General features: G+C 39.4%; 52 protein-coding genes and 1 tRNA gene (1 of these 53 running past the window's edge). 28 read left to right on the top strand and 25 right to left on the bottom strand.

The window, feature by feature from the left end:
• From ACI6PS_RS07880 to ACI6PS_RS07835, 10 genes are all read left to right on the top strand, one after another.
• Positions 1-129, top strand: partial view of a prepilin-type N-terminal cleavage/methylation domain-containing protein gene (locus ACI6PS_RS07880; RefSeq protein ID WP_421012008.1) — the final stretch only. 282 nt of this gene lie to the left of the window's left edge; 129 of the gene's 411 nt are visible here — the last part of the coding sequence; its start codon lies beyond the left edge, outside the window; its stop codon occupies positions 127-129.
• The gene (locus ACI6PS_RS07875; protein ID WP_421012007.1) at positions 129-611 is read left to right on the top strand and encodes a hypothetical protein; all 483 of its coding nucleotides are present in this window, start codon (positions 129-131) and stop codon (positions 609-611) included. Before ACI6PS_RS07880 ends, ACI6PS_RS07875 begins: the two co-directional genes overlap by 1 nt.
• Positions 612-2015: a GspE/PulE family protein gene (locus ACI6PS_RS07870; RefSeq protein ID WP_421012006.1), complete on the top strand. Its 1404-nt coding sequence runs from the start codon at positions 612-614 to the stop codon at positions 2013-2015.
• A gap of 36 nt (positions 2016-2051) precedes the next feature.
• Positions 2052-4205 (top strand): type II secretion system protein GspD, encoded by a 2154-nt coding sequence (locus tag ACI6PS_RS07865; RefSeq protein WP_421012005.1) that lies wholly within the window; start codon positions 2052-2054, stop codon positions 4203-4205.
• A complete protein-coding gene (locus ACI6PS_RS07860) occupies positions 4205-5413 on the top strand; it encodes a hypothetical protein (RefSeq protein ID WP_421012004.1) in 1209 nt (402 codons plus the stop codon). The genes ACI6PS_RS07865 and ACI6PS_RS07860 overlap by 1 nt, the downstream gene beginning before the upstream one ends.
• Positions 5400-5924 carry a hypothetical protein gene (locus tag ACI6PS_RS07855; protein WP_421012003.1) on the top strand — a complete coding sequence of 175 codons (525 nt, stop codon included), beginning with the start codon at positions 5400-5402 and terminating at the stop codon, positions 5922-5924. Before ACI6PS_RS07860 ends, ACI6PS_RS07855 begins: the two co-directional genes overlap by 14 nt.
• 111 nt (positions 5925-6035) lie before the next feature.
• On the top strand, positions 6036-6266 hold the full coding sequence (locus ACI6PS_RS07850) for a helix-turn-helix domain-containing protein (RefSeq protein ID WP_421012041.1): 231 nt from the start codon (positions 6036-6038) through the stop codon (positions 6264-6266).
• Positions 6267-6413: 147 nt separating this feature from the next.
• Entirely contained in the window at positions 6414-7325 is a 912-nt protein-coding gene (locus tag ACI6PS_RS07845) for a helix-turn-helix transcriptional regulator (protein WP_421012002.1), read from the top strand.
• A gap of 107 nt (positions 7326-7432) precedes the next feature.
• Entirely contained in the window at positions 7433-8944 is a 1512-nt protein-coding gene (locus ACI6PS_RS07840; protein WP_421012001.1) for a MauE/DoxX family redox-associated membrane protein, read from the top strand.
• 78 nt (positions 8945-9022) lie between these two features.
• The gene (locus ACI6PS_RS07835) at positions 9023-9286 is read left to right on the top strand and encodes a DUF6520 family protein (protein ID WP_421012000.1); all 264 of its coding nucleotides are present in this window, start codon (positions 9023-9025) and stop codon (positions 9284-9286) included.
• Positions 9287-9344: 58 nt separating this feature from the next.
• Here the strand turns inward: ACI6PS_RS07835 and ACI6PS_RS07830 are convergent, their stop codons facing one another.
• The 3 genes from ACI6PS_RS07830 to ACI6PS_RS07820 form a co-directional block, all read right to left on the bottom strand.
• Positions 9345-11888 carry a S9 family peptidase gene (locus ACI6PS_RS07830; RefSeq protein WP_421011999.1) on the bottom strand — a complete coding sequence of 848 codons (2544 nt, stop codon included), beginning with the start codon at positions 11886-11888 and terminating at the stop codon, positions 9345-9347.
• Between the two features lie 96 nt (positions 11889-11984).
• Positions 11985-13403, bottom strand: a complete 1419-nt coding sequence (locus ACI6PS_RS07825) for a RagB/SusD family nutrient uptake outer membrane protein (RefSeq protein ID WP_421011998.1) — start codon at positions 13401-13403, stop codon at positions 11985-11987.
• Between the two features lie 12 nt (positions 13404-13415).
• Entirely contained in the window at positions 13416-16463 is a 3048-nt protein-coding gene (locus tag ACI6PS_RS07820) for a SusC/RagA family TonB-linked outer membrane protein (protein WP_421011997.1), read from the bottom strand.
• A gap of 759 nt (positions 16464-17222) precedes the next feature.
• Here ACI6PS_RS07820 and ACI6PS_RS07815 point away from each other — a divergent pair.
• Together ACI6PS_RS07815 and ACI6PS_RS07810 are read left to right on the top strand one after the other, a co-directional pair.
• Positions 17223-17498, top strand: coding sequence for a helix-turn-helix domain-containing protein (locus ACI6PS_RS07815; RefSeq protein WP_421011996.1), 276 nt, complete (start codon positions 17223-17225; stop codon positions 17496-17498).
• 347 nt (positions 17499-17845) lie between these two features.
• Positions 17846-18466, top strand: a complete 621-nt coding sequence (locus ACI6PS_RS07810; protein WP_421011995.1) for a toll/interleukin-1 receptor domain-containing protein — start codon at positions 17846-17848, stop codon at positions 18464-18466.
• Positions 18467-18480: 14 nt separating this feature from the next.
• On the opposite strand, the gene ACI6PS_RS07805 is transcribed toward ACI6PS_RS07810, so the two are convergent.
• The 3 genes from ACI6PS_RS07805 to ACI6PS_RS07795 are packed head-to-tail and all read right to left on the bottom strand — an operon-like array spanning position 18481 to position 20903.
• Complete coding sequence (locus ACI6PS_RS07805) at positions 18481-19800, bottom strand: DGQHR domain-containing protein (RefSeq protein WP_421011994.1); 1320 nt, start codon at positions 19798-19800, stop codon at positions 18481-18483.
• An 8-nt stretch (positions 19801-19808) separates the two neighbouring features.
• A complete protein-coding gene (locus ACI6PS_RS07800; protein WP_421011993.1) occupies positions 19809-20606 on the bottom strand; it encodes a hypothetical protein in 798 nt (265 codons plus the stop codon).
• Between the two features lie 39 nt (positions 20607-20645).
• Positions 20646-20903: a hypothetical protein gene (locus tag ACI6PS_RS07795; RefSeq protein WP_421011992.1), complete on the bottom strand. Its 258-nt coding sequence runs from the start codon at positions 20901-20903 to the stop codon at positions 20646-20648.
• Between the two features lie 145 nt (positions 20904-21048).
• Here ACI6PS_RS07795 and ACI6PS_RS07790 point away from each other — a divergent pair, with 145 nt between their 5' ends.
• Both ACI6PS_RS07790 and ACI6PS_RS07785 read left to right on the top strand, forming a co-directional pair.
• Positions 21049-21888, top strand: coding sequence for a DNA adenine methylase (locus ACI6PS_RS07790; protein ID WP_421011991.1), 840 nt, complete (start codon positions 21049-21051; stop codon positions 21886-21888).
• A complete protein-coding gene (locus ACI6PS_RS07785; RefSeq protein WP_421011990.1) occupies positions 21881-23161 on the top strand; it encodes a type II restriction enzyme in 1281 nt (426 codons plus the stop codon). Before ACI6PS_RS07790 ends, ACI6PS_RS07785 begins: the two co-directional genes overlap by 8 nt.
• A gap of 32 nt (positions 23162-23193) precedes the next feature.
• On the opposite strand, the gene ACI6PS_RS07780 is transcribed toward ACI6PS_RS07785, so the two are convergent.
• The 3 genes from ACI6PS_RS07780 to ACI6PS_RS07770 form a co-directional block, all read right to left on the bottom strand.
• Positions 23194-23484 carry a hypothetical protein gene (locus tag ACI6PS_RS07780; protein ID WP_421011989.1) on the bottom strand — a complete coding sequence of 97 codons (291 nt, stop codon included), beginning with the start codon at positions 23482-23484 and terminating at the stop codon, positions 23194-23196.
• Between the two features lie 2 nt (positions 23485-23486).
• Positions 23487-24764, bottom strand: coding sequence for a DUF3644 domain-containing protein (locus ACI6PS_RS07775; protein ID WP_421011988.1), 1278 nt, complete (start codon positions 24762-24764; stop codon positions 23487-23489).
• A 522-nt stretch (positions 24765-25286) separates the two neighbouring features.
• Positions 25287-26963: a hypothetical protein gene (locus tag ACI6PS_RS07770; RefSeq protein ID WP_421011987.1), complete on the bottom strand. Its 1677-nt coding sequence runs from the start codon at positions 26961-26963 to the stop codon at positions 25287-25289.
• Positions 26964-27355: 392 nt separating this feature from the next.
• Here ACI6PS_RS07770 and ACI6PS_RS07765 point away from each other — a divergent pair, with 392 nt between their 5' ends.
• The 4 genes from ACI6PS_RS07765 to ACI6PS_RS07750 all read left to right on the top strand — a co-directional run bounded on the left by ACI6PS_RS07765 (position 27356) and on the right by ACI6PS_RS07750 (position 30555).
• Positions 27356-28072, top strand: a complete 717-nt coding sequence (locus ACI6PS_RS07765; RefSeq protein ID WP_421011986.1) for a hypothetical protein — start codon at positions 27356-27358, stop codon at positions 28070-28072.
• An 83-nt stretch (positions 28073-28155) separates the two neighbouring features.
• Positions 28156-29013 (top strand): RteC domain-containing protein, encoded by an 858-nt coding sequence (locus ACI6PS_RS07760; protein WP_421011985.1) that lies wholly within the window; start codon positions 28156-28158, stop codon positions 29011-29013.
• Between the two features lie 170 nt (positions 29014-29183).
• On the top strand, positions 29184-29951 hold the full coding sequence (locus ACI6PS_RS07755) for an enoyl-CoA hydratase/isomerase family protein (RefSeq protein ID WP_421011984.1): 768 nt from the start codon (positions 29184-29186) through the stop codon (positions 29949-29951).
• 151 nt (positions 29952-30102) lie between these two features.
• Complete coding sequence (locus tag ACI6PS_RS07750) at positions 30103-30555, top strand: 6-pyruvoyl trahydropterin synthase family protein (RefSeq protein ID WP_421011983.1); 453 nt, start codon at positions 30103-30105, stop codon at positions 30553-30555.
• Between the two features lie 9 nt (positions 30556-30564).
• Here ACI6PS_RS07750 and ACI6PS_RS07745 read toward each other — a convergent pair whose 3' ends face one another.
• The 8 genes from ACI6PS_RS07745 to ACI6PS_RS07710 all read right to left on the bottom strand — a co-directional run bounded on the left by ACI6PS_RS07745 (position 30565) and on the right by ACI6PS_RS07710 (position 41348).
• Complete coding sequence (locus tag ACI6PS_RS07745; RefSeq protein WP_421011982.1) at positions 30565-32844, bottom strand: helix-turn-helix domain-containing protein; 2280 nt, start codon at positions 32842-32844, stop codon at positions 30565-30567.
• Positions 32845-32976: 132 nt separating this feature from the next.
• Entirely contained in the window at positions 32977-33561 is a 585-nt protein-coding gene (locus tag ACI6PS_RS07740; protein ID WP_421011981.1) for an OmpH family outer membrane protein, read from the bottom strand.
• A gap of 172 nt (positions 33562-33733) precedes the next feature.
• Complete coding sequence (locus tag ACI6PS_RS07735; RefSeq protein ID WP_421011980.1) at positions 33734-34660, bottom strand: class I SAM-dependent methyltransferase; 927 nt, start codon at positions 34658-34660, stop codon at positions 33734-33736.
• The gene (locus tag ACI6PS_RS07730; RefSeq protein WP_421011979.1) at positions 34650-35162 is read right to left on the bottom strand and encodes a hypothetical protein; all 513 of its coding nucleotides are present in this window, start codon (positions 35160-35162) and stop codon (positions 34650-34652) included. Before ACI6PS_RS07730 ends, ACI6PS_RS07735 begins: the two co-directional genes overlap by 11 nt.
• Before the next feature lie 22 nt (positions 35163-35184).
• Positions 35185-37056 (bottom strand): tRNA uridine-5-carboxymethylaminomethyl(34) synthesis enzyme MnmG, encoded by a 1872-nt coding sequence (mnmG, locus tag ACI6PS_RS07725; protein ID WP_421011978.1) that lies wholly within the window; start codon positions 37054-37056, stop codon positions 35185-35187.
• A gap of 192 nt (positions 37057-37248) precedes the next feature.
• Positions 37249-37668 carry an rRNA maturation RNase YbeY gene (gene ybeY / locus ACI6PS_RS07720; RefSeq protein WP_421011977.1) on the bottom strand — a complete coding sequence of 140 codons (420 nt, stop codon included), beginning with the start codon at positions 37666-37668 and terminating at the stop codon, positions 37249-37251.
• On the bottom strand, positions 37661-41011 hold the full coding sequence (locus ACI6PS_RS07715) for a DUF4175 family protein (protein ID WP_421011976.1): 3351 nt from the start codon (positions 41009-41011) through the stop codon (positions 37661-37663). Before ACI6PS_RS07715 ends, ybeY begins: the two co-directional genes overlap by 8 nt.
• A 40-nt stretch (positions 41012-41051) precedes the next feature.
• Complete coding sequence (locus ACI6PS_RS07710) at positions 41052-41348, bottom strand: hypothetical protein (RefSeq protein ID WP_421011975.1); 297 nt, start codon at positions 41346-41348, stop codon at positions 41052-41054.
• 143 nt (positions 41349-41491) lie between these two features.
• Between ACI6PS_RS07710 and ACI6PS_RS07705 the strand changes: the two genes are divergently transcribed.
• The 4 genes from ACI6PS_RS07705 to ACI6PS_RS07690 all read left to right on the top strand — a co-directional run bounded on the left by ACI6PS_RS07705 (position 41492) and on the right by ACI6PS_RS07690 (position 45161).
• Positions 41492-41617 carry a hypothetical protein gene (locus ACI6PS_RS07705; RefSeq protein WP_421011974.1) on the top strand — a complete coding sequence of 42 codons (126 nt, stop codon included), beginning with the start codon at positions 41492-41494 and terminating at the stop codon, positions 41615-41617.
• A 182-nt stretch (positions 41618-41799) separates the two neighbouring features.
• Entirely contained in the window at positions 41800-43305 is a 1506-nt protein-coding gene (gltX, locus tag ACI6PS_RS07700) for a glutamate--tRNA ligase (RefSeq protein ID WP_421011973.1), read from the top strand.
• Positions 43306-43420: 115 nt separating this feature from the next.
• Positions 43421-44029, top strand: coding sequence for a hypothetical protein (locus tag ACI6PS_RS07695; RefSeq protein ID WP_421011972.1), 609 nt, complete (start codon positions 43421-43423; stop codon positions 44027-44029).
• Between the two features lie 112 nt (positions 44030-44141).
• Entirely contained in the window at positions 44142-45161 is a 1020-nt protein-coding gene (locus ACI6PS_RS07690) for an SPFH domain-containing protein (RefSeq protein WP_421011971.1), read from the top strand.
• A 90-nt stretch (positions 45162-45251) separates the two neighbouring features.
• Here the strand turns inward: ACI6PS_RS07690 and ACI6PS_RS07685 are convergent, their stop codons facing one another.
• The 4 genes from ACI6PS_RS07685 to ACI6PS_RS07670 all read right to left on the bottom strand — a co-directional run bounded on the left by ACI6PS_RS07685 (position 45252) and on the right by ACI6PS_RS07670 (position 48583).
• Entirely contained in the window at positions 45252-45494 is a 243-nt protein-coding gene (locus ACI6PS_RS07685; protein ID WP_421011970.1) for a DUF6327 family protein, read from the bottom strand.
• A gap of 11 nt (positions 45495-45505) precedes the next feature.
• Positions 45506-45856, bottom strand: coding sequence for a competence protein (locus ACI6PS_RS07680; protein WP_421011969.1), 351 nt, complete (start codon positions 45854-45856; stop codon positions 45506-45508).
• 4 nt (positions 45857-45860) lie between these two features.
• Positions 45861-46187, bottom strand: coding sequence for a YtxH domain-containing protein (locus tag ACI6PS_RS07675; RefSeq protein WP_421011968.1), 327 nt, complete (start codon positions 46185-46187; stop codon positions 45861-45863).
• A 302-nt stretch (positions 46188-46489) separates the two neighbouring features.
• Positions 46490-48583 (bottom strand): glutamine--tRNA ligase/YqeY domain fusion protein, encoded by a 2094-nt coding sequence (locus ACI6PS_RS07670; protein WP_421011967.1) that lies wholly within the window; start codon positions 48581-48583, stop codon positions 46490-46492.
• 112 nt (positions 48584-48695) lie between these two features.
• Here ACI6PS_RS07670 and folB point away from each other — a divergent pair, with 112 nt between their 5' ends.
• Entirely contained in the window at positions 48696-49055 is a 360-nt protein-coding gene (gene folB, locus ACI6PS_RS07665; protein WP_421011966.1) for a dihydroneopterin aldolase, read from the top strand.
• A 105-nt stretch (positions 49056-49160) separates the two neighbouring features.
• Positions 49161-49234: transfer RNA gene (locus ACI6PS_RS07660), tRNA-Cys, on the top strand.
• Positions 49235-49338: 104 nt separating this feature from the next.
• On the opposite strand, the gene ACI6PS_RS07655 is transcribed toward ACI6PS_RS07660, so the two are convergent.
• From ACI6PS_RS07655 to rnr, 3 genes are all read right to left on the bottom strand, one after another.
• On the bottom strand, positions 49339-50028 hold the full coding sequence (locus tag ACI6PS_RS07655) for a LysE family translocator (protein ID WP_421011965.1): 690 nt from the start codon (positions 50026-50028) through the stop codon (positions 49339-49341).
• Positions 50029-50092: 64 nt separating this feature from the next.
• Positions 50093-50764: a head GIN domain-containing protein gene (locus ACI6PS_RS07650; protein ID WP_421011964.1), complete on the bottom strand. Its 672-nt coding sequence runs from the start codon at positions 50762-50764 to the stop codon at positions 50093-50095.
• A gap of 11 nt (positions 50765-50775) precedes the next feature.
• Positions 50776-52956, bottom strand: a complete 2181-nt coding sequence (gene rnr, locus ACI6PS_RS07645) for a ribonuclease R (RefSeq protein ID WP_421011963.1) — start codon at positions 52954-52956, stop codon at positions 50776-50778.
• Between the two features lie 109 nt (positions 52957-53065).
• Between rnr and ACI6PS_RS07640 the strand changes: the two genes are divergently transcribed.
• Entirely contained in the window at positions 53066-53305 is a 240-nt protein-coding gene (locus ACI6PS_RS07640) for a DUF2007 domain-containing protein (RefSeq protein WP_421011962.1), read from the top strand.
• Positions 53306-53942: 637 nt separating this feature from the next.
• Positions 53943-54374 carry a ribose 5-phosphate isomerase B gene (gene rpiB / locus ACI6PS_RS07635; RefSeq protein ID WP_421011961.1) on the top strand — a complete coding sequence of 144 codons (432 nt, stop codon included), beginning with the start codon at positions 53943-53945 and terminating at the stop codon, positions 54372-54374.
• Positions 54375-54423: 49 nt separating this feature from the next.
• Here the strand turns inward: rpiB and ACI6PS_RS07630 are convergent, their stop codons facing one another.
• Entirely contained in the window at positions 54424-54693 is a 270-nt protein-coding gene (locus tag ACI6PS_RS07630; RefSeq protein ID WP_421011960.1) for a DUF1294 domain-containing protein, read from the bottom strand.
• 56 nt (positions 54694-54749) lie between these two features.
• Between ACI6PS_RS07630 and ACI6PS_RS07625 the strand changes: the two genes are divergently transcribed.
• Positions 54750-56873: a Tex family protein gene (locus ACI6PS_RS07625; RefSeq protein WP_421011959.1), complete on the top strand. Its 2124-nt coding sequence runs from the start codon at positions 54750-54752 to the stop codon at positions 56871-56873.
• Between the two features lie 380 nt (positions 56874-57253).
• A complete protein-coding gene (locus ACI6PS_RS07620; RefSeq protein ID WP_421011958.1) occupies positions 57254-57595 on the top strand; it encodes a helix-turn-helix domain-containing protein in 342 nt (113 codons plus the stop codon).
• Positions 57596-57671: the final 76 nt, after the last annotated feature.

Below are 57671 nucleotides of genomic sequence, written 5' to 3'. Positions count from 1 at the left end.
ATTATACAATCTTCCAATAACGAATTCAAGATTCGGGCAACAGCAGTGACGGATTTCAATGGTGATGGCGTTTTCAACGTATGGGAAATCGATCAGAATGGCAATCCCAAACAAATCACTGCTGATTAATGATCGTACTACAGCTTACCGTAATCGCGCTTTTCCTGATAGTGTTACGTCAAGATTATAAGGACCGCAGGGTCAGTTGGTTTTTGTTTCCCTTGATAGGATTGCTTTGCTTTAGCATACAACTATTAAAAATTGGAAGCATCAGTGCGATAGTAAATACAGTCTTTAATCTTATCTTCACGCTATTGATCGTATTGGTATGCTTCCTCTACGCAAGATGGAAGCTTAGAAGACCATTCCTAAAGGAAGTGCTTGGTTTTGGAGACATTCTCTTTTTTGGCTCTATAGCATTCGCCTTTTCAATTACGTCATTTCTAGTCCTCTTTATCTTTTCGCTATTCTTTTCACTGATGTTGCATATGGCGTTGCAAAACAAACAATCTGACAGGACGGTCCCATTGGCAGGATACATGTCACTTTTTTTTGGAACAGTGTACCTCATCGACCTGATCTTCAATTATCCGTTATTATACACCAGCTAAATGAACACCTTTAACATCCCAATCGAACTACAGCAACTTGTGAAGGCAGAACAAGCCTACCTATACAGGGCCATTCCCGTAAAGAAGGAGGGCTTGGATATCATATTGAAAACAGATAGTAATTCCTTGGAGGCCCTACAATCTGAGTTAAACATCCTTTTGGGATTCCCTCTAGTCCTAGAAAAAGAAAGCACTGAAAACATCAATCGGTTACTTTCGACCAACTACAGGAAATCCACTTCGCAAACGGTATCCAACATCAACTATTCTTCCGATTTCCTTGAAAAAATCCTCATAAATGCAAAGGAGATTGGAAGCAGTGACATTCACTTTGAGCCTTATGAAAACAATGCAAGAGTACGTTTTCGCCTCGATGGAAAACTAAAGGAGCAATTCCACATCAATACCGAAGAATATCCCATCATTGTAAACAAAATCAAAATCAGGGCACAGCTCGACATATCCGAAAAAAGGCTTCCTCAGGACGGACGTATTACAGTTGTTACAGAATACGGTGATTTCGACATCCGTGTCTCCGTTTTGCCGACACTGCACGGAGAAAAGATCGTACTGCGTATATTAAGCAAGGATACAAGCCACATAGAACTGGATGCACTTGGGTTCACCGAAAAGGAACTTAAAACGTATCTGGAAGGTATTAAGAAACCAAACGGAATCGTCCTAATTTCCGGACCGACAGGATCTGGAAAGACCACTACACTGTATGCAACACTAAAAAGATTAAATCTTTCCACAACAAACATCCTCACCGTGGAGGATCCAATCGAATATACTCTTGAAGGTATTAATCAAGTACAGTTGAAGGAAAACATCGGACTTGACTTTGCAGCAACATTGCGAACATTCCTGCGCCAAGACCCTGACATAATCATGGTGGGGGAAATCCGTGATGTCAATACAGCCAATATGGCCATAAGGGCAGCATTGACAGGACATCTAGTTTTATCTACCATTCATACAAACTCTGCATGGGCCACAATTTCCAGACTTATTGATATGGGCATTCCTTCTTTTTTAATAGCAAGCACGTTGAATGTAAGCATCGCACAACGGCTCGTGCGAAAACTATGCAAAACTTGCAAGAGAGAAAAACCCATAAGCAAAGAGTCATTCCCATCTGGATTTAGCATCCCAGCCGATTTGCTTCTGCATTTCGAAGCCGTCGGCTGCGAAGATTGCTACCATACCGGTTACGCAGGCAGGAAAGCAATCTATGAAATACTGCCCATCGACAAAGAACTTGCAACTCTGATAAAAAACAATCAGCTGAGCATAGAAAACTACATCGAAGAAAAGCAAATATTTACATTGAAAAAAAATGCAACGGCGCTCATCCAAAATGGAACTACTTCAATTGATGAAGTTTTTTCCCTACTAATGTAATAACGGCTATATTTACCAACCAATTCCGAAAACGCGATGAAAAAAACAATTACGATACTCCTGTTCTTGGCTTTCCAATGGTGCCAATCACAAGAAGCCAGAATACAGCAGATTAAAAACAATATAGAAGCGATAAGCGCAGACGCGCCAGGCCTATCCGAAAAGATAAACATAAACATCAGGGAAGCATCCCTCTCCAGCTTCCTGCTGGCTGTTTCAGAAGTGCACAAGGTCAACATCAGCGTCGAGCCAACCCTGTCACAAATCAATATAGTGAATAATTTTACCGATGTAACCGTAGCCGATCTATTGGTATTCCTCTGCAAGGAACATAGCCTGAGCATTGATTTCACTGGAAATATCCTTTCCATAAAGCCCTATAGGAAGCCTGAAGAAATGCCTATCGAAAAAACAATCGATGTGGCCTATTCCACAAATGAAGACCTCATCACGCTTAATTTAAAAAACGATAAGCTCTACGATGCCTTCAAAAAGATCATGGACGAAAGCGGCAAGAACCTAGTTTTTGCGCCGGGAATGGAAAACCAGTTGCTGACCGTGTACATTAAGAACATGCCCTTCGACGCCGCATTGAACAAATTGGCATATGCCAACAATCTTACGGTAACAAAATCCAGGGATAACTTCTACCTGTTTGATCAATTGGAGGGCGCCTATTTTGAAAACAGCGGTGAAAAAAATACCACTGCACGTCCCAACAAGCCACAACGTTCCAGAAAATCCAATTTCTTTTTCAACGTCCTCGATGCAGAGAAAAAGGTTCTGGAGGTAGATTTCGAAAATACGCCCATCTCAAGCATCATCTATGACATCGGAACAGAACTTGGGATTGACATCTTTATTGCCAGTCCCCTTGAAAGTACAGGAAATGCTACAGTAAGGGCAAAGCAGATAACTTTTGATGAACTGCTTGTGAAGTTATTCGAAACGAAGATAAGTACGGCCACAGTAAATAACAATCCGCAACAGGGGCAATTTAACAATCCTGAAGTGATGGCTCAGCCAAGCAGCGGAGATTCCTATACGTTTAGGAAAAACGGATCCATTTATTATTTTGGAACCAAAAGCCAGCTCGTAATACGAAACATAAAATCCATACCATTGATGCACCGCTCAATAGAGCTGCTCAGCGATCCCTCTAGGGAAGGAAGAAGTGCAGGAAGATTAAATAACGGTAACAACTTTACCAGCTATAACGGGGCAATTGGCAGTAGTTACAATGATAACAGAAATTCTTCAAGCATCACAACTCAAAATGCAGTTTCAGAAAACAATGCTTCCCAATCCATACTGACAATCATTCCTGATGAAATCAAGAAAGACCTGGACATAAAAGTAGACAAGGAACTCAACAGCTTTATCGTCAATGGGCCCGCTGCAAACATCGAACGATTCGAATCATTTATCAAATACATCGACAAGGCTGTCCCGGTTATTTTGATTGAAGTCATGTTGCTGGAAGTCAATAGAAATGCCATTGTGGAAACAGGAATAAGTGCTGGAATCGGCGACAAACCCGTAACTACAAAAGGTTCAGTCTATCCAAATTTAGACATGACCTATGGAGCCCAGACCATCAACAAGATCATCAACCGCTTTGACGGCTTTGGCTCTCTCAACATCGGCAATGTAGTGCCCGACTTTTACCTAAACATAAAAGCGATGGAGGCAAACGGCAATCTAAAAGTCAGATCGTCTCCTAGACTCTCTACTTTAAATGGACACAAGGCTTATTTATCCATTGGCGAAACCACCTACTATGTGGTGACAAATCAGAATTTCTACGGCTCGCAGATACCGCAAGCATCGGAAATAAAAAACTACCAGCCTATTGACGCAGAATTGTCGGTGACCATTATGCCATTGGTATCCGGAGACGGGCAAATTACAATGGACATAAAGGTGATACAGTCTAGCTTTAATGGACAGAAAGTAGACAAGGATGCACCCCCTGGAATCAACTCAAGGGAATTTACCTCAATCATCCGTGTAAAAGACCAGGACTTGATTGTGCTGGGCGGACTCGAAGAAAAGGTAAAAAATGATTCGGGCTCCGGTGTACCTCTGCTTTCAAGAATCCCAATCATCAAATGGTTCTTCAGCTCAAGAAAGAGGGAGGACTCAAGAAAAAAACTAACCGTCATCATCAAGCCAACCGTCATCTACTAATGATCGCTTCAAAACTGACAGCTCTTTTAATAGGAAAGCAATACATTGGTATTGAGCACTATTCATTGGAAAATGAAGAGCTTACAGCCTTATTGCGAATAGAAAAAACCAAGGAAGGACTATCCATAGTAAAGAAGGACAAAGTGCCTCAGGATATCCTTGCAGAAAAATGGGACAAAAGCCTTCCTTTCTTCTTGGTCATCAATACCAATCAGGTCATACAGAAAGAGGTGCTGGGTACAGAACCGAATGACGAAAAGATACTGCACCGAGCATTCCCCAATATCGCATGGACAGAATTCTACTATGAGATATTTCGGATGCAGTCCAAGTCGGTAATTGCCATAAGCAGAAAAAGTTATGTGGACCAATTGCTTATGACCTACAGCAAGCAAAGTGTTTCCATAGCAGGAATTAGCCTTGGTATAGCCTCCCTTTCGGAGATAGTGAAATTTTCTGAAGAAAGCACCATCCATACCAATACGCAAATCATCTCATTTAAGGAGGGAGAACAAACGATTCAAGGCCGAAAGGAATACACAGAGAAAACACATGAACTCAATGGACTGTCGGTAGGAAGCAGCCATGTAATGCCTTTTTCGGGAATTTTAAGCCTATTGCTGAAGGATGGTGACACTACTGGAAATGTAACAGTTTTCAATGAACAATTAAAGGATGACTACAACCAAAAGACCTTTTTCTCAAAAAGCCTTAAAATCTTTATTGGCGTTATATTGGGGGTGTTGCTCATCAACTTCTTTGCCTTCAACCATTATTATAAAAAGGCAGAAGAAGCATCCCAGAACCTGCTCTTGAACAAATCTTCAAACGAATCAATAAAAAAAGTAAAGGAACGCATCAGCTCCAAGGAGCAGAAACTCAAAAACACCATTGACTTTGCTTCATCAAAAAGTGCACTGATCGTAAATGAAATCACAAAGGGAGTGCCACATTCCATATTACTTTCTGAATTGGTCTTTAATCCTTTGCAAAAGAAAATAAAAGAACAGGAACCTATAAGTACCGACGAGCATACAATCCTTATTTCGGGCACCACTTTAGACAACTATGCTTTCACCAACTGGATGGATTCAATTGAAAATTTGAAATCCATCAACAAGGTAATCATTCTGCATTTTGGAAAGAATGATGCAAATGAAACCGTATTCTCTATTAAAATAAAATTAAACGAAGATGGGATTAAATAAAAAAAACAAACTCCTTCTGGTAGGTTTTATCTTCATGCTTTTTATAGGCTATCGTTTTGCTATTGCAAAGACCCTCTTTTATTACCGTGACCACGCCGCTAAAAGCCAAACCATAAACCAGGAAAGCATCACTCCCGAAATGGTGAACAAACTGCTTCAGAAAGAGAAACAGCTCGATGCAATGCTCCTGCAATACAGCATAAATCCTTCGGCTTCTTTTCAAAACGACCTACTCGAAAAATTGAGCGGTTATTGCGCTTCCCATAACCTTAAAATCACAGATTTTAAAGAGCCTCACAGTTTTACAGTAAACGAATTTCAAACAAACAGCTACCAGTTTACCCTAAAAGGCTCTTTTAATGGATCGCTCAGTGTAATCAATAAAATCGAAAACAGTCCTTCTTTGGGCATCATCAAACACCTCAACTTTTCCAAAAACAGGGATTATAAAACCAACTCCGACTATCTAACAGCGACGGTAATCCTCCAAAAGAATAGCGCCCTGCCATAATTAAATTTTGATCGGTCCTCTCAAAACCAATACCGCTTTTAAAATGTAGAAAGTAGCCCCTGTAGGAGTATACTCCTATGTACTTTTTTACGATAAGAGTGATTTTTGTATGTGGTTAAAAAGATTGACAAATCATCCTTCCTCATTGCTTTTGGCGCGCATCTCAAAAAGATACGGGAAGACAAGGGTATGTCCCAAGCGCAGTTGGCAATCGACTGCGATTTCGACGTATCCGTAATCAGCAGGATCGAACGCGGAAAAGTGAACACCTCCGTAAACAACCTCAAACTTATTGCAGAGGCACTGGACATCCAAATCCAGCAGCTCTTTGACTTCATGTAGGAGCCACACCGCTTCTTGTTGCAAACTACCGATTGCGCAAAACATGCTACCCATCTGACAAGTAATACCCCCTGCACACGCCGATATTTGCTACCATAAAAACGGAACAGCGGTAAACCTCCTGCAACGCGCACCAATACAAATCCTATGAAGGCAACCCCCGGACAGCACCAACAAAACGACAACGAAGAGACCCTGCTGCGCATCTTCGACGAATTATACGCACGCACAGCGGAACGGTCGTTTTATACGGCAGTACCAAATGCCCAAAAGCAGGATAACGAGACACTGCTAGCACTACTTCCGCTTTTGATAGATTCCGTAAATGCCAAAAGCAAGGAGGATAATACCGAAACCCTGGGGCAAAGTGTACTCACACAGGCACAACTATTGGTAGGTCCCGAAGGCACCATCAAGAGCTTCAGCATCAGCATTCCCAGCCTACTGCGATATCCAACAATCCTATTGGCAGAAAGGCCCTTCAGCGCCTTGCTCACCGAAACCTCCGCTAACAATTGGGAAGGAGTCTTGGCAGTAGCACAAGGACGGAGCAGCTTCCATACCGCAACTGCCCTTACCCTGCTGACGCTCCACCGCCACCCGGTACCTGCACTCTGCTCCGTCTACAAGTTGCTCAACAGCAACCAGCTGCAGGTCTCCCTTCTCTTTTCTTGGTCACACCTTCCTCCAGAAACAGCAACCACATTCCAGCACAACAGTGCGCGAAACGATGCCGTTCGCATGCAGCAGCTCCACGACCTGATCCTCCAGCACCTGGACCGCCCACTGCCCACAATCCAACAGCTCGCAAGGACACTCGGCACCAATACCTTTGCACTAAAGGAAGGCTTCAAACACTACTTCAATACCGGCATCCACCAGTTCTATACGCAGGAACGCCTGGCAAAGGCAAAACTGCTACTCCTGGAAACCGACCTCCCACTGGCAGTGATTGCCGAACAATGCGGCTACGGCAGCCCCTCCCACTTCTCAAAAGCATTCAAGAAAAAATACGGAATAGCGCCATTGCCTTTCAAAAAAACAAAGACAAGCTCCTAATAAATGGGGAGTATTACCGTTACGCCAAATCTTACTGCCGAAAGGAAGGGTCTGTAACGCGCTTAATGTCTGAACTTTACAATACAATAACAGACAAAAAGCACCAAATGAAACTGTCACCACAAATAAAATCAAACGCTGTTTATACGATTGCCCTACTCTATATGATTTTGTTTGTATATGCAGCAATCAGTAAACTCCTAGACTACGATAACTTCCAGGCGCAGCTCGGACAATCACCCTTACTTGGAGCTTTTGTAGGCATTATTTCATGGCTGGTTCCTGCTGTAGAGATTATTATTGCCATTGCACTGATCATTCCCAAGCTACGGGTCATAGCACTATATTCTGGTTATAGTCTGATGGTGATGTTCACCGCCTACATTTACATCATACTGAATTTCAGTAATTATATCCCTTGCTCATGCGGTGGCATTTTGGAAGAACTTAACTGGACCGACCATCTTATCTTTAATAGCACTTTTGTACTCTTGGCCGCCGTAGGGCTGCTCCTCTCTTCAGAACCACGACGCTTAAAGTTGACGGTTCTTCTACTTGTTGCAACCGCGATTTTAAGTACTGGATTTATAACCTTACTAAACTATATGTCAGAAGACCTCTCCAAGAACCACAACAGCTTTATAAGGAACTTTCATTTCCTGGCAGAGAAAAGGAACGAATTGGTATTCGACTACAACTCAAACTACATCGCCGGAATAGGAAAGGATAAGATTTATTTGGGAAATTATGGTGCACCTTTCCAAATCACAGTTCTCGATACCGCCTTGAATGTTTTAGCACAGCCAAAAATAAAATTGGTTCCTGAAAATCTGACCTTCCATTCCGCAGTCGTAAGGGTCAGACCTCCTTACTTCTTCTTTATAGACGGTACCACGCCTTGCGTCTTTCGAGGTACGCTAACCGATTGGAAAGCCACACTGAAATGGAAGGACAGCACATGGTTTTCACACCCAGAAATTATCGATTCGGTCAATATTGCCTTCAAGACCAGCAAAGCCAATCTCGATGCTACCATCGGCACCTTAAACCTTCAGAACGGCAAAGTCCATTTTGCTGACGCTATTTTGACAAGACAGATAGACGGCAGGTTTGATTCAGATGGAACCTTGCAGTTCGACAGCCTTACCAACCGATTGACCTACCTCTATCGCTACCGCAATCAATATACGCTGGCTGGCCGTAATTTGAATGTAATCACACGGGGAAAGACAATAGATACCATAAGCAAAGCCAAGATTGAAGTGGCCGACATCGAAGAAAGGCACGAACGCAAGATGTCAAAGCCACCACTGATAGTAAATAAGGGAAACGTTGTTCACAAAAACCTCCTCTTCGTCAATGCAGGATTGGTCGGACGTTATGAGGATTCTCAGATGTGGAAAGAAAGCAGCATCATTGATGTTTATGACACTGATAGCAAAAGCTATATTTCAAGCTTCTATATCTATGATGTCGGAGGAAAGAAGTTAAGAAGCTTTATGGTACGTGGAGATATGCTATATGCCATGATTGGCAACAGTATTGTGAGCTACCGCCTCAACAGCAAGATCACGGACTATTACCGAAAACCTTTCAAGGATAGTAATTCAATTAACTAAAGTATAGCCTGGCCAGGCATCAGGGGAAGACCGAAAACCTGTGAACAGAGTAGGTCATCATTAATATTACTTTTTATTATGAAAAATCTTTTTTCTAAAACAGTATTTCCTGTGGCCCTGTTACTATTGGCAGTAGGAATGGCGTTCAATTCGAACGCTATGAATAAAAAGAGAGCGCTATTGCTTGAAACTGGTTGGAAACACCAGACTTCTGCTGCCTCTTGCGACAATTCTCCTATTCAATGTTCACGAATAGAAGGTGATGATTGTGTGGAAGGAACTTATGTGATCTACAGAAAAACCCTAGCAGGTGCCTGTACCATTAAAATGTTCAAACCGTAAATTTGGCGAACGTTTTAAAATGCAAATGCAGTTCTACTATGGAACTGCATTTGTTATTTTACCCTTTTGTTGTATCGGATGTTGACCATGCGGGTGCTTCCACTCCCTTCAGATAATGGTCGAACCACTCCTCTATCTTATTGTTTAGATCATATTGATTACGCCTGCCATAAATAATATGACCCTCTTCTGGATAGACCAACAGTATGTTTTTCTTTTTCAACCTCCTGAGTGCCAAATGAAATTCCAAGCTTTGCTGTGGGTTTACCTGCGTGTCATCTGCTCCTGTCCAAAGCAACAATGGCGTCTGGATACTTTTAGCATGCACCACTGGCGAATTTCGGTCATAGACCTCCTTATTTTCAAACAGTGAAGTTCCCATACGCATAGCATCATACTCATAGCGCCACATTTCAGGACGATTATAGTTTCTACTGTAATCCAAGTACCTGCTTTGGAGGTCTGCTGCACCTGCACCCGAAACGGCTGCGGCAAAGACATCCGTCTGGGTTATGATAAAATTTACTTCATAACCACCATAAGAATGCCCGCTGAGTCCAATTCGTTTCCGATCGATGGATGCTCGTTCCTGCACAGCCTTGATCGCACTCAAAGTACAGTCCACCGCAGAAGCGCCAACATACCCCATTTCGTACTGCATATCGGGCAACAGCACAAAGTAGCCACGGCTTGTATAATTTGTAGCGTTGAAACCATTCTTGCTGTATACGGATGGATTGACATACCTATGGAGTTCACTTCCCCTTTTCTGATAGACCTCCACAATCATCGGATACTGCTTGTCGCGTTGATAGTCTGCAGGATAAAAAAGAACTCCTGTCAATTTCCTTCCCATTTTATTGGTATAGGAAATCAGTTCCGATTTGCCCCAATGGAACCACTGCTGCTGGGAGTTGCTTTGGAAAAGCTTTTGTGCCTTTCCATTCTTTTTCTTGATCCAAAGTGACGGTGCCGCATCGTACCGTTGCTCCACATACAGACAGTCGCCATTTGCGGTTGTCCGCAACTGCTCCGTCAGCTTCGCACCTTCAACAATCGGTTTCACACCTTTCTTTGCATGCCAACTGTAATAGCCGTTTAGGCCTTTGTCTTCGTTGTTTCCAACCAAATAGAGTGTCGTACTTAAATCATATACCGCTCCTGTGCCGCCATCATAGTGCAGTTGGTACTGCTCACCCTTATGCAGTGGCACCCACCTAAAACGAATCTGCTCCTCCCTCCCATTAGTAAGCCGTTCAGTTATAGCTCCGTCTGCCGTCACCTTCCAAATGTCGTAACGGTCCATATAAAGGAAATACTTTCCGTCGGCAGACCACATCGGCCTGCTGTAAGGTGACGCCGTATCCGGAATGTCGTTTTCTTCATCGTCCAGTGGATATTTTTTTCCAGGAGTAAGCTTGATGTGCTTCCCTAATGCTATGTCATACAGCCACCAATTCCTTTCCTTGAAATAGGTGATGTAACGTCCGTCGGGCGAAAAGACAACACTGTACTCTCCTGCAGTAAAATCCTTGAGCAGGAGCTCACGCTTACCCGAATCCAAATCCACCACATAATAATCCACATTGCTGTAGAATCTTTGTTGCGGTTCGTAGGCCTGCGGATTGTGGATTACGGCATGTGTGCCCGTACTGTTTAGTGTCAGGCGGGGCATTTCATTGTCGGTTATCATCTGGAACAGCCCCGTGTCGGTGTTCCAAACCCCTACCTTGTCCACCACATTCCAACCGTCGCATTCCACCTTCAGCGGATAGATCCATTTGTCGGCGGCATTCCATAACTGCACTGCCCCTGCATCAGGCACCGATCTGGAAGCGCTATTGTGCTTCAGTCCAAAAAAGACACGCTTTAAATCCGGGGTAAGGGTAATCAGTTCAGCATTGAGGCTAAGGTGCATGTCTTTGGGAACGGTGTTGGTAGCGGCAATGTCCAATGTCAAAAGCTTGGTTTCGTCCACCTTATACAGATGGACCTTCCCAGCAGCTTCTGCATTAGATTTGCCCACCTCTACAAATACAAAGGCGTTGCTGTCTTTATCCCATACGGGTTTCCCATAAGTGACCGAAGCGGATGCGTACACTGTTCTGGGGCTCAAGGCACCTCCAAAATCAATAGACCCGACGGTTAGGTCAATTCCTTTATGCGCAACGTAAGCCAGCCGTCCACCCGAGGGGCTTACCGTATAAGCTTCAATATTTTCCAGCTTCAGCTGTTCCCTTCCTTTTGCATCGTGCAGCACTATGTGCTCTACTGCACCCTCCTTCTGGCAAATCAGCAGGTACTGCCCATCGGCAGCCCATTGGTAATGGACTACGTTTTCCATGGTGCGGACCTTCCCCGTCTCCAATTCAAAAACCGTCAACTGCATCCGATCGTTACCACACGCAAACAGCCCACTGCTATTAAATGTTCCAAACCTTCCTTTCGGAAAGGCATGTAGTTTCTTGCCGTCCGTTCGTTTTACAAACAGGGTATCCAAACCACTTTCATACCGTACGGAATAGCTGCACCATCTGCCGTCTGCAGAAAATCCTTCCGAAGTAAGCACGTGCCAGCGTGCATAATCTTCCCGTTGCAGCATCCGTTTTAGTTTACCCTGCCCCATCACAGGGCAGGTAACTAAACAAATTAACAGGACTGCCCTACGGCAGTATTTAAAAAAAAGGAAAGATTCCATCTAGTAGCCCGGATTTTGCGTTCCGAGATTGGGATTGGTAAGCAGTTCCGTTTCAGGAAGCGGTAACAGCCTGTCGGTGGTTTGCCATCCCGATTTCGTACCCAGCGCCGCATCCAGCTGGCCACCGTTACGGAGATCAAAAAAGCGGTGCCCGTATTCGGTAAACAGCTCCACCCGGCGTTCCTGCAATACTGCATCAAGCAATGCGGCCTGTGTAACGGCCGTACTGTTGCCAAGGCCTGCACGGTTCCGGATAATATCAAGATCTTCCTTCGCTCCGGTCAGTTCGCCCTGCCTTGCCCTTGCCTCCGAACGGATCAGGTATTGTTCCGCAAGCCGCAGCACGATGGGAAATTCTACAGACGACCCCGTTGGAGTATTCGCCTTGTATTTGTTGGCATGGTACCATGTCGTGGTACCGTCGGTAATCGCATTCGTCCAATTTTCCTTGCGCAGGTCGCCCGGTTCAAACGCCTCCATCAGTCCGTCGCCCAGTGCCACAAAGAAAGGAGGTCCTTCGGTAAACACAAAGGTACCCGCTTCATCCGTATTGAGTCCGTCGCTTGCTGGCATCAACTGCCAGATGGTACTGTTGGCATCCCTAAGGAAAGTCCCTTCAATGCTGCCAAGCGAATACAGTGCCGCTTCATTGAGTACTGCAGAAGCCATATTAGAGGCCTCCGCCCATCTTCCTCCATAGAGATATGCCCTTGCTAAAAGTGCCTTGGCGGCAAATGCATTGGGACGTACACGCTCCCCTGTAATGTACTCAGCCGTAAGCAGTGAAGCCGCCATTTCCAAGTCGGTAAAGATGTGTTCGTACACTTCCGCCGGAAGCATCCTTGCCGCCGTGCTGTTCGCCCTGTAATCGGTTGTGGTGATATACGGCACGCCGCCGTACAGGTTCACGAGGTAGAGATGCACCAATCCCCTCACAAACAAGGCCTCTCCTTTCAATTGGCTCTTGTCGGCCTGTTGCAGCCCTGTTGATCGTTCCACGCCTTCTATCACCGCATTGCAGGCATAGATCTGTTTGTAACTTGCGTTCCACAATGCCGCAATGTCGCTGTCCGCCGCCTGCACACTGTTACCGAAGAAATCCGCCGTCGAGTTGCCGTCGGCACCATAGTAGTCAAGTTCGTCCGCATAGAGTCCCAATTTCAGCGAGAGCCCCGAGGCGGTTCCTGCCAGTATCCCGCTTGCACGCAATTTGGAATAGATTTCGGTCATCGCCGCCGTGGCGGTCTGCCGGTCTTCAAAGATGGCTTCCGAGGTCAGCTGTGTCGGCGGCAGTGCCACGTCTACAAAATCGTCACATCCCTGCAGCAGAAAGGAAAGCACCGTTAAAGACAATAGTAATCGGAAGAATCGCCCCCTGCTGTTTCCTTCTGTGGGGCATGTATAGGTATATCGTTTCATATCGTACTCATTTTAAAAGGTTAGCTGTGCTCCCATGCTCCACACCCTTAGCGGTGGCACAAAGTTGGTATTCTTGAATTCGGGGTCTGCCCCCTTATATTTCGTAATGGTCAACAGGTTCTGACCTTGAACGAACAGCCTGCACTGCACCTTCGGCAGCCATTCCTCAGGCAGGCTGAAGGACAGCGATACGTTCTTGAGCCTGACGTAGGAAGCATCGGATATCGCCGCGTCGCTGTTCTGGTAAAAACCATAAGCCCTTCCCGCATCGGTGCTCGATCCGCTGGTGAACATCTGATAGTCGGATATGTCCCCTGCCTCTTTCCAGTGGTTGGACAAGGCCGCAGGCTGGTTGGACATTTGCCCTGGACGCGTAAACATAAACGAGGTGTTGTAGGCTTCCTGCTTTACAAATTGGAACAGGATGTCAAGCGTCAGCCTTTTGTATTGGACTTGGTTCTGGATGCCTCCGAAATACGCTGGATTAAGGTCCTTTACTGTCTTCCGGTCTTGTGCCGCACTGATCACTCCGTCACCGTTTACATCCTCAAACTGATAGACACCCGTTTCAGGATCGATTCCAGTGTAATGGTACACCAGCTTGATGTTCAGGGGCTCACCTATCACAAATTGATTGCTGTAGGTCGAGGAAGCCAGATCGGGAAACGACAGCAGTTCATTTTTGGCAAAGGAGATATTGAAGTTGGTACTCCAACTGAAGTCCTTGCGCTGAAAGTTGACGCTCCTAAGCGTAAACTCAAGTCCGGTATTCTGCACCGTGGCACCAAGGTTGGCCTGCATCGAGGTGAATCCCGTACTGCCCGGCAGGGGTATCCCCACCAGCTGGTTAGAGGAGCGGTTGCGGTACCATGCGGCAGTGAAGAACAGTCGGTCTTTAAGGAATCCCGCCTCCAAGGCAACTTCCAATTTCTTGTTCGTCTCCCATCCGAAATCGGGATTGAAGAGCCTTGTAGGTTCCAGCCCTATGATGCCTTGGTAGTTGCCACCCGTCACCGCATAGGTATCCAAAAATTGATAATCACCAATCTGGTCGTTGCCGCTTGTTCCGTAACTGCCACGCAGCTTTCCAAAACTGAGCACACTCCCCTCGAATATGTTCTCGTTCCCAAAGAGCCATGCCGCACCGAGTGCACCAAAATAGGCAAACTGCTTGCCGGGTCCGAAACGGCTCGAACCGTCACGCCTTCCCGTAAGGTTCAGGATGTATTTCCCCTTGTATTGATAGTTCGCACGGCCGTAGAAGGCTTGGTACTTGTATTCGGTATCGATATTGTTGGACACAAACACCATGGCGGCGGCCGAAAGGCTGTTGATGAGGCTGTTGCTCGAAAAGCCCGCCGCCTCCATCACAAGTTGTGTATTCGTCTGTTGTTGGAAGGTCGCCCCTGCCAGCACGTCAAGGCTGTGGTCATTAAAGTCCTGCTTCCAGTTCAGCTGAGGTTCGGCAATCCACGAGCTCCTGTTGGTCGTCGTCACAAACAGTGCGGAAGATTCGCTACCCACTCCCTCACTCGGATTGTAGATGGTCGAAGGGATCGTCCTGCTCTCCCTGTGCTGCAGGTTGGTATAGCCAAGGCTGGTCCTGGCCGACAGGTTTTTGGTAAGGTCGTAGGAAAGCACCGTATTGGCAACCAGGTTGTGGGTCTTTGCAAGGTATTTGCCGTTCAGGTCCGCCAGCGGATTGCTCCACGTCCCGTCTTCCCAATTCAGGTTGCCTGCCGCATCATACAATGCGGGTGCATTGGGGGCGAGTATCCTCGAAATCCTTGTAAGGTCGTTGGCTGGTAGGTCGTTCTCCTGTACGGTATAGCCTCCCGTGGCGTTCATCTTAAAGCGGTTGTCCTCCGAGCTGTGGTTCAAGCTGAGCCTTGCATTGCCCCGATTGAACTTGAAGTCACCCGGAAACACCGTGGTTTCCTCCCGGAACGCACCACTGGCCAGTACCTGTGTCTGCTCGGTACCGCCCGATACCGAAAACTGGGCATCGGTGATTTCGGAGGTGCGTCCCGTCAGGACCTTCTGCCAGTCCGTATAGCGGTTCGGGTCCCAGGTGCCGTTGATGTCGTAGGCATTTGCAGGATAGTCGGCGATGTTGTCGTTTGCATAGGCTTCCTTGCGCATGGCGAGGTACTGCTCGGTACGCATCAGGTCCATAAACCGCGTCACCTTCCCAAATCCCTTGGAATGGGTCGCACTGTAGCGGGTCTTACCCTTCTTCCCTTTCTTGGTGCTGATAAGCACCACCCCGTTTGCACCTCGTGAACCGTAGATGGCGGTGGCATCGGCATCCTTCAGCACCTCGATGCTTTCAATTTCATTCGGACTCAGCGTACTCAAGGGGTTGGCCGACCTCGGCAGGATGATGGTAGTATCGGTATAGCCGATGGCTTCGGAAGCATACGGGACACCGTCCACGATATAGAGCGGGTCGTTCCCTCCTGCCCTAAGGCTGTTCTGTCCGCGTATCTGGATATCAAAGCCTCCGCCGGGCGTTCCCGTCTGCTGGGTCACAAATACCCCGGCCATCCTGCCCTGCATCACCGAGAGCACATTGCTCACGGGTTGCGTTTCTATATCCTTCGCCGTAATCTTGGCAATACTTCCCGTACGTTCCTTGTCCTTTACTTTGTAGTACCCAGCATTAACGGTCACTTCCTGCAGGGAGGTAGCATCTTCTTCCAGCAATACGTCAACGACAGCACTGCCAGCTGAGACTGCGACTGCAAAATCCTTAAATCCCACATAGGAAAACACCAGCACATCGCCTGCTTCGGCAGTAATGGAGTAATTCCCTTGGGCATCAGTAAGCGTAACCTCTTTTTTCCCTTTAATCCTCACAGTAACACCGGGCAATACTCCTGCTACATCCCGTACCGCTCCGGTAATTGTCAGGATTGGAGAAGCATTAGTATTCCACAAGCCAGTAAACCCTTTGGAACTTTGCCCCTTTGCCCCTTTGCCCCTCTCTTCAAAAGCTCCTACGGGCAACATACACAAACTCATTCCCACACACGATAGGAACAGTAAATTGTTTTTCATAATTTTGGTTCGTTAAATAAAACATCAGTTTTGTTTCTCTTGGCTTCCTACTCTAGTTTGGCGACGAGGTAGGAAGTCTTTTTTTGTCATCCCGAGCGCAGTCGAGGGACAGTTAGGGTAGTAATCTATCTCATAGGCATTTTTCAATTCTAGGTTACTAATATTCTTTTCTCTTGCCTCTTGGCTCTTGGCTCTTCCCTCTTCCCTCTTCCCTCTTCCCTCTTCTCATCAAAAACCCGCCTCCCTGCACGAACTAACTCAACCGAATAAACCCGGCAAGGGGCAGGCATGTGTGGTTAAAAAACGTTTATATCATAGGCAGGCGGTATTGGTTACAATTTGGACAATTGCGAAACCATAGATAAAAAAGGAAGTGGCCGCTTGAACAAAGCTGAAGTAGTTGCTTTTCTCAATTCTGAGTACTCAATTCTCAATACTCTGTATTAAAATCTGGAAAAGAAAAAAGCGTGGAACTCAGCTTACTGCGCCGATGGTACTGGTATACCTTGCAACAATAAGTGAGCCCACGCCATAGAGCGTGAGCATCATACTTATCATCTCGTTGCTAAAATTACCAGTTTTACGGCGCGAGATTCAAAGCGAATGCTTCAAATATTTTTATATATGAAGAATCGCAAAATTACATTTAATCTGTAATTTATATTACAAACATAATTAAAAAAAATAACACGGTATGATATAACATACCATTATTTTTTTCAATAAGTATGACTTTTAGCATTATCTAACGTAAATGCTGTGACTGAGAAAGAAAAATTAGGAGAAGAAGTGAGAAAACTGCGTGAAAAAATACCTAGTTCAGATTATAACAAGGATTACATTTCACAACAAGAATTAGCGGATAATAATATCGGCTTAACAAAACATTTTATCGGTACAATTGAAAGAGGTGAAGCTAATCCAACTCTGGAAAAATTGATTTACTTAGGAAAATCTCTTAATCTTAAAACCATCAATATCTTAAATATTGAAATCAATATTGATAAATTCATTAAAGAGAATAAAAATAAATAAAGTATCCAAAAATAAACTTTTAAGCACTAAGATGTGATTACATTCTTTTTTTCATAATTCAATTCCGGAATCACACACTACCCTTCTTGTTTCAACCAGTCAGAATGTTGAGGTTTGCAATCAAATCAAGTTAATAACATCTTGATCACTTAAACAGCATGAAATGATATGAAATAATAATTATTGTAATAGTTGGTGCATTACTATGAGGTGAATACTTTGAACATAAAAAGAATATGTATCATAATGATAGTTGGAAGAATGGTTCCTCAAGATAAATAGTTAGGAAATTAAAAAAAATCTGTGAGTAGTTAATTTTATTCGATACAATTTATTTTAAAACTTATATGAGTAAAAAAGAATATGATTACGATATAGCACTCTCCTTCGCTGGCGAAGACAGAGAATATGTAGAAAAAATCGCTTACAATCTAAAGGAATTTGGGCTAAATATATTTTATGACAAGTATTTTGAGGCTGATTTATTGGGAAAAGATTTATATGTCCACCTAGACAATGTTTATCAAAATAATTCTAGGTATTGCTTAATTTTTATCTCCAAATATTACAAAGAGAAACTTTGGACAAACCATGAAAGAGAATCTGCTCAGGCGAGAGCGTTCAGCAAAAACATTGAATACATTTTACCACTTAAATTAGATGATACAGAAATTCCTGGAATTAGAAAGACTACAGGCTATCTCGACGCTAGAACAAAAAATATAGAAGAAATTTGTAAAATTATCTTAATAAAATTAGGTTTGTTTGATGAATTAGATCAAATACTTCAAACTCTTAATTATTATTTAGCTCCAAGCTATGTAATCACGATCATTGGAAGTGATTTGCATTTTATATCAGATACTGAAAATTTCGAAGCATCATATCCAATACGACTGTTTTTAGAACTTGAAAGGATTGGTCTACTTGTAGATCTATTTATAATGACTGCTGTTGTTCCTCATTGATAACATTCATTCAACTATTCAGGACTAACTCTAAACCCTAAATCAAATGCAATTTGTTTGTACAATTTAGCTTGTAAACCTTGACCTGCTCCTTGAACAAAAGCACTTTTCTTATTAAAATATAGATCTCCATTTTTTTCGATTTTATTAAATGTAGATTTTAATAAAACTTGTAGCTCTTGTGAAGATTTACTATGGTCAGGATTGATTTCTAAATAAATGTCGTTAATCAGTCTAATCCATGCGCCCATTCCAGTTGTCTTTAGTAAAATATCATTATAATCTTTTCTTTTAGTAATTCCTTCAGCTGGCCAATACGTTTTAAAAGTTTCTTTTATTTGTGCAAAATACAATCTCAAAAAGGATCCCATTGCGAGATACTTTTTACCATCATTTTGATAATCTAAATAAAGTGCATTCCATACTTTACCTCTACCAAATAATTTCATCAAATTTTCCATAACTGCTGACTGGGAAACAATTCCGTTACCATCACCTAACATATCAATGAAACCTTTCAAAACTGAAGATGAATTATAATTCAGATGATTTACCAAATCATGAGCAAGCTTTAATTCATTTTTTTCAGTATCTGGTGATGATGCAAAAATGTCGTAATATAATGACCTATTTACAGGTTTTTGATTAAAGTTTACAGATGCAAAAATTGCGCCTTGTTCATAAATGTCAAAATTAATTAGTAATGTACATAGCACTTCGAAATTTTTAATTCTGTCTCTTAAAAATGGAAGGAAATCGGAATCTACAATTTTTGTTACTAGCTTATTCTTATAAGTTAGGCTATCATTAACTCGTGGATATAAATTTTTTAACGCACCTATCCTATGTTGACCATCAACAATTAGTACAGTTTTATTGCCTTTTGGCACATAAACGACATTATCTTTTTCAAAACAAAGTGTTATTTGATTATCAACTTTTTTTTCATATGAATAATACTGTTCCTCATATTCTTTTAGTGTTTCAGTAGGGAAAGTATTTATAGCAATTAAGGTCGCGGTTGGAAATAAACCAAGGGATTTGGCAGAGGATAAACCTAACTTATTTTTGTATTCTTTTAACGCTTCTCCAATAATAAATTGTTGAATTTTTGCAGTACGCTCATCATTAACTAATCTTTGATAAAATCTAGCATTCTCAGCTTTTATTTTCAATATATCTGCAGGCGATGTTAAGGTGTCAGTTTTTTCTTCTGAACGGGCAGTAAATCTAACGATATCCTCAAGTTCATAAAATTTGACTTTTGCAAATCCCAATCTACCACGAGTGATTTGTGAGATTTCTGTAAATTCTATTTCTGTATAATTAATCATTACTAATTTTATTTATCTGCAAATTTATCTTCAGGGTCAATGTCTTCACTATTATTATCTGGATCTTCATTTTCAGGGCTATTACTTATACTTAAATCTTCTGCTCCAGAATTACTTGTACTTTCATCATTTACTATTTCGTTATCCATTGCTACATCATCTTCTCCTTCTAAATCATTTACACGAATTTTTAAATTTGTTATTTCAGTTTCTAAATCGGATATGGTTGATAGTAATGTCTTAATATCATCATAATTTTTAGTAACTGTATCAATTTTGGTTGTCCATTCCTGATGTTCAATTTTTATTGCATCTTTAGCCTCAGCCATAGCTATGCCTTTAGCTGTTAATTTTGCCTCGTCAGTAGCAAATTTAATTGAGCTTTCGCGTGTATCGTGAATTGATTTAAAACCGAAGAAACCCACAATAGCGATTATTGAACCTAAAACGGTTAAATAAAATTTCATATCATCTTTGTTAAGTTCTTCAATTGCAACAATCTCTTGTTTTATTTCTTCAAACTTTTTAATGTTTTTATTTATACTATCTGTGGTAACTTGCAATTCTTTAAATAAATTTTCAGAAACTAGAACAGATTTACCCGGTGCAAGTTTAGGGACAGCAACAAATTGTATTTTTTTAATATCTACTCCTGGATGCGATTCTTTCGGCGAAGAGCAGGACTTGCAACTTGCAATAATAATGAAACACAGTATTACTGTAAAGATTATTACAAACCCTGAATAGTTAAGGAGTCTTGAAAGAAAGTCTTGTGATAACCAAGTGTTTTTTTTTTCGTCGGCCATTGAATAAATAATTAATTTGTACTATAAAATATAATTAGATTATTCAGGTCTAAGTCCTGCGTCATATCCTAAATTATATGCAATTGTAGGATCTTTATGCCTTACTTCACCAGCTTGACTTTTATCTAGCACATCCAAGTCAATATTTCTAGGCATTTTACTTTTTGCATGATTGTAACCTTGTTCATAAGCGCATCCCGCACATTTATGACGTTCAGTCTTATCATAAAACTTTTGACTTTCAGGCAAGTTCTGAAAAATAGTATCATAACGATGAGAAAGTTTACAATTAGCCATAAAAGGAAATTTAAAGTTAAATTCAAATGTAATATATTTATAATTATGTAGTTAGATTTTGTTGAAAAATCGTTGATATAATTATACTATTCGCTTTAGGAAGCAAGAAGTAATACCTTATCTTGCACTACTAATTATATTGAAAATGCCTAAAAATAAGCTTGTATCGCCTGTGCTAAAATGGGTCGGTGGAAAAAGACAAATTCTACCGGATATTGTTGAGCTTCTGCCTCAGCAATTAAACAGGCAGACTTACTATGAGCCTTTTTTAGGTGGAGGAGCAGTCCTTTTTCATTTGCAACCTAGAAATGCTATAGTTAACGATTTTAATAGTGAATTAGTTAACTTATATATAGTAATCAGAGACCATCTTGAAGAATTATTAGAAAATTTGCGACTGCATATAAATGAACCTGAATATTTTTACCATTTAAGAGGCCTTGATCGAACTGCGGAATTTCAAAATATGAACTTAGTTCAGAAAGCATCACGTGTTGTATTTCTAAACAAAACATGCTTTAATGGCCTTTACCGAGTAAATAATTCCGGAGAATTCAATACCCCATTTGGCAGGTATAAAAATCCAAATATTGTAAATGAACCCACATTAAGAGCTGTTAGCAGATATTTAAACAACAATAATATACAATTGTTAAATGGAGACTATGCTGATGCTGTGGCAAATGCGGACCATAGATCTTTTGTTTATTTTGATCCTCCATATCATCCAGTTTCTGCCAGTTCAAATTTTACTGGATATATAGAAGGTGGATGGAATGAAGGCGAACAAATTCGCCTAAGAGAGTTATGTGATGAACTTACAGAAAGAAATGTAAAGTTTTTATTGTCTAACTCATCAACAGATTTTATTAGAAATCAATATGCCAATTACGATATAAAGACTGTTTTAGCTTCACGATCGATTAATTCTATTGGAGGCAAAAGAGGTGATGTTGAGGAAGTGTTAATTCGAAATTATGAGTAAAAATAATTTAGCTTGGAATGAAATTTTTGGCAGGTACGATATTCTTGCTAAAATATCGGATATTGGACATGCTTTAATTACATCTTCTCAAATAAACGAATTTAGGGAAGCTAGATTGATGACAAAATTTGATCACACATCACAACTTCCCGAAATTTTTACAGCTAATAACCTATCCATTCTTCCCACTTCTAGAGGAGAATATATTATCGGATCTTTTGATACTTTTCTTGATTTTGAGCATGATACTGTGGAAATTTCACATATTGAATTTCCCACTTATTTAGAAAGCCTGGATTATCAAAATATCAGCAGTGAAGCAACAGCTATAAATTGTGCTTTTGTTTCTAAAATTCTCCATGATTTTACGAACGAAGAAATTTTAACCCCTACTGTCAGTGGAAGAATGAGCTCTTCCATATTTAATTTCGACATAAATTCAGCAAAAGGAAATTTTCGTATAAACGTCAACAATTCCCAAGTGGAAATAGATGGAGGTTATGAAGGGGATAAATCTTTAAACTTAATTGAAGCGAAGAATTATATTTCTGAAGATTTCCTAGTGCGACAACTTTATTATCCTTACAGGCTGTGGACTGATAAAATTTATAAACCAGTTAGACCAATATTCCTAACATACACTAATGGAATTTTTCATTTACGAGAATATGCTTTTAGAGATATAAATCACTATAATTCGGCGGTACTAATCAATCAAAAAAAGTATGCTGTAATAGAAGGATCGTTTAACATTGAAGCATTACAAGAAATTTTAGACAAAACAAAAATTATTAAAGAGCCAGAAATACCTTTTCCGCAAGCAGATAATTTTGAAAGAATAATAAATTTATGCGAACTTCTTAATGTTAAAGATTTTTTAACTAAGGAGGAAATAACGCAAAACTATGATTTTGATGACCGTCAAACCGATTATTACTCAAATGCTGCAAGGTATTTGGGCCTTTTAGAAATAGGCAGAGATATTATAAGTGGACAAATAGGGTGCTATCTAACCAATAAGGGGAAAAAGATTTTTAATACAAACCTTATAGATCGTCAAAAAGAATTTGTGGAACTAATTGTTTCTCATGCTGTATTTAATCAAACCCTACTTTCATATCTTAAAAATGGTAGCTTACCAAACAAGGATGAAATTGTTGAAATTATGAAGCATTCCAAACTTCACAATATCAATTCCGCTTCAACATATCTTAGGAGAGCTTCCACGATTACAGGGTGGACTAATTGGATAATGAATCAGATTGAAGAATAAGCTTTAAAAATTTAATTATAAAATAACTACAATCACTTTATATTTTTAGGTATTAGCTTTAATTCTTCTTCGTTTTTACAAATTGCATTTTTAGTTACAGTAACGCCTTGCCTTATTTGTGCTGCTTTTAGAACTGGAATTTGCCGTCCTGATATATTTCTTGAATTTCCATTCTTATCTCCAGCTAATATATCCCACCAATTTCTTCTAGTTTGAACATTTCGGTTTTTCCAATCTAATAATATCTCATCAATTAATATAGCTATTTCTTCATAATCATTCTTTAGAAGCCAATCTCTTACGGTATTGTTTAATATTCTCATAATTATGGTTTAAACGTGATTATTTTTTGATACTCTTCTTCAATTGATAATTTTTCAACGAGAAAGTCAATCCATTTTTGTGTATAAACATAATCTCTATGTGGCTCATCATATTGACAAAATTCAACTTTACATTTATCTGGCTGAATTCTTACTTTGTAATATTTGTACGCCATCGTATGGTTATGCATTGAAAATGGCTTATTTATTTCAGCTTTTACTGCATTAACTATTGCCGATGGTTTAAATTTTCCCTGATTTGCAACTTGAACATTCTTTTCCTTTATAATGGTAATATGACGTTGCAGCGAATCCATGTCTTCTTTTTTGTTCACATCATAAGGTATGAATTCCATAGAAATATCTGATGTATTTTTGTGATTACCAGTCTTAGGCATTAAAAAAACTCTGAAGCTATATTGTGGATCATTATAAATATCATCACTTATGCCATTTCTGTACACGTCAATGTAATCCTTAACTGAATCATAGTGCTTTCCCTGAAACTTTTTAACAACTTCAGTGGTTGAATTGCTTCGCAGATTAGAAGTCTGTAACGGAAATACTAATAATTCCTTTAATGAATAATAATTAGTAAATTGATCCGTAAGCAATTCGTCAAAATTCAATAAAAGTGCTTGGCATTCACCACTTATATGATTATCAATTTTTGGAATAAAACGATGCTCAATTTTATTTCTTAGACCTATCATGAAGCCTATGTTGAGAGTTATCGGATTATTCTGTCCTTTATAAAATTCAGATATGCACTTATTCAACTCCCAACATTTGGGTTCATTATCAATTTGTTTATTTTCTCCATCTTTATCTTGGTAATAATAATTTATACCATCTCTTTCAAAAATAGCATGTAATAATGAGGTCCAAGCAATTACCATCATTACAATAAATCCTTCAGACTTAAAAGATGCCAATGGTCTGTTGTAAATATCTAATGCTAACAACGCACTTTCCCTCGATTTGATAACTAAGCCTTCAACATTCTCGTCTAATTGTGGCTTGTAAGGGTCTTGACTATTAGCATTCTTTTGAGACATCAATCTCAGATATTGTTCCTGTGTATATTTCGAGACACCTGAAACAAAATAATCATTATTTTTTTTGAATAAAATATTATCCCATTTTTTTGAAATGTAAGTCTTAACAGTTGAATTCGACCACCCTGTCGCCTGCTCAATTTCTTTTAATTCTACTTTTTTTTTTGATTTTTCCTTTTCAATAAAAAGGGTATATGATTTTACAAATTTTTCGGTTGACATGATTAAATAATAAATATTTTAACACAAATATAGAACATTTTATATTTTAAAGTTAGACAATTACATTTTAAACATAAAAATTATATTAATAGGTTCTTCAAAATAAACAGGATGATGGCTTTCAATAATCAATTTTCGAAAAAACTAACAGAAAAAATTGCAATCTTCCAATTGAAAGTTTTGGACAATTCCTATTCAGAAGCAGCGACATAAATAGCAACAACTTTTAAGTCTTTTAGTCATATCCTTTTGGCATCAGTGCGCCCTTAATGGTCAATCCAGTTCTCCTTCTCGATCGTGATACCCCCGCTACCGCGCGAATCCCTTCCCGTAGACAAGAAAATAATACTACTATTTAATAAAAAAATGAATTTAACACCAAAACACAGAACGGTGCAGTTTGTGTATTAGATTCACTACTGAAAAGCCTCACTCCTGTCTGATTTTTTTGCATGGATAAAAGTAATCTTGTTCCCAAACACAGCTGCTCACGGTTTATAAAAACTGTTGAAGTAGGAACTTTTAATTGACTTCAGTTTTTGCACGGGACTTGAGCTCCTCGATATAAAAGTGAAGCGGCAGGCCCGTCTTCTTTAGGAAGGCTTTAGAGAAATGCTTGGCCGTGAGGAAACCCGCCTCCTTGGCCAAAGCACTATAGGTATAATTACGGGAAAGAGGTTCGCGCTCAAGCAGCCCCGCTGCATAATCAATACGCAGGTCGGTGATATACTCCAGGTATTTCTTCGAGCGGTAATGGTAGAGGATCTTGGACACATAGTTCGGATTGGAATGCAAGAGTACCGACAGCCTCGCAAGCGTAAGGTCCTTGTCGAGGTACTTCCTGCCCTCCTCAAACTTATGGAGCCGTTTAAGTACACCCTCTACAAGGACGGAATTTATTCCGAGCTCCTGGCTGGTAGCTGTGGCCTTGCGCAACGGCGGCTGGTTCCGCTGCTCGATGAGCTGGTTGAAATTTTGCAGATACAACGCACGCGTCTTCCGGTACTTGTTCCAGAAATGCACAACCAGCATCAGGAAAACGGCCGACACCGTAACCAGCAAAATCACAAGCACATTACGGTCAAGCAAGGCTACCCGTGCCTGTGCATTGTCCTTGAGCAGCAGCCTGATATTATATTGGTTATAGATCTTGCCGGCCAGATACTTGTAGTTTTGGTAAAGCATCGCATCAACCCCATTTAGCTTTTCCATATAATGCGTCTTTCGGGCCACATCACCCTTTTGCCGAAAGTAGTCGATCAGTAAGGTATAAGCCTCACGCAGGTCCGGACGCAGATAACGGTGTTCATCATACACTTGGTCTACCTTGTAAAGGTAGGGCAATGCTTTCTCAATGCCATCCTGGGCCAGATGCGATTTGGCAATATAGAAATAGGCAACCGATTCATTCGCAAAGTCGTGCCGCCTGATCAGGTCGGGAAGCGCCTGCTGCAGTGAATGGATGGAGGTAGAATAAGCGCCGAGAAAATAATGGTTCACGCCCTGCGAATGCAGGAAGCAATAATGCAGTTCCATGTTCCGCAGGCGGAATTCTTCGTCCATGGCAAATTGGTTGGTCTTGACGCTCAAGTTGAAATCGCCCATGCCACTGTAACAGAGCCCGAGGAAGTGAAGCGATTGAAAATAGGCATGCTCGTCCTTGTCTTCAAAATAGGCGATACAGCGCTTGATCGAAACTGCCGCATCGCGATAGTCCCCCATATAGTAGCGCAACAGTGCGATATTGTACTGCACCTTGTGGATCAGGTAGGGATCACCGCTGTTCTCAATTTGGTGATTGGCCAGGAGATAGTAGTCAAGGGCTTGTACATACCGTTTCAGGCTGTACAGGACCATCCCTTTGGTAAGATAGGCGCCGCCAAGTAGCTTGGCATTGCCCGACTTTGAGGCAGAAAGGATCATGCTGTCGGCATAGGTCAATTGCAGTTTCTTTTCAGAAACATGGAGCCTGCTCTTATAGGCGTTGACCATCTCGCCATAATTCCTTTCTTCTTTGGCCTTGGCCAGGTGGGCAGTGGTATAGGTTTCCAGCAATGCCTTGTCTTCTATTTCAAGGCTATACTTGCTGTTGAAATAGCGGTAATCCTTATGGGACAGCGAATCCGCAGATTCCAAAGTGCCTTGACTCAAAGCGGTAAGATAGCTAAAGGTGATTAAAATAAGAAAGCAGCTCTTCATAACAGTTGAGGATGGTTTGGCGAAAATAAGTTAACAAAAAGGGTTGCTACAAGAATTTAAGAGAGGCAAACACAATGGTAATGTATTAAAAATAGAGGCATTGTGTATAGGCAAATAACCCTACACGGCAAAGCGCACTAGGCTACGCCCTTAAACGTTTGAACCGCAAACAAATAAACACTGAAAAAGGCACTGCCCATTCATTAATGGCACTTCTACGATTCGTGGACTGGCGCCTAAGATGGTTGTGGAACGGAAAGGGTCCGTGTAGATTTGTCCCGAATTCAAAGCCGTGATTGGCCCTTTGCCAATACACACTGTTCAGATCTCCCGGGTGAAATGAACTGACGAAAAAAAGTAATCAGTAACATTTTAAACAACGTAAAAACACCATGAATAAAATAATTTTATGGACCATCCTGCCGTTCCTCACGGCATGCTCAACCGATAGCTTCAAATCAGGACCGCTTGAAGATAATGTCAGAAACTATTCGAAGGCAGGAATTGTCCATCCTTACAATCCAGCCAATGGATGGGACCGGGCCGGACAATTGCACAACGAACTTTCAGAAAGTTACGTGCTGCAAGGATACACACCGCTTACGGTGCAGGGAACATTGGTCACTGTGGACAGTATTGCACAACACAACACCCTGTTTCAACAGCTAAAAGGCAACGGTTACATCATGCCAGCTTCTTCCCTTCTGGAGCAGATACTGTTGCAATCCAAATCAAATGGTACGGATGCCCTGTCCAATACCAGCCTTTCCAGCAGTGCCAAAGCAATATTGGCCGGATTTATAGACGAGGTGCGGAGTCTGGAAGCTTCAAAGGCGGAATATGCGGACACCTACAACTACATTGTAGCGGTAGAGGAAAGCATCCAGAAGAACGGGGCCTGCAACAAAAGGGACAGGGAACTGCTGCTCATTACAACAGCCATCACCAGGCACGCGGCCTATTTTGCAAGGAAGCAGAAAAAGAAGCCAAGGGACAAGGACTGGGATTTGGTCGTGGCCAACATCGTTGCGGCAACCGGAGGGGCGGAACAAAGTGCTGCAAGGGCGGCGATAATGGCGGCCACCGCAGGAATAGTGGCAAACTATTGATCGACGCGAACACACTGAATCAAGAACCTAAGCCGCCGCCCACAATTGCGGCGGCTTTTTAACCTACTAAACCCACCAAGAGTATGAAACCGTATTCACAGTCCCTGCTGATGGAGTTGGAACAGGAGCTGGAGCAGATCCATAGGGCACATATAGAGCCCATCAGCTATTCCGAAAAAGCCATAAAAATGCTGGAGGCAAAGATTGATAAGCTCAAGGCCTATCTTGCAGGCTATACTTTTACAACCAAGCAGGAGGAGATTGAGTTCTTCAAGACCATCAAACCCCAGTTCGCCAGCAGGCTCATCTACTACCACGAAATTTTCAATATCGAACACAACAGGCCTTGCGGCAGTGGGAAAATCATCAGGAAATACTACAGGGCAGAACTTGAAAAGTTGAAAACATTTTTCGACCAGAACCTCGAGTTCTACAAATATTACAGGATGGACAATAACTATCTGGACAATAGGTATTTCTTGAGGGGCGAACACGACATCAGGCTCACCCTGGACGTATTCTATTACCAGACAGACCAGCAGTTTTCAACCTCCCACGATTGCAAGGTGGCAAAGATTCTGGCCAACGATTTGATCAAGATATACCTCGAGTACGAACTGGCCAAGCTTGAGGGCGTGGCACCACCTGCACAGATTAATGCAAATACATCTAAAAAGCCCAAATGGACCGCACCAAAGGTTTCCCTGATCGAATTGATTTATGCCCTGCATACGGAAGGTGTATTCAACAACGGAACCAGTGAACTGAAAGAGATTGCGTCCTACATGGAAACGGTATTCGAGGTGCGGTTGGGAAACTACTACCGAACCTACATCGAGATTCGTGCCCGCAAAAGCGAAAGGACACGGTTTTTGGATGCATTACGCCAAGGACTCACCCAAAGGATGGACGATGCCGATTATGGACCGGCTAGAGGATAACGGTTCACTTCCCTCTCCTATTCATGGATACTTCATGGATGGTTCATGGATGGTTCATGAAATGTTTGATAAAACAACAAACAGCATCCTTTTTCAAAAAACACCTATAAAATGAATGCGTTGCATTCAGCTGTGCTGCATTTTTCAGTATTTTTACTAAAAATTTCAAAATGACAGCAGACATCCAAAACGGTTCCATCCATACCACCATCACTAATAAAATTGCAACGGTTGAGTTCAATCATCCGTCCGGAAACTCCTTTCCAAGCACATTATTGCAACACTTAACGGAAGAATTCAACAGCCTTGGCAGTAATCAAGAAATCGCCATCATTGTCCTCAAGAGCAAAGGCGAAAAGGTGTTTTGTGCAGGCGCTTCCTTTGATGAATTGTTGGCAGTTTCCAATCTGGAGCAAGGATCCTTATTTTTTTCAGGCTTTGCAAATGTCATCAATGCAATGAGAAAATGTCCCAAACTAATCGTGGGTCGCGTTCAAGGAAAGGCAGTTGGTGGAGGCGTTGGTTTGGCGGCTGCTTGCGATTATGTTTTGGCAACCGATAACAGCAGCATCAAATTATCCGAATTCACCATCGGCATAGGACCATTTGTTATTGCTCCGGCGGTCGAAAGAAAAGTAGGGACAAGTGGTTTGGCAGAATTGACTCTCGCTGGCGACGAATGGCAAACAGCCGATTGGGCCAAGCAAAAAGGACTCTATGCAAAAGTCTTCACCACGCTTGAAGAACTTGATAATCAACTCGATATATTTACCGAAAAACTTTCCAATTATAATCCAGAAGCTTTGTCAGAAATGAAAAAAGTACTTTGGGAAGGAACCGAAAACTGGGAAACGCTTTTATACGAAAGGGCCGCCATTTCAGGAAAACTTGTCCTTTCCGACTTTACAAAACAAGCCCTGCAACAATTTAAGAAGTAGTTTTTTCAGGAGCTGTTTCCCGCTGTCCGCTCTATCTTTTCCTTTTTAAAGAAAAAAGGAAAAGGATGCCGCTACCATCAGGGCTAGGGCATCCGTTTTCAAAATAACATTAGTAATAAAATTGTAAATTTGTCCCCAAACAAATCCCATCATGAGCAAGATCAGAATCACCAAGCAATTTACATTCGAAACAGGACACGCCCTTTATGGCTATGACGGAAAGTGCAAAAACGTGCACGGCCATAGCTATAAACTCTCCGTTACCGTTATCGGAACGCCAATTACAGACAGGGAAAATGTAAAATTCGGAATGGTGATTGATTTCTCTGATCTCAAGAAAATTGTAAAGGAAGAAATCGTAGACCAGTTTGACCATGCCACTGTATTCAACGAAACTACACCCCATGTTGAGCTGGCAAGCGAATTAAAAAACAGAGGACATCACGTGATCCTTGTCGACTATCAGCCAACGAGCGAGAACATGGTTATTGATTTTGCCAAAAGGATCAAAAATCGCTTACCGTCAAGCATCAGCCTTTTTTCCCTAAAACTTCAAGAAACAGAATCCTCTTTTGCAGAATGGTATGCAAGCGATAATGACTAAATAACCAAATTACTCATTCATCAAACTCGCCTTGAACATCTTCAGCTCGTCCCAAGAGAATTTATCGCCATATTTATCTTTTAAAGGAATCAGGGAAGCTTCGGTATAGCCTGCAAATGCTTCTGATAGTTCTTGTATTTTATCATCCGGCAAAACCTCTGTAAGTTGCACTTTTCCCGCTTCTATAAGTTTAGCGATATGTCCTGCAATGGTTTGTGATGTAAGCTTTCGGAGTTCGGCAATTTCTTGGATGGAATGTTTTTGGAGCCAAAGTTCATAGGTTTCTTCTGTTGTGGATTTCTTAGGCTCTTTTGATTTTTCTTTCTTTTTAGAAGTATATCTTCGCGCATCGGCATCGTCTTCAATCAGCGTGATATTGGCTTTTTTGAAGTCTTCGCGAAGGCGTTCCATCTTATTTATTTTATAATTCTTGATTTCTGAAGAAATCAGATTTTCTTTAGAAATAGATTCGCCAGAGACCACTGTTTCTATTAGTTTTTTAGCTTTCAATAATCGCAAAACCGACTTGATTTGCATTTCTTCCAAAACCAACAATTCTTCATAGAAACCTTTTACTTTCTTGGTGCGTTTTACTTCTTCGAGCTTCCACAGAATTTCATAAACCAGCTCGTCCATTGGCTTCAGGAAATAATTGAACGCAGCGTTTACTCTTTCGGAAATAAAATTGAAATTCAGATTTTTATCTGAAAAAAGCTTGTTCAGCTGGCTGATGAACTTTCTCGAAGGATCTTCCAAATCATACATTACCGAAGCCTGCTTTTTTGCCCAGATCGTATGTTTTGATTTCTCTGACTTCTCCGCATCTTCGTTATAGCTGTATTGATGATTACGCCATTCTTGGATTAAATCGCTCCATTCAAAGGTATTAACGAGATAGTTGTGGATGAATTTCTTGGTTTCGAGTTGCAAGGATTTTGCAAGCAATTCTTCATCAGCTTTGTGTTGGGCATAATTCATAACATCTCTGTCGCTCGAAATGCCGTTCATTTGCAACGGAGAAAGCAAAATAAGCCCGTTTAACGAACGCAAACGCGATAATGCCACGTATGCTTGTCCGGGCATGAAAACTTGCGAAACATCCAAAGCAGCTTTGTCAAACGTCAATCCTTGGCTTTTATGAACAGTAATAGCCCAAGCTAGTTTTATGGGATAATGCACAAATGTTCCCAACAGCTCCTCCTCTATCTCCTTGGTCATTGGATTTACGGTGTAGCGGATGTTTTTCCATTCGTATTTTTCTACGTCGATGGTTTTATTTTCTTCAGGAAAATGAACACGGACTTCATTGCTCGAAACTGATTTTATAAAGCCCATTTTTCCATTGAAATAGTTCTTTTCAAACGAAGCGTCGTTCTTGACAAACATCACTTGTGCACCAACTTTTAGATGCAAATATTCGTCAATCGGAAAAATCTTATCGGGAAAATCATCAACGATTTCTGCCTTTAGCGAAACAAGTTTTCCTTCTAATTCATCCAAAGAATTTGCATTTATGCTGTCTGCTTTTGCGTTGTGGGTTGTTAGGGTAATGTATCCTTTATTGGATTTCAAATCAAAATCCGGCTTTACATATTGGTTTAAAACTCCAATATCTTCCTGAGAGATTTCGTTGTTTCGGAGATTATTTAAAACCGCAATAAATTGATCATCCGTCTGACGGAAAATCTTCGAAAGCTCAATATACAAAGGTGGATTTTGCTGGACTACATGTGAATGGAAAAAGAATTTACCAGTATAGTAATTGCGTAACGTCTGCCATTCTTCTTCGCGGACTACCGGTGGCAATTGCAATAAATCGCCAATAAAAAGGACTTGAACTCCTCCGAATGGAACACGCTTTTTTCGGACGCTTTGCATCATAAAATCAATGGCGTCGAGCAAATCGGCACGAAGCATACTGACTTCATCGATGACCAACAATTCCATATTTTGGATGACCGCTTTTTTTTGACCACTCATCCTGAAATGCCTTCGGAGCGTATCTCTGGTTTCAAATTTTACACGGTCGGTAATATGGGCATCAACGTTATTAGCCGGAATAAATCCGCCGAAAGGCAACTGAAACATTGAGTGAATCGTTACGCCGCCAGCATTTAGTGCCGCAATTCCGGTTGGTGCCACCACTACCACATTCTTGTGTGTCGATTGAATGATTTCCTTTAAAAGCGTAGTTTTTCCGGTTCCTGCTTTTCCTGTGAGGAAAATAGAACGTTGCGTTTGATTGATAAATTTTAGGGTGTAAGCTGCTGCTTGTGAAATGGTTTCCATTTGGCGCATATTTTATTGGGATAAAAATATAGCTTTTTGTTTTAACGCAAAATTATTTGCATCAATATTTGAAATTCAGCCAATAAAAAATGCCTCCCGAAAACGAAAGGCATTTTTTTATTTTGAGATCTATTATTTTTTCTCTTCTTTCTTTGCTTCTGTAGCTTCTTCTTTCTTTGCTGAAGAAGCATATTTTTCATTTAGCAACTTAATAACCTCATTTGTAATATCATAGTTGTCTTTTGCGTACAAAACACTTGCAGTTTCACCAGTTCCATAAAGATAATCATACCCCTTTTCTTTACCGTAATCTTTAATGAATTTCTTTACGTTTTTTACAAGTGTATCCATTTCTGTTGCATGGCTTCCTTGTAATTGTTGCGCCATAGTTTGAGCAGCATATTGCAATTGTTGCTGTCTTTGTTGCAATTCTGCTCCTTTTTGTTGAGCCCAAGCCTGACCGTTTGCTTGTGCGTTTTTTTCAAAATAAGCAGCATCAGCTTTAAAATTTGCTTCCTGTACTTCTAATTTTTTTGCAGCTTCATCTGACTTTGCTTTATATTTTTCTGTTACATCTTTTGCTTCGGTATATTCTTCCATAAGCTTAGCAGTGTCGATATAGGCTGTCTTGAATGCCGCAGCTTCTTTAGTTTGTGTTTCTTTATTACAAGAGATGATTGAAATTGCTAATGCGATAATTAATAATGATTTTTTCATTCTAAAGTTATATGTTAATTTTTTATTGGTTCAAAAATAGTGAAAATTTATTGATGTGCCATTATGCCAAATATCGAAGATTTAAATCCAAATTTAGAGCTATAAGTATTTACTATTGTTTTGTGAATACAAATAATTAAAAGTGATAAAAAACGAATTCAAATAAAGCGTTTTAAGCAATGTTTTGATTTTTGACAACAATTTCTTCCGCCTGCGACTCAATCGTTGAAACAGTGCCTTTATTTGCGTTTTTATTGTTTTTTATGATGTAAATCAACGATGAATATTGAAATCTCTTCTTGGCTTTGTAGTTTGACTTTAGTCCGATGTAAAACGCCTTGAAAAAATTCATATAGCCTGTTTTATATTTTTCTGAAAGCAAGCTCACATAAAATGCATCGAATTTCATCGGAAGTATTTTTTCAACTTTCATTTTTTCTTTTAAGAAAAGTTGCTTGATTGCTTTTTTGGAGAAATGCCAAAGATGTCTTGGAACATCGAATCCGGCCCAAAATCTTCTGTAATATTTTGCATCAAACGATCTGAAGTTTGGAACAGCTATGATGATTGTTCCATCAGGTTTTAGCAATCGCTTCAATTCCTTTATTTGTTTTTCAACATTTGGAACATGTTCTAACACGTGCCACATTGTGATAACATCGAATGATTCTGCTTGTAAAGAATCTGTTGATTGTGCAAATTCAACACCTTTTTTTACAGCAATCGTTTTTGCTCTGTCACTTGGTTCAATACCTGTAATCTGCCATCCATTGTTTTTAGCCATAGCAAGAAAATCACCGGTACCAGCACCAATGTCCAACAGTTTTCCCTTATTTGGGTGTAATTCATTAAGCAAATTCAATTTTCTTTTTAAAGAAAATCTTTTTACAAACTGATATAAAATTTCTACAAGCGATCCTTTTCCATCCGTGTGAGAAATATAAGCATCACTTTCATAATATTTATGCAGATCCTTTTCGTTTGGTTTTGGAAAAGTAATGAGCATATCCATCTTTTCATCACGGTAAAGACCAAACGTTTCGCCTGAAACAGTATAGTCTTTTACGGTAAGGTATATCTTCTTGGTATTATCTATCATTGCTTAAAAATTCGTCTTTTAATTGTTTTAAATATTTTACAGCTATATTTTCATAAAGTGATCCTTCTGCCAAACAATCTTCATTTCTTGAGCTTATCATTGAAAGCGCAATAAAATCTGCAGTGCTTCCAACATTTACTACATCTGGATTTTGATTGGATAATGCAAAATCATACGTATTGATGTATTTCTCTAATTCATCATTATCATATAAGATGATTTTATACTTATCTCCTTCGATGGTAACCCAGAATTCTTTTTGCTGATAGCTCTCTAACTTGAACTTATCGGTTACAAAGTGCTGAAAAGGCATTATCTTTTTATTGTTCTCAAATACAAATGCGTTCAGACCTTTATTTCCCAATATTTCTTTTGCATTCGGAACTATTGTATAATCTTCAATTACATACTGCTTATTAATCCCGCAGCTTAAAATTATAAAAAATAGTACAAACAAAGGAATCTTTCCTTTATTCATAAGCGCTAGTAAAGTTCGTTCCACGTGAAACATTTTTGAAAATTATTTATCTCCCCATATAAATTAACAAAACAGAGATGTCGCTTGGCGACACTCCGCTTATTCTGGATGCTTGAGAAATAGTTATAGGCCGGATCATGCTTAGCTTTTGTTTTGCTTCAATTGACATCGATTTTATCTTATTGTAATCAAAATTCTCAGGAATCTTTACATCTTCCAATCTTGTCAATTTATCCGCGTTATTTCGCTCCTTTTCAATGTAACCTGAATATTTCACTTGAATCTCTGCTTGTTCAAGAATTTCTTGATCTAAGTTATTCTGTTCAGCATATTCTTTTACTTTTTCCAATTGCATCATATCCTCCAAATCAATTTGAGGACGTGAGAAGACTTTAAACATTTTATCAGACTGTGTGACTAATGCGGATTCTTTTGTTTCAAGAATTGGGTTAATTTCTACCATTGAAACGCTCGTTTCTTTGAAGAAATTAACCATCTTTTCCGATTCATTGAATTTATGCTCCATTCTCCTCAAACGCTTTTCAGAAGCTAAACCAATTTCATAGGACATTGGCGTTAATCTGAAATCGGCATTATCCTGACGCAATAGTGTTCTGTACTCAGCACGGGAAGTAAACATTCTATACGGCTCTTCTGTGCCTTTTGTAATCAAATCATCGATTAAAACGCCTATATAAGCCTCATCTCTTTTCAAAATCAAAGGCGCTTTTTCGTGTGCCTTTAAATGGGCATTAATCCCAGCCATTAATCCTTGAGAAGCCGCTTCTTCATATCCAGTTGTTCCGTTTATTTGTCCTGCGAAATACAAACCTTCAACCAATTTAGTTTCTAATGTATGTTTTAATTGTGTCGGTGGGAAATAATCGTATTCAATTGCATAACCTGGACGAAAGAATTTTACCTTTTCAAAACCTGCAACCGAACGTAATGCTTTAAACTGAATATCCTCAGGAAGCGATGTCGAGAATCCATTTACATATACTTCAACCGTATCCCATCCTTCAGGCTCAACAAACAATTGATGTCTTTCTTTATCTGCAAAACGGTTGATCTTATCTTCGATCGAAGGACAATATCGTGGGCCAAGGCTTTTAATTCTTCCATTGAACATAGGCGAACGATCAAAGCCTTCACGAAGAATATCGTGCACATCCAAAGAAGTATAGGTCATGTAACATGATCTCTGGAATTCCAAAGGTTTAGTTTCATCAGAATAAGAGAATTTATCAGGCTTGGCATCTCCTTTTTCTTCGTTCATTTTAGAATAATCCAAAGAACGTCCGTCAACTCGTGGCGGTGTTCCTGTTTTCATTCTTCCTGATTCAAACCCTGCATTTACCAAATCTTCCGTTATTCCGTATGCGGCACTTTCTCCAGCTCTACCTCCACCGAATTGCTTTTCACCAATATGGATCAATCCGTTTAAGAAAGTTCCGTTGGTTAAGACAACCGCTTTAGAACGAATTTCGACTCCCAAAGAAGTCTTGATTCCTTTTATCTTTCCGTTCTCAATGATTAAACCCTTTACCATTTCCTGATAGAAATCAAGATTTGGTGTACGCTCCAGCATTAAACGCCATTCTTCTGCAAAACGCATTCTGTCGCTTTGTACTCTTGGCGACCACATAGCAGGCCCTTTAGACTTGTTAAGCATCTTGAATTGTATGGCTGTCTTATCTGAAATAATTCCGGAATATCCTCCAAGCGCATCAATCTCACGAACAATTTGCCCTTTTGCGATTCCTCCCATTGCTGGATTGCAGGACATCTGTGCAATGTTCTGCAAGCTCATTGTAACCAATAAAGTCTTTGAACCCATATTTGCCGCCGAAGCTGCCGCTTCTGAACCTGCGTGACCCGCACCTACTACAATTACATCGTATTCTTCTTGAAACATTTTAATTTTTTCTTTTAGATTCTTCGAGCGAGAATCTATTGTGTTCCACGTGGAACAGTTTATGATTTACTCTTTAGCCCTGATTGGAGTTGATATCCTTTTTGTTCCGTTTCTTTAACGGGACAAAAAGATATTGCGGAAAGCAGGAATATCGATTCTGAAAAAGCCCTAGCGTTTCGCTCCATAAAAGAACTATTGTTCCACGTGGAACAACTTCATTTTCTCCTCTTCCTTTTGGCGCATTAATGCTTCGTCGCTTTCTGATTTGTCCTTGAATCCGCAATAGTGCAATACACCATGAACAAGCACACGACGCAATTCCTCTTCAAAAGAAACATTGAAATCCTTGGCGTTGTCTTCTACCCTTTCAACAGATACAAATATATCGCCGTTCAATTCGTTTCCAACAGAATAATCAAAGCTTATGATGTCCGTTAAGGTATCGTGTTGCAAGTACTCAACATTGATCTTATGCAAATATTCATCGTCGCAAAAGATGTAATTGATTTCTCCTTCTTTCTTATTTTCGGAAAGAATAACATTTGACAACCAATTGCTGTATGCATCTTCGTTGTCTAATTCAAAATCCGATTCGTAATTAAAACTAATCATTCTTCTTAAAGTATTCTTGAACCTTCTGGTTAAAATTGGAGCGCAAAGGTAAGCTTTGTCTATTTAAAATTTCGATACTGTTTAAATAATCTTTTAACGCTGGAGAAACTCCGTTCGTTGTGTTATTGAACTCCTTTTTATTGGTTTGCGCTTGACGTTTTTGTTCTTCTCCTTGTTGCTGGATTGCTTTGTCTAGCTTTAAAAGCTCATAGTTTAGATTGAGAATCTTTTGTAGCGTTTCGTTCTTGAAACCTTGATTCAGCAATTGCTTTTCAATTTGTTTCATATCATCCAAAACTTTCTGACCATTACCGCCCAAGCCTTTTTCATTTAATTCTTTTTGCAGAGCTTCTCGGAGTTGCTTTTGCTCTTTGTAAATTTCCATTATCTCACGAGCATTTCCTTCGCCATCTTCTCCGCTTTCTCCTTCTTGACCTCCTTTACCTTTTCCACCAGGTTGACCAGAATTACCATCTTTTCCACCGGGTTTTTGCCCTTGCTTGCCATCGTTACCATCCCCTTCTTTTTCTCCTGGCTTCTTACCTTCCTTTATTCCGTCTTTCATCTTTTCGCCAAGTTCACCTTGTTTTTTGATGATGTCCGGTAGTTGCATTCCTTCGCCTTGACCTTTTCCTGATTTACCTTGACCAGAACCGGACATCGACATCTGCATTCCATTGAGCATGTCGCTCAGAAAATCTGCAAGCTTATTGGCAGAAGAAACGGTGTACTGCTGATGCGAGGTTCCTTTACCGATTTGTGCTTCGACCAAATTCTCCAATGCTTTTTCGATGTTGTAATGCACATTGCCTACTTCCTTGGTAATACCCTCTCCCATCTTTGGCTGACGTAAAGAAAGAGCAAAAAGACTATCATCAACATGCTGGAATTGCAAACGCAAATCTTGTTGTGTCTTTAGATTTTTATTGAACGATGGCGAACCTCTTTTCAAAGCTTTAAATTGTTTCATCAAGTCCTCTTGTGAGAATGAAAAAGCAAGAAGGTTGTCTAGGATTTGGCGAAGCATCTTGATGTCTTCTTCCAATTGTTCCATCTGACCACCTGCCATACTTTGTGCCATTTTTGATGACATCTCTTTCATTTTCTTTGAGGCGCTTTTCTGCTTTGGCTTCGCCTTATCCTTATTTTCTTTATTGAGTTCTTCAGAAGCTTTTTTCAAATCCTCTTCCACACTCTTTTCTTTTTCTTCATCCTTTGGAATATCCATAGGGGCTTTTAATTCTTTATTATCCATGTCAAGCTGTTCTAACTCTTCTTGGATTTTATCGAATTCTTTGTTTATTTCCTCTTGCTTATCAGCAGTATTTTCCTTGTTCTTGTCAGCTAGCTTGTCTTGCTTTTCTGCAAGCTTGTCTAATTTATCGGCCAATTGTTCGGCTTTCTTTTCTACATAATAACGCTTTGTCAATTCAACCAATTGCTCTAGACTTTTGGTTTGGTTTTTGGATTTTTGTTTGAGCTGATCCATTTTTTCATTCAGTTCTTCCTGATTGATTTTTTCGTTCAACTCCTTTAACTTATCCAAAAGTTCCTTGTTCTTTTCTAAGTCTTTTTGCGTTTCGTCAATGCGTTTTTTAAGGTCTTCCTTGAACTCATCTTTCTTGTCGGTTTTTACCTTGTCGAGGTTCTCCTCTATCTTCTTCGCAAACTCTTTCATCTTTTCGTCAAGCATTTGCTGACGTTTTAGAAATTCATTTACTTTCTGCTGGTCCTTGAATTCAAGATTGTCTTTCTGCTTGTTGCTTTTTTGTAGCTTATCAAGTTCTGATAATTGCTTGTCCTGATTCTTTAATGACTTTTCCATACTGTTGATGTTGTCATTTTGCTGTTGCATCAGCTCGTCTTGCTTCTCGACATCCGTTTGGATTCTGTTTGAAAATACTGACGATTTTGTACTCTTGAAATTATGCAAGGCATCGTTATCAAAAACTTCAAAATAGTATTCATACGAAACGCCTTCCGTAACCGGAAGGTTTCCAGGGAACGAAAATACAAATTGATCGAAGACATCTTTCTTAACCGAAAGTGGCGACTTTAATCCTGCCTCTGGTTTGTTCTTTGGATAATACACAATTTGCAATCTTGACAAGCCATAATCGTCTGAAACCTGACCAATGACAACGGTTTTATCGATTCTTAGACTATCTGGAGCGTTGTTTACGGTAATTGCTGGGAACTGATCCTTTACAATCGATATTTGATAATTGAGTTTTTCGTAATGTTTTACCTTTCCATTAGAAGTAAGAATCTGATAATCTGTGTTTTGGTTTATGCTTCTAGACAATTGAAAAGTGTTATCATTTGCAGAAAAACGGCTGATTGTCTTCGAATCTGTCCATTCAACGGCTTTTGTGGCCAATGCACTTACTTTCCAAGTCACTTTGGTGCCTTCTGGAACGATGGCGTTGCCGGTTCCCTTGATGATTTCGGATTTCTTGTTGAGATAGGATGGAAAATTCAACACCATTTCGAAATTGGCGATTGTTGGAACGGCCACCACTTTCAATTCGTAATCGGAAGAAGTGACTTCGTTTGCTTTCACGTGGAACGCTGTGTTCTGGATTGGTTTTGTAAAACGGTATTCGAAAACGCCGGGCTTTGTAGATTCCATAAAATAACTTTCGTCGTTGATGAAAATCATGGCGTTTTCTGGCACTACTTTTCCTTCGGATTTAATCTGCAAAACAAAATCACTGCCTTGTTCGGTTTGCAGATTTTTGTTTAGGATGACAAATTCAAACGGAGCTGGTGGTGAATATTGTTTTTGATAGTTGACTACCCTATTGAAACTTTCGGTAATCAGATTGCTGTTTCCGGAAATATAAAAGAATGCAAAAAACAGAATTGGAATCAAGGCCAGCGGAATGAACTTTCTGTTTTTGTTGAAGTTTACGGCGTTTGTAAACGGTATTGGTTTTAGAGTACTTGCCTTTTGTTCGATGGAAGCTAAGAGCAGTTCTGATTGGTTGTTGTCATTAGAAAGTTGCAGGAAGTTGGTGAGCTTGTCACTTACTTCTGTGAAATGGTTTCCGATGATGATGGAGGCTTCTGTGTAATTGATTCCTTTTTTTAATTTGAATAATTGAAATAAAGGAAACAGGATGAAACGCATCAGCAAAAAGGCTTCAACAGCGATGAACGTCCAGAAGAGAATGGTTCTTCCGGTTGGTTTTAGCCAAAGGAAATATTCTACAATTAGAGTAAAGAAGAGATATAGCAAGCCTAATCCTATGAAGAAAATTAATCCTTTGAGGAGTTCGTTGGTGTAGAACTTTTTGATGAAAGCTTCTAATTTGTCGTATATCAATGCTTTATTTTCCAAATTGTAATGGCTTTTTGTTGTAACCGCTAAAAGTAATAATTTATATGAATAAGAAAATGTTAAAGTTAGGCAAGAGAAAATAGGAAAAAGGCAAAAGCTTTTGGCGATGCGCTGAACTTTTTTGTAATGTGCTGAGGTCTGATGATAATGTGCCGAGCTTTTTGGCAATGCGCCGAGGTCTGATGATAATGTGCCGAACTTTTTGGCAATGCGCCGAGGTCTGATGAGAATGCGCCGAACTTTTTGGCAATGCGCCGAGGTCTGATGAGAATGCTCCGAACTTTTTGGCAATGCGCCGAGGTTTGATGCCAATGATGATAGTTCTGAGCGGTTGCATTTATAAAAAAATTATAATTGTTCAATATGTGGCGCTACTTGTGGAGATCCTTCCTTCGTCAGGATGACAAGTTTGGGGATTTTGTTTGTGGGGCTTGATTGTGGTCCCTCTCCCGAAGCTTCGGGAGGCGCTCGGGATGACAGATGGAATACTTTGTGGAATGTACTGGTGATGACGCAATGGTTTCTGGTGATGGATTGTGGCGGTGTGGAGGCGGTTCCCGAGGAGCGGATAGATTGCCTTATAGCCCCGATGGTGCCATTGTTTGAGCTCTTGGGCCAGCCTTAAAAGCTGGCCCAAAGCGAGTGGCTCCAGCGGGAATATGGATAGAACAAATGCCTGAAGTTGTGCTCCTGAAATTTATAATGAATTGGATTTTTGATGTTTTGGAATTATCTAATTTTAGAATTACATATTTGAAACCGTATCTTTGCATCAAAATTTAAGAGAAATGTCAAAGCAAGTGCGTGTGCGTTTTGCACCAAGTCCGACGGGACCTTTACATATTGGCGGTGTTAGAACTGCGTTGTTCAATTATTTGTTTGCCAAGAAACACGGTGGTGTTTTCTATTTGAGGGTTGAGGATACGGATCAGAACCGTTTTGTTCCGGGTGCTGAACAGTATATCATGGAAGCGCTGGAATGGCTGGGAATTGCTCCTAGCGAAACGGTTGGAAAGAACGAGCAGTTTGGACCGTACCGTCAATCGGAACGAAAACATTTGTATAAGGAATATGCAGACCAGCTCGTAAATTCGGGTTGGGCGTATTATGCTTTTGACTCCTCGGAAGATTTGGACCAATTGCGTAAAAATGCTGAAGAGGAAGGGAAAACGTTTATTTACAACCATTCGGTTCGGGAAAAACTGGACAACTCGTTGACGAATTCTGCAGAGAAAACGGCGGAACGAATTGCGAACGGTGAAGACTTTGTGATTCGTTTTAAAACGCCTGTGGGTGAGATTTTAGAATTAAAAGACATCATTAGAGGTGATATAAAATTTGATACGAATTTGCTTGACGACAAGGTTTTGTTTAAGAGTGATGGAATGCCGACGTATCATTTGGCGAATATTGTGGACGATCATTTGATGGAAACGTCGCATGTGATTCGTGGTGAGGAATGGTTGCCGTCTATGCCGTTGCACGTTTTGTTGTACAGAGCCTTTAATTGGGAAGCTCCGGAATTTGCGCATTTGCCGTTGATTTTGAAACCGGTTGGAAATGGAAAACTTTCGAAGCGTGATGGTGATAAATTAGGGTTTCCTGTATTTCCTTTGGAATGGAAAACGGAAGAAGGGATCTCCTCAGGTTATAGAGAGAAAGGATTTTTTCCGGAGGCTGTGGTAAACTTTTTGGCTTTATTGGGCTGGAATGATGGAACAGACAAGGAATTATTTTCGTTGGAAGAGTTGGCACAGGTTTTTGACTTGAACAGGGTTCATAAGGCTGGAGCGAAGTTTGATCCGGAGAAAAACAAATGGTTCAACCACCAATATCTGATCAAGCAGAATGATGATGATTTGGCGAAAGCCTTTGCTCCTATCGTATATGAAAAAGATGTTGATGTAGATTATACTACTTTGGTGAAGATTGTAGCTTCAATAAAAGAACGTGCGAATTTTGTTTCGGATTTCTGGGAATTGAGTGATTTCTTTTTTGTAGCTCCAACATCTTATGATGAAAAAGCTACAAAGAATTGGAAGGAAGAAACGCCAGGATTGATGCAAAACTTGATTGGTGTTTTGAACAGTATTGAAGATTTTACTTCCTTAAACATAGAAACGATTGTGAAGGATTGGATGACGCAAAACGAGATTGGGATGGGGAAAGTGATGCAACCGTTTCGTTTGAGTCTTGTTGGCGCTTTAAAAGGTCCGCATTTATTTGATATCGTGGAGTTGATTGGCAAGGAGGAAACGATTCGGCGAATTGAAAAGGCGATTTTGAGCTTATAGAAGTTCTTGATTATAAAATTATAACCCTTTCTGAGTTTGTAACTTTGGAAGGGTTTTTTATTTAATTAGGATTGATAATTTTCTTTATCTTTACTCAACCCTTAAATCATATCTTATGAAAAAATTGATTTTCTCTTTTTTGTTGTGTCCGTTCCTACTATTTTCTCAAGAACAACAAAACACCGAAGACATTGTTAAAGATGAAAAGTATAACAAAGGCTTTTTTAATCTTACAAAAGTCTCCTACACGAAAGTTACTAGCTTAGAGCAGGAACTGTCTGGTCCAGGAATTGGCAGTGGAACCGTGGATCTTGAAACAGATGGCACTAATGCTTTTGCACTGCAAACCATTAATGGCTATTTCTTGAATCCGTACCTTTCTTTGGGTTTGGGAATTAGTCTGGAAGGATTTATTTCACCGACGATCAATACTTTTCCTGTTTTTGCGGATGTGAGGGTTTATTTTGTTGATGATTATTCTTCGCCATTTGTGTTTGGAAATTATGGTGCGTTAATGCGACTGGGTGAAGAATTTAAAAGAGGAAATATGTTTGCTGTTGGTGCCGGCTATAAATTTACCGTTGGGAAAGAACGAAGAACGGCGCTGGTAACGGATATAAGCTATTCTGGAAGGAAGATGAGCATGACGGATGATTCGTTGAAGGATTCAGATAATGTGCTTACTACTGGTGGAATTTCTATTGGTATTGGTGTAGTGTTTTAAAATTGAATATCACATAATAAAAAGAAAGCTCCTGATTGGGAGCTTTTTATTTTGTAACTTTCCTACAATTCTTCCGTACAATTATAAGTAATCATTTTTAACACCAAAAAACATGGATGTATTTTTAATCATTTTCCTCGTCTTAGGATTGTTCCTATTTCTTTCTTCTTTTTTTACTGTAAAACAGCAAACGGCTGTTATCATTGAGCGTTTTGGAAAATTCCTCAGCGTTAGAAATTCTGGTTTGCAACTTAAAATCCCTGTTATCGATAGAATTGCAGGACGTGTGAATTTGAAAATCCAGCAATTGGATGTTATCATCGAAACCAAAACAAAAGACAACGTATTCGTAAAGCTTAAAGTTTCAGTTCAGTTTAAAGTGATCCAGGACAAAGTATATGAAGCCTTCTATAAATTGGAATATCCACACGATCAGATTACCGCTTATGTATTTGACGTTGTGAGAGCCGAAGTTCCTAAATTGAAATTGGATGATGTTTTTGAAAGAAAAGACGATATCGCGATTGCTGTAAAGCGTGAATTGAACGAAGCAATGACGACTTATGGATATGACATCATCAATACATTGGTGACGGATATTGATCCTGATATTCAAGTTAAAAACGCAATGAACCGTATCAATGCTGCCGATAGAGAAAAAACAGCTGCAGAATTTGAAGCAGAAAGTTCAAGAATCAGAATTGTTGCCAAAGCAAAAGCGGAAGCCGAAAGCAAGCGTCTACAAGGACAAGGTATTGCAGATCAAAGACGTGAAATTGCCCGTGGATTGGTAGAAAGTGTTGAAGTTTTGAACGAAGTAGGAATCAATTCTCAGGAAGCTTCTGCCTTGATTGTGGTAACCCAGCACTATGATACTTTGCAGGCTATTGGAGCTGATACAAATTCCAACTTGATCTTGCTTCCTAATTCGCCTCAGGCCGGTAGTGATATGCTCAACAATATGGTGGCATCTTTCTCTGCTTCGAACCAGATTGGTGAAGCGATGAAAAAAGGTGGAAAAATTGGTCTTCAGAAAAAGAAAAACACTGGTGACTTCAAACCATCTGATGATTATCAAAATCTAAAGGATAAAACAGATTCTAATCCTGATGATTATGATTCTACAATCTAAAAGGATGTTGTAAAATCCGTGAGATTAAAATTGACCGCAAATTCGCAAATTAGAATTGAATAAATTTGCGAATTTGCGGTCTTTTTGTTTCTATAATTTAAATAACTTTCTGAGTAAGAAAGAAGCTCCAATACTCTTTATGGGTCCTGCAAGTCCTCCTATGACGTTTAAAGCCATTTTTGGTACACTTCCCATCATGTTGGCGGGATTCAAGCTGTCCTTGGTGTTATCAAAGCTTTGTGTGAGTTTTTGATAGTGGATTTCTCTTTCTAGATTTAGAATTTCAAGATCACGATCAATTTCTGCATAAGAAGAATATTTTTTTCTTTCCATAATTTTGAAAATTAATCTTTAAAAAAGAATTCTGAAAATTTCTCCAAGATCGGTCCTTCTACAATTTTGTCTTGGATTTTATAGATGAGGATGCTTAAAATCAAATACACCCCTCCTATTATCAAGAACCCGTAGGCAAAATTATCCAAGGCATATCCAATAGCAATTGCCGCTGCAATGGAAAAAAATACGGTTACCATAACTAACATTACGGCCAAAAGGAAAATCTTGAGGATCATTGTTGTCGATTTCATTGCGATTTTAAAGAACCACAATTTATAATAGGCAACATTGCTGTCCAGATATCCTTTGGCTTGGTCTTGTAAGTCTTGGGTATTTTCTTTTATTTTTTCAAAAGCCATTGCTTTATTTTTTAACTGCTGCTGCAGATTTCAATTCTTCGAGTTTTCTTTCTAGAGTGGCAATAACATCTTCTGCTTTATCATCTACATTGGCAACCAAATCATCGAAGCTTGATTCCAAATCTGCTTTTGATTTTGAGAATTTCGATTTCAACGTTTCAGAATATTCATCGAATTTATCCTTGAATTCATTTTTTTTCTCATCAAAACCTTCCTTGATTTTCTCTCTTGTTTTCGAACCTTTTTCTGGAGCAAATAAAATTCCAAATCCTGCTCCAATTGCTGCACCTGCCAAAAGTGCCAAAACTGTTTTTCCGTTATCGCTTGCCATAATTTCTTAGTTTTAATTGTTATGATTTTAAAGATACGAAGTTTATTAACATTTTGCTGTTAAGAGACGGTTAAAGTGTCTTTGCAAAGCGGTAAACCTTAAATAATACTTCCTCATTAAAGGTTTTGGGAGAACTGTTATTCTGATATAAATTGAAATAAAAATTGCTTTAAAATCAATTTATGAAGGTCAATTTTAATATACTTAATCAATAAGAAAATTAGATATGATAGATAAAATATATAATAAGAAAAACCCACTATATTGTGGGTTTTTCATTTATAAAATCTATTCTTTAAAAATTAAATTTCAGAAAGTAATTTTTGAACTTCTTCATTTTTTTCGGAAGCTTTCAAATCTGAAAGTTGAGCTTTGAAATTTTCTAGATTCAAAACATCTTTCTTTAAATTCTGTATCGTTTCGAATCGAACAAACGATGATTCACTTTTAAAGGACATGTTGTATAATTTTTGCAAAACGTCTTCATCTACATCTGAAAATTTGATTTTATCAGAATATTTCAAAAGCCAATTCGCAAACAATAAGGAACTTTTATTGTTGTTGATGTTCTTTTTCAAGGCATTTTGAAGCAAGCTAAAATCGGTAATTGAAGCGATATTTTCTCCGATTGATTTCTCGATTACAGCTCTTTCCTCCTCTTCTACTTTAAAATATTTGTTGATTTCTTTTAAAGAATTATTAATGGCATTTTCTTCTTTCTTGCCTTTTTCTTCCCAAGCATCTTTTAGTCCAACAGTCCTGTTGAAAACTAATTTTTTCGTTGTAGAATCCTTATCTACAGTAAAATAACCCAGACGTTGGAACTGGAATTTATCTTCGTTTTTAGCCGTAGCCAAACTTGGTTCCAAATAGCCTGTAATGACTTTCAAAGAATCTGGATTTACAAATTCTAAGAAGTCTTTTTCCTTATGAGAATCCGGCGCTTCATCGGTAAACAATCGGTCGTACAAACGGATTTCAGCTTCAATTGCATGCTGAATAGAAACCCAATGCAAGGTTCCAGAAACTTTTCTTTGGCTGGCTTCTGTTCCGCTTCCGCTTAAACTGTCTGTGTCGTAGGTCACGTGAATTTCAGTAATAGTTCCATCAGCATCTTTTACAACGCTTTCTCCCTTAATGATATAGGCGTTTTTAAGACGTACTTCCTTGCCTAAACTCAAACGGAAAAACTTCGCTGGAGCCTCTTCCATAAAATCTTCTCTTTCGATGTAGATTTCTCTTGAAAGAGGCACTTGTCTGAAACCTGCATTCTCGTCTTCTTGGTTGTTTTCTGCTTCAAGCCATTCTTCTTTTCCTTCAGGATAATTGGTAATAACGACTTTCACAGGATCTAAAACCGCCATCACACGTGGAGCAGTCTTGTTCAAATCTTCACGGATACAGAATTCCAAAACCGAAACATTGATTAGGTTTTCACGCTTGGCAATACCAATTGTATTGGCAAAATTACGCAATGAATTGGCGGTATAACCTCTTCTTCTTAATCCGGAAATGGTTGACATTCTTGGATCATCCCAACCATTGACGTGCTTGTCTTCTACTAGTTTTAAAAGCTTTCTTTTGCTTACAACCGTATGCGAAAGGTTTCTTCTGGCGAATTCTCTTTGTTTTGGTCGAACCAAATTCTTATCTATAATTTGGTCTAAAAACCAATCGTATAACTCACGGTGAGGCAAGAATTCAAGCGTACAAAAAGAGTGTGAAATTTGTTCCAAATAATCGCTTTCACCATGGGCCCAATCGTACATTGGATAAATGCACCACTTATCCCCTGTTCTATGGTGATGTTTGTGGATAATTCGGTAAATAATAGGATCACGCATCAACATATTGGTTGATTTCATGTCGATTTTGGCACGTAAAATATGTGTTCCTTCTGGAAATTCTCCGTTTTTCATTCTTTCGAACAAATCAAGGTTTTCCTCAACCGAACGATTTCTATAAGGACTATCAGTTCCTGGAGTGGTTGGCGTTCCTTTTTGAGTCGCCATTTCTTCAGAAGTCTGACTGTCAACATACGCTTTGTCATTCTTGATAAAATCAACAGCCCAGTCGTATAATTGCTGGAAATAATCGGAAGCATAACGCTCTTCAGCCCATTGATATCCCAACCATTCTACATCACGTTTGATGGCATCTACAAATTCCTGCTCTTCTTTCGCAGGATTTGTATCGTCAAAACGAAGGTTTACAGGTGCTTGATAATCAATTCCTAAACCGAAATTTAAAGCAATCGAACTGGCATGTCCAATGTGCAAATAGCCATTAGGTTCGGGCGGAAAACGAAAACGTAATTTGTCGTTTGACAAGCCGTTTTTTAAATCCTCTTCGATAATTTGTTCAATGAAATTCAATGATTTCTCTTCTGTTGACATAATAATTTTCTAACTTTCGACAAAGATAGAAAATGTTTAAAGTTTAAGGTTTAAAGTTGTTTAAAAAAGCGCTGAAACCTCTTAACTTTGAACTTCAAACCTTAAAGTAGTTATGGGTACAATTAAATTAAAAAATATTCGCACTTTTTCCTATCACGGTTGCCTGGTTGAAGAAAGTAAAATCGGCTCGGATTATGTGGTTGATTTGGAAATAAAGACCGATTTACGTAAATCTTCTGCTTCTGATGAATTGGCCGATACGGTAGATTATGTGCTTTTGAATAAGATTGTCATGGAAGAAATGGCTATCCGTTCAAAACTTTTAGAGCACGTAGCGCATAGAATCATCAAAAGAATCTTCAGTGAAATTCCTGCAGTTTCGAGAATACTTTTGGCGGTTTCAAAAGTGAATCCTCCAATTGGTGGTGATGTTGAGATGGTTACGATTGAAATGGAAGAATACCGAACTTAATATTTTAGATTATAGATTGCAGATTTTAGATTTTGTGAAACTTTTTAAACTTTAAACTTTAAAACTTTAAACTTTTTAATTACATTTGCCGTCCAAACAATTAATGGCGTCGTGGCCGAGCGGCTAGGCTGGGCTCTGCAAAAGCTCCTACTCCGGTTCGAATCCGGACGATGCCTCCAAAAGAGATACAGAAATGTGTCTCTTTTTTTTTATTTTTTTTCCAAAATACAAGAAATAAAAGATTAGCATAATAAAAAATCCCAACTTAAAGTCGGGATTTATTTTAATTCGAATGATTTGGTTCAATCTTTTCCAACGCTTTTTTAACCAATTTCTGGTCGCTTGGAAACCAACCCTGGAGCATTATGGTTACTCCAAAAATAACAAGAATAATACTTGTTATCTTCTTGATTTTTAATATATTGGCTGGTGTCATTTTGTTTTTTAACTTCTTAGCCAATATCATTTTTATAATATCCACAGCTAAATAAGTAGCGATTACGGCTGTAAAAAAGATCATTAATCTTGAGGTTTTCAATTCAAGTTGTGGTCCGAAGGTAATGAAGATTAACAACCAGAATCCAAGTACGCCAACGTTGATAAAATTCAACAGAAAACCTTTTACAAAAAGGCTTCCGTAGTTTTTCTTGATGAGCTCTACTTCTACTGTTTCGTCGATATTTTTTGAAGCTCTCCTTAATTTTACAAACGAAATAATGCCATAGGTAACCATTATCAATCCTCCGAAAATGAATAAGGCTGGCTCGTCTTTGATGTTATTGATGAGTCGGTAACTACTGAAATAGGCAATTCCTATGAAAACGAAATCGGCCGTTACAACGCCTAAATCGAAAACCATTGCCGCTCTAAATCCTTTAACTGCAGCCGTTTCCAGTAGTACAAAAAATACTGGACCAATCATAAAACACAATAGAATACCTAGCGGAATGGCTAGCAGAATATCTTGGATCATCAACTAAAATTATACAGTAGGAAACACAAATATAATTTAAAATTTACAATTTGATGTTTTATACTTAACGTTTGCTTTCGTTGATGCTTCCTCCCAAGGTGGTTTTTTTGTTGATTTGTTTTGGACTTCCGAAAACCGTAATAGTTCCTCCTGCCCTAACTTTTGCATCAACTAACTCTGTTGCACGCACATCTGCTTCTCCGCCGGTTGTTATGGTTACAGTTGTTTGAGAAGTTTCTAGTCCTTCAGCACGAAGAATTCCGCCAGTTCCAACAGAAGCATCTTGATTAGTCGCTGTCCCTTTAATATTTAAGGTTCCACCTGTTACCGCTCTTAATTCTGCTTTTTGAACATCAATATTTAGTCTAATTTCTGAACCTTCCTTTGCATTCAATTTTATAGAAGCTTGTTTGAAAATAGCATCACCAGCTACATAAGAGCCTTCGCTAGCATCAATACTTTCCAAGGATTTGTAATATACTTTAGCCGTTACCGACTCTCCATCCAAAAGCTTTTTGAGTTTCATTCTAACTTTTAAATTTCCGTTTTTATTAACAAGCTCAACCTCGTTTGCTCTATCGCCTTTGATTTCTATTTTACTCTCAGTTGATTTTATTAATTCTACCGAAATTCTATCAAAAACAGCAATCGAATTAAAATCACCAACATTTTTTTCTACCTGGGAAAATCCCAAACTGCTCACTAAAAGCAATACTATTATATTTAACTTTTTCATAGCTTATTTATTTAATCATTTTTTCTTATGTAATGAAAATCAAGTTGTTTCTTAACCAAATCTGCATTTTTTACTTTCACAATCACTTCATCTCCAAGCTGTAATAAATTTTGCGTTACAGCTCCAACCAAGGCATATTGTTTTTCATCAAACGTGTAATAATCGTCTTTTATTTCACGGATTCTGCACATTCCTTCGCATTTGTTGGATACAATTTCAACATAAATTCCCCATTCGGTTACACCAGAAATTACACCTAAAAATTCTTCATCTTTATGATCCTGCATGTATTTCACTTGCATGTATTTGATGCTATCGCGTTCTGCATTGGTCGCCAAACCTTCCATATTGGACGAATGCTGGCATTTTTCTTCGTAATCTTCCTGGCTTGCAGATTTTCCTCCATCAAGATAATGCTGTAACAATCGGTGTACCATTACATCCGGATAACGACGAATTGGTGAGGTAAAATGCGAGTAATAATCAAAAGCCAAACCATAATGACCAATATTTTCGGTAGAATATTTAGCCTTGCTCATTGTTCTGATGGTCAAAGTATCCACCATATTCTGTTCTTTTTTTCCTTGAACGTCTTGTAATAAAGTGTTCAACGATTTAGAGATTTCTGATTTATCTCTGAAATTAATCTTATAACCAAATTTAGAAATCACGGTTTGCAAACTCATCAATTTACTTTCATCCGGTTCGTCGTGAATCCTGTACACAAAGGTTTTCTTTTGTTTTCCAATGTATTCCGCCACTTTTCTATTGGCCAAAAGCATGAATTCTTCAATCAAATGATTGGCATCTTTTGAAACTTTAAAGAAAACACCAACCGGTTCTGCTTCTTCATTCAAGTTGAATTTTACTTCTACTTTATCAAAAGAAATAGCTCCATCGGCCATTCTTTTTCTTCTTAAAATCTTCGCTAATTCATCTAATTTTAAAGTTGCTTCAACGATTTCATCTTTTACAACATACTCACTTCCAGTAATGGAAATTTCCTGAGGAATTACATTTCCTTTGGTTTCGATGATTTGCTGAGCTTCTTCATAAGTAAAACGTTGGTCGGAATAGATTACCGTTCTTCCAAACCATTGATTAATAACCTGTGCCTTTTCATTGATTTCAAATACTGCAGAAAATGTATATTTTTCTTCATTTGGACGAAGCGAACAAGCAAAGTTTGACAATACTTCCGGAAGCATAGGTACTACCCTATCCACCAAATAAACCGAAGTTCCACGTTGATAGGCTTCATCATCCAAGATGGTTCCTTCTTGCAAATAATGCGATACATCGGCAATGTGGATTCCTATTTCATAATTACCATTTTCTAAATTTTTGAACGATAACGCATCATCAAAATCCTTTGCATCTTTCGGGTCAATCGTGAAAGTCAAAGTATCTCTCATATCACGACGCTTCGCAATTTCGCTTTCCTGAATCGATGTATCAATTTTCTGAGCGAATACCTCCACTTCAACCGGAAAGTCGTAAGGAAGGCCGTATTCTGCCAAAATAGCGTGTATTTCGGTGTTATGTTCTCCAGGTTTTCCAAGCACTCTTAAAACGGAACCAAATGGACTATCTGCTTTTTTAGGCCAATCTTCTATATTTACCAAAACAACATCTCCATTTTCAGCTTCTCCAATTTTATCTTTTGGAATAAAAATATCGGTGTACATCTTTGCATTGGCGGTAGAAACGAAAGCAAAATTCTTCTGGATGTCAATCACACCTACGAATTCTGTCTTGTGTCTTTCCACCACTTCAATCACTTCACCTTCAGGACGTTTTCCTTTTCTTCGGTTGTAAACATATACTTTTACCTTGTCTTTATCCAAGGCATGATTCAAGTTATTGGTTGGGATAAAAACATCTTCTCCAAAATCTGGACAGATGAAATATGCCGTTTTTCGGCTCGTCATATCAATCGTACCTTCGTAGTAATCTTGGCTGATTGCTTTCACCAAATACTTTCCAGGTTCGGTTTCGATGATCTTTTTTTGAGAAGCCAAAATCTTTAAATCCTTGATGATTTCGTTTCTGCTTTTCGTATCGTTTAATTCTAAAACCGCACCTATCTGCTTATAATTGAATGCTCTATTGGCATTTTGTGACAATATTTTTAAAATTTTTCCAGAGAAATCTTTCTCCTTTTTCCCTAATTTTCTAGGTATCTTACTCATAATTCTTTTCTTATTAATGCTGAAAATTACGAATAAGATTTTAGAATTAAGAATTAAGGTTTCAGAATTAAAAAAAATATAACTTTTGTATCTTTATAAAAATTCAAAAATGGAAGACTTCCGTACGATTGCCGTATTCAATTACACCCATGAAATTGTAATCCTGAAACATATTCTGGAGCAGGAAGAGATTCAGTATTTTTTCGAAAACGAAACCATGTCGAGCATTGCTCCTTTCTACTCCAATGCTCTGGGAGGCATCAAACTCAAAGTACATCCCAACGATTTCGAAACTGTTCAGTTCATCCTAGACGAATTGAAAGACAACAACGATCTAAAAATCGTTTGAACAGTTTGAAGTTTTCAACATATATTAAATACAACAAAAAGAAAAGATTAAATTAATTTAAAATTTTGATGGTTATTATAGCGTGTTAATAGTTACAATAAGTTTCTATTTCAGCGTAGCCTAAAAGACTTTTCCTTACTTATACAGACTTGTTAACATACTTATATTGGGTTAAGCAATTCATTTTGAAGTGATTTTTGTAGTTTGTTAACAATCGTTGATAATAGAAAATGAATAGGATTTGTAGATAAGTTCACTTGTTAATTACTGTTAATAATTTCGATTTAGGTATTCATAACTTTTCTAAAAATTCATGAAACTAAATTAGGATTTTAAAGTTGGGTTTTGCATTAGACTTTTTAATAAGACAACCAAAAAATAGTTCTAAAATTCTATCCTTAGTTATCAACAAATAATGTTAATTTAAGGTAAACTGATTATCAAGCATTTAAGAATTGCTATTAACATTGTATTATTTTAACAATTACATTACATTAAATGCTTCAATATTAAATGATTGTAATGTTGATAACCCGTAACCAACTGACAGTCAAATGCTAAATCTTATGGTTTTTATTTTGGTAAATGATAAAGGTTGCGATAAATTTGCACGACACAACTAACACATATTTATAGTATGAGAATTTCAATAGGAAATGACCACGCAGGACCGGAATACAAAAAAGCAATTGTAGCCTTTCTTGAAGAAAAAGGACACGAAATCATCAATCACGGGACGGATACCACGGACAGTGTAGATTATCCAGATTTTGCACATCCGGTTGCGGAAGATGTAGAAAATGGTGAAGTGAACTTCGGCATAATCATCTGCGGAAGCGGAAACGGAATTGCGATGTCGGCGAACAAACACCAAGGAATTCGCGCTGCGGTTTGCTGGACCAAAGAAATTTCGGCGCTAGCGCGCCAACATAACAATGCCAACATCATAAGCATCCCGGCCCGATTCACGTCTATTCACCAAGCAGTTGAAATGGTGGATACTTTCCTGACTACTGAATTTGAAGGCGGAAGACATGCCAACAGAGTCAATAAGATTGCTTGTCAATAATTATTTCTAAAAATAAAACGAACCGTTGATTGAAAAATCAGCGGTTTTTTTATGCTTGAAATGTATCAAAACCGAAGAGTAGCGCCAGTTGTGCAATAACGATGATAGCGAATTTTACTATAAAGGAAGTTTTGCTGATTTTATGGCGGAAGACCATCATCGCCAATCCCAAACCAACAGAACCACCACAAAAAGCAATCGTGAAAAGTGTCTTTTCGGGGATGCGGAATTTGTTGTGGACGGCTAGATATTTGTCGTATCCGGCAACGGCAAAAGCTACAATATTCACAATCAAAAAATAGACAAATAATTTTTCCATTAACAGCAATTTACGCGGTAAAGATATTATTTTCGCCTAGTAAACAAATCAATTTTATGACCAATATAGATTTTATCAAACAGCGTGTTGCCACGGCCTCTAAAAACATCGAAAATACCGTTCAATTATTAAAAGAAGATTGCACGATTCCGTTTATTTCCCGATATAGAAAGGACCAAACGGGAAATCTTGATGAGGTGGTGATTGAGCAAATTGCAAAGCTTCAGAAGGAATATGAAGCGATAGTGAAACGCAAGGAAGCCATTTTGAAATCTATTGAGGAACAGAAGGCTTTGACGCCTGAGTTGGAGAAAAAAATCAGCCAGAGTTTTGATTTGAACGAGCTGGAGGATTTTTATCTTCCTTATAAGAAGAAGAAAAAAACAAGGGCAGATGTTGCGAGAGAGAATGGTTTGGAGCCGTTGGCGAAGATTATCATGGCGCAAAATAATGATGATATCGACTTTATTTCGAGCAAATATCTGAATGAAAATGTGGAGAATGAGGACCAGGCACTTCAGGGTGCACGCGATATTATTGCGGAATGGATCAATGAAAACATCTACGTTCGGAAACAACTCAGGAGGTTGTATCAGCGGAAAGCTAGCATTTCGACGAAAGTCGTAAAAAAGAAACAAGAGGAGGAGAATGCCCAGAAATTCAACCAGTATTTTGATTGGTCGGAGAATTTGAGCAAGACGCCTTCGCATCGTCTACTAGCCATGCTTCGGGCGGAAAATGAAGGGTTTGTGAAGTTGAAAGTGGAAGCTGAAAATGATGAAGCGCTGGATATCATTGAGGAAATCATCATCAAAAAAAACAACGATACTACGCCTCATATTCAGTTAGCGGTTGAAGATTCGTATAAAAGATTGTTGCATCCGGCGATTTCGAACGAAGCGTTGCAGGAAGCGAAAGCCAAGGCGGATGCGAATTCGATACAGGTGTTTGCGAGTAATTTGAGTCAGTTGTTGTTGGCGCCACCGTTGGGAGAGAAGCGCATCTTGGCGATTGACCCGGGGTTTAGAAGTGGTTGCAAGGTGGTGTGTTTGGATCAAAAAGGCGATTTGCTGTACAACGAAACCATTTTCCCGCATGCTCCACAAAAAGAGGATGCGATTGCGATGAAAAAAATTCGTTCGATGGTGAATGCGTATAAGATTGACGCGATTTCGATTGGGAACGGGACGGCTTCTCGTGAAACCGAATTCTTTATCAAGAAGATTGCTTTTGACAAGCCTGTTCAGGTGTTTATTGTGAGTGAGGCCGGGGCTTCAGTATATTCTGCATCGAAGATTGCGAGGGAGGAATTTCCTAATTATGATGTGACAGTTCGGGGTTCGGTTTCGATTGGAAGAAGGTTGAGCGACCCTTTGGCAGAGTTGGTAAAGATTGATCCGAAAGCGATTGGAGTAGGGCAGTACCAGCACGATGTGGACCAGACGAAATTGAAGGAAGAGCTGGATACGGTGGTGGTGCGTTGTGTGAATTCGGTGGGGATTAATATTAATACGGCGAGCAAGCATTTGTTGAGTTACGTGAGCGGAATAGGTGAGAAGCTGGCGGAGAATATCGTGGCGTATCGTTCTGAAAATGGGCCGTTTGAGGATAGAAAACAGTTGAAGAAAGTGCCTCGATTGGGGGAGAAAGCTTATCAACAGGGAGTCGCTTTTATTAGGATTTCTAATGCGAAGAATCCGTTGGATAATTCGGCGGTGCATCCTGAGGCTTACCCGATTGTGGAGAAGATGGCGAAGGATTTGAAATTATCCGTGCATGATTTGATTGCGAATAAGGAAAAGACGGCGTTGATAAAGCCTGAAAATTATATTACTCCTGAAATTGGGTTGTTGGGTTTGAAAGATATCATCAAGGAGCTTGAAAAACCGGGACTGGATCCAAGGAAATCGGCGAAGGTGTTTGAATTTGATGCGAATGTGAAGACGATTGCTGATTTGAAGCAGGGGATGGTGTTGCCGGGGATTGTGAACAACATTACGAACTTTGGTTGCTTTGTGGATATCGGTATCAAAGAAAGCGGACTGGTGCATATTTCGCAATTGAAGGAGGGATTTGTGAGCGATGTGAACGAGGTGGTGAAACTGCACCAGCATGTTCAGGTGAAGGTAACGGAGGTTGATGTGGAGCGAAAGCGTGTTCAACTGACGATGAAAGTTTAAGTTATTTTTCCTCTTTCAAGGATGTAATTGCATCATTGGTGTATATTAATGTATCACTCGGGTAAGTAATTGCATCATTGGAGTATATTAATGTATCACTCGGGTAAGTAATTGCATCATTCAAGTATATTAATGGATATCTCAGATACTTAATTACATCATTCTAATATATTAATGTATCATTCAAATATTTAATTACATCATTCGGATATGTAATTTCATCATTCGGATATATTAATGCATCATTTAGATATGGAATTATATCATTTAATTGTCATAAATCATTATGTGTATATGAATTGTATACTATAATTATTTTTTTACATTAATGAAAATTGTGTAGCTTTGGTTTAGAGGGTATTAACTTAAAAATTTGTGTTATGTTGAAATTGGATTTGGATCGGTTTTTTAAGGTGAAGGGTATTAGAAAGGCTCATACTTATATGATGGAAATTGGGAATTCTGCGGGATATGCGACGAAATTGATCAATGGACAGGCGGTTTCGATTCCGTTTGATAAGCTGGAGCTTTTGTGTGAGCATTTTAATTGCACGCCGAATGATTTGTTTAACTATATTCCGGATTCGGATAGGGTTTTGCCGGCGAGCCACGCTTTGCATAGTATTTCGAAAACGAAAACGATTGGGCAGATTAATGCACTTTTGCATGAATTGCCGATGGAGAAGATTGAGGAGCTTTATGGGATGTTGAAGAAAGATTGAAGATTGAAGATTGAAGATTGAAGATTGAAGATTGAAGATTGAAGATTGAAGATTGAAGATTGAAGATTGAAGATTG

It is taken from the genome of Flavobacterium sp. PLA-1-15 (assembly GCF_049060005.1).
In the GTDB taxonomy this organism is placed as follows: domain Bacteria; phylum Bacteroidota; class Bacteroidia; order Flavobacteriales; family Flavobacteriaceae; genus Flavobacterium.
Note: the sequence above shows the minus strand (reverse complement) of the source record. Positions and strands in the feature narration are given on the sequence as shown.

What these genes read in the sequence shown, in the direction of transcription:
- ACI6PS_RS07670 (WP_421011967.1), bottom strand. Translation starts at nt 48,583, where the DNA reads ATGTCAACAGAAGAGAAATCATTGAATTTCATTGAACAAATTATCGAA.
- ACI6PS_RS07785 (WP_421011990.1), top strand. Translation starts at nt 21,881, where the DNA reads ATGAGTAAAAATAATTTAGCTTGGAATGAAATTTTTGGCAGGTACGAT.
- ACI6PS_RS07775 (WP_421011988.1), bottom strand. Translation starts at nt 24,764, where the DNA reads ATGTCAACCGAAAAATTTGTAAAATCATATACCCTTTTTATTGAAAAG.
- ACI6PS_RS07640 (WP_421011962.1), top strand. Translation starts at nt 53,066, where the DNA reads ATGGAAGACTTCCGTACGATTGCCGTATTCAATTACACCCATGAAATT.
- ACI6PS_RS07750 (WP_421011983.1), top strand. Translation starts at nt 30,103, where the DNA reads ATGAGCAAGATCAGAATCACCAAGCAATTTACATTCGAAACAGGACAC.
- ybeY (WP_421011977.1), bottom strand. Translation starts at nt 37,668, where the DNA reads ATGATTAGTTTTAATTACGAATCGGATTTTGAATTAGACAACGAAGAT.
- ACI6PS_RS07705 (WP_421011974.1), top strand. Translation starts at nt 41,492, where the DNA reads ATGGAATACTTTGTGGAATGTACTGGTGATGACGCAATGGTTTCTGGT.
- ACI6PS_RS07650 (WP_421011964.1), bottom strand. Translation starts at nt 50,764, where the DNA reads ATGAAAAAGTTAAATATAATAGTATTGCTTTTAGTGAGCAGTTTGGGA.
- ACI6PS_RS07680 (WP_421011969.1), bottom strand. Translation starts at nt 45,856, where the DNA reads ATGGCTTTTGAAAAAATAAAAGAAAATACCCAAGACTTACAAGACCAA.
- ACI6PS_RS07735 (WP_421011980.1), bottom strand. Translation starts at nt 34,660, where the DNA reads ATGATAGATAATACCAAGAAGATATACCTTACCGTAAAAGACTATACT.
- ACI6PS_RS07685 (WP_421011970.1), bottom strand. Translation starts at nt 45,494, where the DNA reads ATGGAAAGAAAAAAATATTCTTCTTATGCAGAAATTGATCGTGATCTT.
- ACI6PS_RS07810 (WP_421011995.1), top strand. Translation starts at nt 17,846, where the DNA reads ATGAGTAAAAAAGAATATGATTACGATATAGCACTCTCCTTCGCTGGC.
- ACI6PS_RS07835 (WP_421012000.1), top strand. Translation starts at nt 9,023, where the DNA reads ATGAAAAATCTTTTTTCTAAAACAGTATTTCCTGTGGCCCTGTTACTA.
- ACI6PS_RS07740 (WP_421011981.1), bottom strand. Translation starts at nt 33,561, where the DNA reads ATGAAAAAATCATTATTAATTATCGCATTAGCAATTTCAATCATCTCT.
- ACI6PS_RS07620 (WP_421011958.1), top strand. Translation starts at nt 57,254, where the DNA reads ATGTTGAAATTGGATTTGGATCGGTTTTTTAAGGTGAAGGGTATTAGA.
- ACI6PS_RS07860 (WP_421012004.1), top strand. Translation starts at nt 4,205, where the DNA reads ATGATCGCTTCAAAACTGACAGCTCTTTTAATAGGAAAGCAATACATT.
- ACI6PS_RS07865 (WP_421012005.1), top strand. Translation starts at nt 2,052, where the DNA reads ATGAAAAAAACAATTACGATACTCCTGTTCTTGGCTTTCCAATGGTGC.
- ACI6PS_RS07800 (WP_421011993.1), bottom strand. Translation starts at nt 20,606, where the DNA reads ATGGCCGACGAAAAAAAAAACACTTGGTTATCACAAGACTTTCTTTCA.
- ACI6PS_RS07820 (WP_421011997.1), bottom strand. Translation starts at nt 16,463, where the DNA reads ATGAAAAACAATTTACTGTTCCTATCGTGTGTGGGAATGAGTTTGTGT.
- ACI6PS_RS07655 (WP_421011965.1), bottom strand. Translation starts at nt 50,028, where the DNA reads ATGATCCAAGATATTCTGCTAGCCATTCCGCTAGGTATTCTATTGTGT.
- ACI6PS_RS07830 (WP_421011999.1), bottom strand. Translation starts at nt 11,888, where the DNA reads ATGCTGCAACGGGAAGATTATGCACGCTGGCACGTGCTTACTTCGGAA.
- ACI6PS_RS07755 (WP_421011984.1), top strand. Translation starts at nt 29,184, where the DNA reads ATGACAGCAGACATCCAAAACGGTTCCATCCATACCACCATCACTAAT.
- ACI6PS_RS07845 (WP_421012002.1), top strand. Translation starts at nt 6,414, where the DNA reads ATGAAGGCAACCCCCGGACAGCACCAACAAAACGACAACGAAGAGACC.
- folB (WP_421011966.1), top strand. Translation starts at nt 48,696, where the DNA reads ATGGGTACAATTAAATTAAAAAATATTCGCACTTTTTCCTATCACGGT.
- ACI6PS_RS07870 (WP_421012006.1), top strand. Translation starts at nt 612, where the DNA reads ATGAACACCTTTAACATCCCAATCGAACTACAGCAACTTGTGAAGGCA.
- ACI6PS_RS07760 (WP_421011985.1), top strand. Translation starts at nt 28,156, where the DNA reads ATGAAACCGTATTCACAGTCCCTGCTGATGGAGTTGGAACAGGAGCTG.
- ACI6PS_RS07630 (WP_421011960.1), bottom strand. Translation starts at nt 54,693, where the DNA reads ATGGAAAAATTATTTGTCTATTTTTTGATTGTGAATATTGTAGCTTTT.
- gltX (WP_421011973.1), top strand. Translation starts at nt 41,800, where the DNA reads ATGTCAAAGCAAGTGCGTGTGCGTTTTGCACCAAGTCCGACGGGACCT.
- ACI6PS_RS07675 (WP_421011968.1), bottom strand. Translation starts at nt 46,187, where the DNA reads ATGGCAAGCGATAACGGAAAAACAGTTTTGGCACTTTTGGCAGGTGCA.
- ACI6PS_RS07840 (WP_421012001.1), top strand. Translation starts at nt 7,433, where the DNA reads ATGAAACTGTCACCACAAATAAAATCAAACGCTGTTTATACGATTGCC.
- ACI6PS_RS07780 (WP_421011989.1), bottom strand. Translation starts at nt 23,484, where the DNA reads ATGAGAATATTAAACAATACCGTAAGAGATTGGCTTCTAAAGAATGAT.
- ACI6PS_RS07625 (WP_421011959.1), top strand. Translation starts at nt 54,750, where the DNA reads ATGACCAATATAGATTTTATCAAACAGCGTGTTGCCACGGCCTCTAAA.
- ACI6PS_RS07805 (WP_421011994.1), bottom strand. Translation starts at nt 19,800, where the DNA reads ATGATTAATTATACAGAAATAGAATTTACAGAAATCTCACAAATCACT.
- ACI6PS_RS07795 (WP_421011992.1), bottom strand. Translation starts at nt 20,903, where the DNA reads ATGGCTAATTGTAAACTTTCTCATCGTTATGATACTATTTTTCAGAAC.
- ACI6PS_RS07765 (WP_421011986.1), top strand. Translation starts at nt 27,356, where the DNA reads ATGAATAAAATAATTTTATGGACCATCCTGCCGTTCCTCACGGCATGC.
- ACI6PS_RS07825 (WP_421011998.1), bottom strand. Translation starts at nt 13,403, where the DNA reads ATGAAACGATATACCTATACATGCCCCACAGAAGGAAACAGCAGGGGG.
- rnr (WP_421011963.1), bottom strand. Translation starts at nt 52,956, where the DNA reads ATGAGTAAGATACCTAGAAAATTAGGGAAAAAGGAGAAAGATTTCTCT.
- ACI6PS_RS07710 (WP_421011975.1), bottom strand. Translation starts at nt 41,348, where the DNA reads ATGCAACCGCTCAGAACTATCATCATTGGCATCAAACCTCGGCGCATT.
- ACI6PS_RS07690 (WP_421011971.1), top strand. Translation starts at nt 44,142, where the DNA reads ATGGATGTATTTTTAATCATTTTCCTCGTCTTAGGATTGTTCCTATTT.
- ACI6PS_RS07790 (WP_421011991.1), top strand. Translation starts at nt 21,049, where the DNA reads ATGCCTAAAAATAAGCTTGTATCGCCTGTGCTAAAATGGGTCGGTGGA.
- ACI6PS_RS07695 (WP_421011972.1), top strand. Translation starts at nt 43,421, where the DNA reads ATGAAAAAATTGATTTTCTCTTTTTTGTTGTGTCCGTTCCTACTATTT.
- rpiB (WP_421011961.1), top strand. Translation starts at nt 53,943, where the DNA reads ATGAGAATTTCAATAGGAAATGACCACGCAGGACCGGAATACAAAAAA.
- mnmG (WP_421011978.1), bottom strand. Translation starts at nt 37,056, where the DNA reads ATGTTTCAAGAAGAATACGATGTAATTGTAGTAGGTGCGGGTCACGCA.
- ACI6PS_RS07875 (WP_421012007.1), top strand. Translation starts at nt 129, where the DNA reads ATGATCGTACTACAGCTTACCGTAATCGCGCTTTTCCTGATAGTGTTA.
- ACI6PS_RS07745 (WP_421011982.1), bottom strand. Translation starts at nt 32,844, where the DNA reads ATGGAAACCATTTCACAAGCAGCAGCTTACACCCTAAAATTTATCAAT.
- ACI6PS_RS07855 (WP_421012003.1), top strand. Translation starts at nt 5,400, where the DNA reads ATGGGATTAAATAAAAAAAACAAACTCCTTCTGGTAGGTTTTATCTTC.
- ACI6PS_RS07770 (WP_421011987.1), bottom strand. Translation starts at nt 26,963, where the DNA reads ATGAAGAGCTGCTTTCTTATTTTAATCACCTTTAGCTATCTTACCGCT.